Annotated in this window: 54 protein-coding genes and 1 pseudogene (1 of these 55 only partly in view); 30 read left to right on the top strand and 25 right to left on the bottom strand. The window is 74.0% G+C overall.

Annotated features, from left to right (window positions below; all coding sequences use genetic code 11):
* From speB to KJS59_RS31215, 3 genes and pseudogenes are all read right to left on the bottom strand, one after another.
* A protein-coding gene (gene speB, locus KJS59_RS15575) for an agmatinase (protein ID WP_213453604.1) crosses the window boundary here: on the bottom strand, nt 1–128 show its 5' portion. Its footprint begins 871 nt before the window's first position; 128 of the gene's 999 nt are visible here — the first part of the coding sequence; the start codon lies at nt 126–128; the stop codon falls past the left edge of the window.
* Nucleotides 125–535, bottom strand: a complete 411-nt coding sequence (locus tag KJS59_RS31220) for a saccharopine dehydrogenase family protein (RefSeq protein WP_249714251.1) — start codon at nt 533–535, stop codon at nt 125–127. The genes speB and KJS59_RS31220 overlap by 4 nt, the downstream gene beginning before the upstream one ends.
* Nucleotides 536–587: 52 nt before the next feature.
* Nucleotides 588–884 (bottom strand): annotated as a pseudogene (locus tag KJS59_RS31215) (saccharopine dehydrogenase NADP-binding domain-containing protein); the annotation flags it as partial.
* Between the two features lie 93 nt (nt 885–977).
* Here KJS59_RS31215 and KJS59_RS15565 point away from each other — a divergent pair.
* Both KJS59_RS15565 and KJS59_RS15560 read left to right on the top strand, forming a co-directional pair.
* Nucleotides 978–1,487, top strand: a complete 510-nt coding sequence (locus KJS59_RS15565) for an Lrp/AsnC family transcriptional regulator (protein WP_249714249.1) — start codon at nt 978–980, stop codon at nt 1,485–1,487.
* 110 nt (nt 1,488–1,597) lie between these two features.
* On the top strand, nt 1,598–2,944 hold the full coding sequence (locus KJS59_RS15560; protein ID WP_213453603.1) for an aspartate aminotransferase family protein: 1,347 nt from the start codon (nt 1,598–1,600) through the stop codon (nt 2,942–2,944).
* A 520-nt stretch (nt 2,945–3,464) separates the two neighbouring features.
* On the opposite strand, the gene KJS59_RS15555 is transcribed toward KJS59_RS15560, so the two are convergent.
* Nucleotides 3,465–3,827, bottom strand: coding sequence for a DUF3499 domain-containing protein (locus tag KJS59_RS15555; RefSeq protein ID WP_213453602.1), 363 nt, complete (start codon nt 3,825–3,827; stop codon nt 3,465–3,467).
* 135 nt (nt 3,828–3,962) lie between these two features.
* Here KJS59_RS15555 and KJS59_RS15550 point away from each other — a divergent pair, with 135 nt between their 5' ends.
* Nucleotides 3,963–4,406 (top strand): metallopeptidase family protein, encoded by a 444-nt coding sequence (locus KJS59_RS15550; protein WP_213453601.1) that lies wholly within the window; start codon nt 3,963–3,965, stop codon nt 4,404–4,406.
* A gap of 34 nt (nt 4,407–4,440) precedes the next feature.
* On the opposite strand, the gene KJS59_RS15545 is transcribed toward KJS59_RS15550, so the two are convergent.
* The 3 genes from KJS59_RS15545 to KJS59_RS15535 form a co-directional block, all read right to left on the bottom strand.
* Nucleotides 4,441–4,698, bottom strand: coding sequence for a WhiB family transcriptional regulator (locus KJS59_RS15545; protein WP_213453600.1), 258 nt, complete (start codon nt 4,696–4,698; stop codon nt 4,441–4,443).
* 312 nt (nt 4,699–5,010) lie between these two features.
* Entirely contained in the window at nt 5,011–7,530 is a 2,520-nt protein-coding gene (locus tag KJS59_RS15540; RefSeq protein ID WP_213453599.1) for a bifunctional FO biosynthesis protein CofGH, read from the bottom strand.
* A gap of 104 nt (nt 7,531–7,634) precedes the next feature.
* Nucleotides 7,635–8,591, bottom strand: a complete 957-nt coding sequence (locus tag KJS59_RS15535; protein ID WP_213453598.1) for an ABC-2 transporter permease — start codon at nt 8,589–8,591, stop codon at nt 7,635–7,637.
* Nucleotides 8,592–8,734: 143 nt separating this feature from the next.
* Here KJS59_RS15535 and cofD point away from each other — a divergent pair, with 143 nt between their 5' ends.
* Nucleotides 8,735–9,694: a 2-phospho-L-lactate transferase gene (gene cofD, locus KJS59_RS15530; RefSeq protein WP_213453597.1), complete on the top strand. Its 960-nt coding sequence runs from the start codon at nt 8,735–8,737 to the stop codon at nt 9,692–9,694.
* Entirely contained in the window at nt 9,691–10,818 is a 1,128-nt protein-coding gene (locus KJS59_RS15525) for a coenzyme F420-0:L-glutamate ligase (RefSeq protein ID WP_213453596.1), read from the top strand. The genes cofD and KJS59_RS15525 overlap by 4 nt, the downstream gene beginning before the upstream one ends.
* Here KJS59_RS15525 and KJS59_RS15520 read toward each other — a convergent pair.
* From KJS59_RS15520 to KJS59_RS15510, 3 genes are all read right to left on the bottom strand, one after another.
* On the bottom strand, nt 10,815–11,840 hold the full coding sequence (locus KJS59_RS15520) for an ArsR/SmtB family transcription factor (RefSeq protein WP_213453595.1): 1,026 nt from the start codon (nt 11,838–11,840) through the stop codon (nt 10,815–10,817). The genes KJS59_RS15525 and KJS59_RS15520 overlap by 4 nt on opposite strands.
* A gap of 269 nt (nt 11,841–12,109) precedes the next feature.
* A complete protein-coding gene (locus KJS59_RS15515) occupies nt 12,110–13,246 on the bottom strand; it encodes a mannose-1-phosphate guanylyltransferase (protein ID WP_213453594.1) in 1,137 nt (378 codons plus the stop codon).
* Nucleotides 13,247–13,299: 53 nt separating this feature from the next.
* Complete coding sequence (locus KJS59_RS15510; RefSeq protein WP_213453593.1) at nt 13,300–14,445, bottom strand: glycosyltransferase family 4 protein; 1,146 nt, start codon at nt 14,443–14,445, stop codon at nt 13,300–13,302.
* 147 nt (nt 14,446–14,592) lie between these two features.
* Between KJS59_RS15510 and KJS59_RS15505 the strand changes: the two genes are divergently transcribed.
* Nucleotides 14,593–15,276 carry a TIGR03089 family protein gene (locus tag KJS59_RS15505; protein WP_213453592.1) on the top strand — a complete coding sequence of 228 codons (684 nt, stop codon included), beginning with the start codon at nt 14,593–14,595 and terminating at the stop codon, nt 15,274–15,276.
* Between the two features lie 35 nt (nt 15,277–15,311).
* Here KJS59_RS15505 and KJS59_RS15500 read toward each other — a convergent pair whose 3' ends face one another.
* Both KJS59_RS15500 and KJS59_RS15495 read right to left on the bottom strand, forming a co-directional pair.
* Nucleotides 15,312–17,285 carry an acetoacetate--CoA ligase gene (locus KJS59_RS15500; RefSeq protein WP_213453649.1) on the bottom strand — a complete coding sequence of 658 codons (1,974 nt, stop codon included), beginning with the start codon at nt 17,283–17,285 and terminating at the stop codon, nt 15,312–15,314.
* 59 nt (nt 17,286–17,344) lie between these two features.
* Complete coding sequence (locus KJS59_RS15495; protein ID WP_213453591.1) at nt 17,345–17,884, bottom strand: acyl-CoA thioesterase; 540 nt, start codon at nt 17,882–17,884, stop codon at nt 17,345–17,347.
* A gap of 23 nt (nt 17,885–17,907) precedes the next feature.
* Here KJS59_RS15495 and KJS59_RS31210 point away from each other — a divergent pair, with 23 nt between their 5' ends.
* On the top strand, nt 17,908–18,795 hold the full coding sequence (locus KJS59_RS31210) for a hypothetical protein (RefSeq protein WP_213453590.1): 888 nt from the start codon (nt 17,908–17,910) through the stop codon (nt 18,793–18,795).
* Between the two features lie 102 nt (nt 18,796–18,897).
* Nucleotides 18,898–19,530 (top strand): hypothetical protein, encoded by a 633-nt coding sequence (locus KJS59_RS15485; RefSeq protein WP_213453589.1) that lies wholly within the window; start codon nt 18,898–18,900, stop codon nt 19,528–19,530.
* A 52-nt stretch (nt 19,531–19,582) separates the two neighbouring features.
* Here KJS59_RS15485 and KJS59_RS15480 read toward each other — a convergent pair whose 3' ends face one another.
* On the bottom strand, nt 19,583–20,746 hold the full coding sequence (locus tag KJS59_RS15480; RefSeq protein WP_213453588.1) for an acyl-CoA dehydrogenase family protein: 1,164 nt from the start codon (nt 20,744–20,746) through the stop codon (nt 19,583–19,585).
* Between the two features lie 195 nt (nt 20,747–20,941).
* On the opposite strand from KJS59_RS15480, the gene KJS59_RS15475 reads away from it, so the two are divergent.
* Entirely contained in the window at nt 20,942–22,372 is a 1,431-nt protein-coding gene (locus KJS59_RS15475; RefSeq protein ID WP_213453587.1) for a UDP-glucose dehydrogenase family protein, read from the top strand.
* Between the two features lie 210 nt (nt 22,373–22,582).
* Nucleotides 22,583–27,325, top strand: a complete 4,743-nt coding sequence (locus tag KJS59_RS15470) for an SCO7613 C-terminal domain-containing membrane protein (RefSeq protein ID WP_213453586.1) — start codon at nt 22,583–22,585, stop codon at nt 27,323–27,325.
* Between the two features lie 18 nt (nt 27,326–27,343).
* On the opposite strand, the gene purE is transcribed toward KJS59_RS15470, so the two are convergent.
* Genes purE through KJS59_RS15455 form a run of 3 tightly spaced genes read right to left on the bottom strand, consistent with a single transcriptional unit; the run spans nt 27,344 to nt 31,028 of the window.
* Nucleotides 27,344–27,838 carry a 5-(carboxyamino)imidazole ribonucleotide mutase gene (purE, locus tag KJS59_RS15465; RefSeq protein WP_213453585.1) on the bottom strand — a complete coding sequence of 165 codons (495 nt, stop codon included), beginning with the start codon at nt 27,836–27,838 and terminating at the stop codon, nt 27,344–27,346.
* Nucleotides 27,835–28,980, bottom strand: a complete 1,146-nt coding sequence (locus tag KJS59_RS15460) for a 5-(carboxyamino)imidazole ribonucleotide synthase (RefSeq protein ID WP_213453584.1) — start codon at nt 28,978–28,980, stop codon at nt 27,835–27,837. Before KJS59_RS15460 ends, purE begins: the two co-directional genes overlap by 4 nt.
* A gap of 56 nt (nt 28,981–29,036) precedes the next feature.
* Nucleotides 29,037–31,028, bottom strand: a complete 1,992-nt coding sequence (locus tag KJS59_RS15455; RefSeq protein ID WP_213453583.1) for a thioredoxin domain-containing protein — start codon at nt 31,026–31,028, stop codon at nt 29,037–29,039.
* Nucleotides 31,029–31,083: 55 nt separating this feature from the next.
* Between KJS59_RS15455 and KJS59_RS15450 the strand changes: the two genes are divergently transcribed.
* Entirely contained in the window at nt 31,084–32,058 is a 975-nt protein-coding gene (locus KJS59_RS15450) for a DUF2267 domain-containing protein (RefSeq protein ID WP_213453582.1), read from the top strand.
* A gap of 3 nt (nt 32,059–32,061) precedes the next feature.
* Here KJS59_RS15450 and KJS59_RS15445 read toward each other — a convergent pair whose 3' ends face one another.
* The 3 genes from KJS59_RS15445 to mca form a co-directional block, all read right to left on the bottom strand.
* On the bottom strand, nt 32,062–34,599 hold the full coding sequence (locus tag KJS59_RS15445) for a putative bifunctional diguanylate cyclase/phosphodiesterase (RefSeq protein ID WP_213453581.1): 2,538 nt from the start codon (nt 34,597–34,599) through the stop codon (nt 32,062–32,064).
* 209 nt (nt 34,600–34,808) lie between these two features.
* Nucleotides 34,809–35,039 (bottom strand): hypothetical protein, encoded by a 231-nt coding sequence (locus KJS59_RS15440; RefSeq protein WP_249714263.1) that lies wholly within the window; start codon nt 35,037–35,039, stop codon nt 34,809–34,811.
* Nucleotides 35,040–35,137: 98 nt separating this feature from the next.
* Nucleotides 35,138–36,031 carry a mycothiol conjugate amidase Mca gene (gene mca / locus KJS59_RS15435; RefSeq protein WP_213453580.1) on the bottom strand — a complete coding sequence of 298 codons (894 nt, stop codon included), beginning with the start codon at nt 36,029–36,031 and terminating at the stop codon, nt 35,138–35,140.
* Nucleotides 36,032–36,148: 117 nt separating this feature from the next.
* Here mca and KJS59_RS15430 point away from each other — a divergent pair, with 117 nt between their 5' ends.
* From KJS59_RS15430 to KJS59_RS15420, 3 genes are all read left to right on the top strand, one after another.
* Entirely contained in the window at nt 36,149–36,580 is a 432-nt protein-coding gene (locus KJS59_RS15430; RefSeq protein ID WP_213453579.1) for a DUF4307 domain-containing protein, read from the top strand.
* Nucleotides 36,581–36,796: 216 nt separating this feature from the next.
* On the top strand, nt 36,797–37,297 hold the full coding sequence (greA, locus tag KJS59_RS15425) for a transcription elongation factor GreA (protein WP_213453578.1): 501 nt from the start codon (nt 36,797–36,799) through the stop codon (nt 37,295–37,297).
* Between the two features lie 121 nt (nt 37,298–37,418).
* Nucleotides 37,419–38,333, top strand: a complete 915-nt coding sequence (locus KJS59_RS15420) for a hypothetical protein (protein WP_213453577.1) — start codon at nt 37,419–37,421, stop codon at nt 38,331–38,333.
* A 63-nt stretch (nt 38,334–38,396) separates the two neighbouring features.
* Here the strand turns inward: KJS59_RS15420 and ilvA are convergent, their stop codons facing one another.
* The 3 genes from ilvA to KJS59_RS15405 all read right to left on the bottom strand — a co-directional run bounded on the left by ilvA (nt 38,397) and on the right by KJS59_RS15405 (nt 42,313).
* The gene (gene ilvA / locus KJS59_RS15415; protein ID WP_213453576.1) at nt 38,397–39,623 is read right to left on the bottom strand and encodes a threonine ammonia-lyase; all 1,227 of its coding nucleotides are present in this window, start codon (nt 39,621–39,623) and stop codon (nt 38,397–38,399) included.
* Nucleotides 39,624–39,731: 108 nt separating this feature from the next.
* Nucleotides 39,732–41,126: an amidase gene (locus tag KJS59_RS15410; protein WP_376771183.1), complete on the bottom strand. Its 1,395-nt coding sequence runs from the start codon at nt 41,124–41,126 to the stop codon at nt 39,732–39,734.
* A gap of 47 nt (nt 41,127–41,173) precedes the next feature.
* Nucleotides 41,174–42,313 carry a cystathionine gamma-synthase gene (locus KJS59_RS15405; protein WP_213453575.1) on the bottom strand — a complete coding sequence of 380 codons (1,140 nt, stop codon included), beginning with the start codon at nt 42,311–42,313 and terminating at the stop codon, nt 41,174–41,176.
* A gap of 45 nt (nt 42,314–42,358) precedes the next feature.
* On the opposite strand from KJS59_RS15405, the gene KJS59_RS15400 reads away from it, so the two are divergent.
* The 6 genes from KJS59_RS15400 (at nt 42,359) to KJS59_RS15375 (ending at nt 48,017) form a co-directional block, all read left to right on the top strand.
* Nucleotides 42,359–42,775, top strand: coding sequence for an HIT family protein (locus KJS59_RS15400; protein WP_213453574.1), 417 nt, complete (start codon nt 42,359–42,361; stop codon nt 42,773–42,775).
* A 65-nt stretch (nt 42,776–42,840) separates the two neighbouring features.
* Nucleotides 42,841–43,503, top strand: coding sequence for a peptide-methionine (S)-S-oxide reductase MsrA (msrA, locus tag KJS59_RS15395; RefSeq protein WP_213453573.1), 663 nt, complete (start codon nt 42,841–42,843; stop codon nt 43,501–43,503).
* A gap of 401 nt (nt 43,504–43,904) precedes the next feature.
* Nucleotides 43,905–44,534 (top strand): hypothetical protein, encoded by a 630-nt coding sequence (locus tag KJS59_RS15390; protein WP_213453572.1) that lies wholly within the window; start codon nt 43,905–43,907, stop codon nt 44,532–44,534.
* A gap of 526 nt (nt 44,535–45,060) precedes the next feature.
* Nucleotides 45,061–45,957, top strand: coding sequence for a ribonuclease Z (locus KJS59_RS15385; protein WP_213453571.1), 897 nt, complete (start codon nt 45,061–45,063; stop codon nt 45,955–45,957).
* Between the two features lie 9 nt (nt 45,958–45,966).
* Nucleotides 45,967–46,473: a GNAT family N-acetyltransferase gene (locus KJS59_RS15380; protein ID WP_213453570.1), complete on the top strand. Its 507-nt coding sequence runs from the start codon at nt 45,967–45,969 to the stop codon at nt 46,471–46,473.
* 602 nt (nt 46,474–47,075) lie between these two features.
* Complete coding sequence (locus KJS59_RS15375) at nt 47,076–48,017, top strand: S1C family serine protease (protein WP_213453569.1); 942 nt, start codon at nt 47,076–47,078, stop codon at nt 48,015–48,017.
* A 55-nt stretch (nt 48,018–48,072) separates the two neighbouring features.
* On the opposite strand, the gene KJS59_RS15370 is transcribed toward KJS59_RS15375, so the two are convergent.
* Complete coding sequence (locus tag KJS59_RS15370; protein ID WP_213453568.1) at nt 48,073–49,440, bottom strand: cystathionine beta-synthase; 1,368 nt, start codon at nt 49,438–49,440, stop codon at nt 48,073–48,075.
* 81 nt (nt 49,441–49,521) lie between these two features.
* Nucleotides 49,522–49,914 carry a YkvA family protein gene (locus tag KJS59_RS15365; RefSeq protein ID WP_213453567.1) on the bottom strand — a complete coding sequence of 131 codons (393 nt, stop codon included), beginning with the start codon at nt 49,912–49,914 and terminating at the stop codon, nt 49,522–49,524.
* A gap of 74 nt (nt 49,915–49,988) precedes the next feature.
* Between KJS59_RS15365 and KJS59_RS15360 the strand changes: the two genes are divergently transcribed.
* The 4 genes from KJS59_RS15360 (at nt 49,989) to KJS59_RS15345 (ending at nt 53,528) form a co-directional block, all read left to right on the top strand.
* A complete protein-coding gene (locus tag KJS59_RS15360) occupies nt 49,989–50,399 on the top strand; it encodes a PPOX class F420-dependent oxidoreductase (RefSeq protein WP_249714247.1) in 411 nt (136 codons plus the stop codon).
* Nucleotides 50,400–50,483: 84 nt separating this feature from the next.
* Nucleotides 50,484–51,536, top strand: a complete 1,053-nt coding sequence (locus tag KJS59_RS15355) for an SGNH/GDSL hydrolase family protein (RefSeq protein WP_213453565.1) — start codon at nt 50,484–50,486, stop codon at nt 51,534–51,536.
* A complete protein-coding gene (locus tag KJS59_RS15350) occupies nt 51,533–52,309 on the top strand; it encodes an SGNH/GDSL hydrolase family protein (protein WP_213453564.1) in 777 nt (258 codons plus the stop codon). Before KJS59_RS15355 ends, KJS59_RS15350 begins: the two co-directional genes overlap by 4 nt.
* 262 nt (nt 52,310–52,571) lie before the next feature.
* On the top strand, nt 52,572–53,528 hold the full coding sequence (locus tag KJS59_RS15345) for a tyrosine-type recombinase/integrase (protein ID WP_213453563.1): 957 nt from the start codon (nt 52,572–52,574) through the stop codon (nt 53,526–53,528).
* A gap of 422 nt (nt 53,529–53,950) precedes the next feature.
* Here KJS59_RS15345 and KJS59_RS15340 read toward each other — a convergent pair whose 3' ends face one another.
* Nucleotides 53,951–54,205 carry a hypothetical protein gene (locus KJS59_RS15340; protein WP_213453562.1) on the bottom strand — a complete coding sequence of 85 codons (255 nt, stop codon included), beginning with the start codon at nt 54,203–54,205 and terminating at the stop codon, nt 53,951–53,953.
* 210 nt (nt 54,206–54,415) lie between these two features.
* Here KJS59_RS15340 and KJS59_RS15335 point away from each other — a divergent pair, with 210 nt between their 5' ends.
* The 6 genes from KJS59_RS15335 (at nt 54,416) to KJS59_RS15310 (ending at nt 56,374) form a co-directional block, all read left to right on the top strand.
* A complete protein-coding gene (locus KJS59_RS15335; protein WP_213453561.1) occupies nt 54,416–54,646 on the top strand; it encodes a hypothetical protein in 231 nt (76 codons plus the stop codon).
* Nucleotides 54,643–54,843, top strand: coding sequence for a hypothetical protein (locus KJS59_RS15330; protein WP_213453560.1), 201 nt, complete (start codon nt 54,643–54,645; stop codon nt 54,841–54,843). Before KJS59_RS15335 ends, KJS59_RS15330 begins: the two co-directional genes overlap by 4 nt.
* Nucleotides 54,840–55,031, top strand: coding sequence for a hypothetical protein (locus KJS59_RS15325; RefSeq protein ID WP_213453559.1), 192 nt, complete (start codon nt 54,840–54,842; stop codon nt 55,029–55,031). Before KJS59_RS15330 ends, KJS59_RS15325 begins: the two co-directional genes overlap by 4 nt.
* Before the next feature lie 175 nt (nt 55,032–55,206).
* Nucleotides 55,207–55,539, top strand: coding sequence for a hypothetical protein (locus KJS59_RS15320; RefSeq protein WP_213453558.1), 333 nt, complete (start codon nt 55,207–55,209; stop codon nt 55,537–55,539).
* 118 nt (nt 55,540–55,657) lie between these two features.
* Nucleotides 55,658–56,038: a hypothetical protein gene (locus KJS59_RS15315; RefSeq protein WP_213453557.1), complete on the top strand. Its 381-nt coding sequence runs from the start codon at nt 55,658–55,660 to the stop codon at nt 56,036–56,038.
* Between the two features lie 75 nt (nt 56,039–56,113).
* The gene (locus tag KJS59_RS15310; RefSeq protein WP_213453556.1) at nt 56,114–56,374 is read left to right on the top strand and encodes a hypothetical protein; all 261 of its coding nucleotides are present in this window, start codon (nt 56,114–56,116) and stop codon (nt 56,372–56,374) included.
* Nucleotides 56,375–56,418 lie beyond the last annotated feature (44 nt).

Below are 56,418 nucleotides of genomic sequence, written 5' to 3'. Positions count from 1 at the left end.
GAGGTCCCGCCGTCGAACGGTGCGCCGAGGATGATGACGTCGGCGCGACCATCAAGCGCCGACAGATCGCAGGGTGGCACGCCGAGGAAGGTGATGTCCGGGCCGAACATGGCGCCGTAGCGGGTCATTCGCGCACCCCCCAGGGCGAGCCGTACTCGGTCAGCTTGTTCAGGAACGGGCGGGGCGGCAGGGCCTCGGGGCCGAGCACGCCCGCGCCGGACCACTCGCCGGAGGCGAGCAGTTCCAGCGCGATGACCGGGTTGATCGCCGTCTGCCAGACCACGGCCTGGTGGCCGTACTCCGCCATCGACCACTCGTTGTCGACCACGTGATAGAGGTAGACCTCCCGGGCGGCGCCGTCAACACCCGTGCCGCGGACCCAGGTGGCGGCGCAGGTCTTGCCGCGCATCCTGCCTCCGATGGTGGCCGGGTCGGGCAGGCAGGCGGCGACCACGTCGCGCGGCGAGACGCGGACCCCGCCCACCGTGAGCGGGGTGGTGGAGTCCAGGCCAAGCTTGTGCAGCGTGCGCAGCACGTCGATCGGCGTACGGGTTGGTGGCGTGCGGCCGGGAGAGCGACATGGCCATGTCCAGGTAGTGCGCGCCGGCGGCGAAGGCGCCGTCGAAGACCGGCAGCACGAACCGCGGATCGACCGCGTTGAGCACGTGCGTGATGCCGTGCTCCGCGCACAGCGCGGTGACGGCGGCCGGGTCGGCGGCGTCCACCCGGGCGGCGACGAAGCGCCGGTCCGCGCCGGCCACCGCCCGGGCGGCCCGCGCGGGGTCGTGGTCGGCGACGACGCACGCGTCGAAGAACTGGCGGCGGGCGGCGATGGCGGCGGCGGCGGAGCCGACGCCTCCGGCGCCGACGATCAACAGGCGCATGGATCTTTCTAGCGTGGGCCCGGGCAGCGACACCGGAAACCGGCCGGAATAATTCATGATCGTGACCTCAGGCGGGTCACCGGGAGGAGCGAGATGGCCAGTTCCAGGCGGCGCCACAGCGGCCCGGCGGGCGGCACCGGCCCGGCGCCGGCGCCGAGTGCCCTGCTCGACGACGTGGCGAAGCAGATCATCGAGCAGCTTCAGGAGGACGGCCGGCGCCCCTACGCGACCATCGGCAAGGCGGTCGGCCTGTCCGAGGCGGCGGTCCGGCAGCGGGTGCAGCGGCTGCTGGACGCGGGCGTCATGCAGATCGTCGCGGTCACCGACCCGCTCCAACTCGGCTTTCCCCGCCAGGCCATGATCGGCATCCGGGCCAGCGGGGACCTGGCAGAGGTGGCCGACCGCCTCGCCGAACTGGACGAGGTGGACTACGTGGTGATCACGGCCGGCTCGTTCGACCTGCTCACCGAGGTGGTCTGCCGCAACGACGACCACCTGCTCCAGATCCTGCAGCGGTTGCGGGAGGTGCCGGGCGTGGTCGCGACCGAGGCGTTCGTGTACCTCAAGCTGCGCAAGCAGACCTACACCTGGGGAACACCCTGATACGGAATCCGTCGCTAGTTACAACGACAGCTACGGATTTCGCGGTAACTTAGCTTCCAAGCGACGGTTCCCTCTTGCCAGCCGCCTCCGGGTGTGCGATAACCGACGGCATGGCGAACCCCACCGACCACCTCTGGATGCACTTCACCCGGATGTCCGCGTACCGATCCGGCGACGTGCCCACGATCGTCCGCGGCGAGGGGGCCTACATATGGGACGCGCAGGGTCGCCGCTACCTCGACGGGCTCTCCGGCCTGTTCGTCGTCAACGCCGGGCACGGACGCACCGAACTGGCCGAGGCCGCCGCGAAGCAGGCCGCCGAACTGGCCTACTTCCCCCTCTGGTCCTACGCCCACCCCACCGCCGTGGAACTGGCCGAGCGAATCGCGGCGCTCGCCCCCGGCGACCTCAACCGGGTCTTCTTCACCACCGGCGGCTCGGAGGCCGTGGAGTCCGCGTGGAAGCTGGCCCGCGCCTACTACAAGCGGGTCGGCAAGCCCACCAAGCACAAGGTGGTCAGCCGCTTCATCGCCTACCACGGCACGTCGATGGGCGCGCTGTCGATCACCGGGCTGCCCGGCATCAAGAGCGACTTCGAGCCGCTGGTCCCCGGCGGCATCAAGGTCCCGAACACCAATTTCTACCGGGCGCCCGAGCACGGCGACTCCCTTGCCGACTTCGGCCGGTGGGCCGCCGACGAGATCGCCCGCGCCGTCGAACGGGAGGGCCCGGACACCGTCGCCGCGGTCTTCCTCGAGCCGGTACAGAACTCCGGCGGCTGCTTCCCGCCGCCGCCCGGGTACTTCCAGCGGGTCCGCGAGGTCTGCGACGAGTACGACGTGCTGCTCGTCTCGGACGAGGTGATCTGCGCCTGGGGCCGGCTCGGCGAGTACTTCGGCGCGCAGCGCTACGGGTACCGGCCGGACATCATCACCACCGCCAAGGGCATCACGTCCGGCTACGCCCCGCTCGGCGCGATGATCGCGGACGACCGCCTGATCGAGCCGTTCCTCGACGGGACCGACATGTTCGCGCACGGCATCACGTTCGGCGGCCACCCGGTCTCCTGCGCGGTGGCCCTCGCCAATCTCGACCTGTTCGCCCGCGAGGACCTGGTCGGCCACGTGCGCGCCAGCTCCGCCGGCTTCCGGGCCACCCTGGACAAACTCGGTGACCTGCCGATCGTCGGGGACGTCCGGGGCGATGGTTTCTTCTTCGGCATCGAACTGGTCAAGGACAAGGCCACCCGGGAGACCTTCGACGACGACGAGTCGGAGCGGCTGCTGCGCGGCTTCCTGTCCACCGCCCTGTTCGAGGCCGGCCTCTACTGCCGGGCCGACGACCGGGGCGACCCGGTGGTCCAGCTCGCCCCGCCGCTGGTCTGCGACCAGGCGCACTTCGACGAGATCGAGCGGATCCTGCGCGCCGTACTCACGGAGGCGTGGAACCGCCTGTGACGCCGTACTGCTGAACCGGGCCGGCCGCAGCGGCGGCCCGCTTGGTGCCCCTACGCCAGGTTGCGGGTCGACACTGTCTCGTCCACCCGCCTTGCTCTGCTTCCGCATAGGACACGCCACCCCTTACCGGGCGCGAGCCTTCCCGCGCCGGCACCCGGACGCAGATCTTGGTACGAATCAGCCACATAATGGGCGTGTCTATACCAAGATCTCACTATCTATCACCGACAGTACGGGTAAGGGTGCTGTTTCCCATGCGGAAGCAGAGCAAAGCGACGCGACAAGGTACCCGTACCCGGCGGGGAACGCCGCCACCGAGCCCTGGAGGGAGCGCTGACGCAGGAACGGGAGCGGGCAGACCCGGCGCAGACGCGGGCACGGGAGCGGGCAGACCCGGCGCAGACGCGGGCACGGGAGCAGGTCGACCGACGCAGGCAGACGCGGGAACGGGGGCGGGCCGGCGCGGCGCGGGCGCGCGCAGGACGGGAGCAGGCGCGGCGCGGGGCGTTGGGCGCGGGCGTCAGGAGGCGTTGGGCGGGATGACGCGCAGGTGGCCGCGGCGGCCGGTGCTCTGGGTGATGTCGCCGGTGTCGTCGGCGTGACGGGGCGCCGGGCGGGCGGCCTCACGGACGGCCTCGGCGAGGGCGACCAGGTCGTCGGGGGTCGGCGGCGGTGGGCGGAACTCCCCCTCATGCCGGACGACCTGCCAGCCGCGCGGTGCGGTGAGGCTGCGCGCGTGCGGCTCGCACAGGTCGTACGTGTGCGGCTCGGAGAACGCGGCCAACGGCCCGACGACGGCGGTGGATTCGGCATAGACATAGGTCAGCGTGGCGACCGCCTGGCGGGGGCAGCCGTTGCGGGAGCAGCGCCGTGGTGACCTCACGCGGTGGACCGTATCCCTTCTACCGCCTGACCCTATCCGGTTGTTAACACGACACGCCGGGCAGTGCCGATCACAGCGAGGGCGAAGCCCGGCGGGCCACCGACATCGTAGCCCGGCCGGCGCTAATCTGTGCCCGTGAGCACCGCCGACCGCCGCCGCCCCGACCCCCGTCCGCACCGCGACCGCCACGGGCGTGGCCTGCGCGGGCGGCTGGTACCGGCATCCGTGCCGCTGTCCCGGACCAAGGCGGAGATCTTCGACGACCTGGTACTGGACGCCGTGGAGGCGCTCGAGCGCCGGTACGCCAAGGAACTGGCCGGCGTGGAGTTCGCCGTCGAGGACGTTCCCCCGGACCTGAACGTCTACGACTCGGACGTGCTGGAGGACGGCGAGGTGCCGCTGGCGCGGCTGCTGCCCGGGCGGCCCGGGCGCTCCCAGATGCCGCCCCGCATCGTGCTGTACCGGCGGCCGCTGGAGTTCCGGGCGATGGACCGGGAGGACCTGGCGGACCTGGTACACGACGTGATCATCGAGCAGGTGGCGAACCTGCTCGGCGTGGACCCCGACGAGCTGGACTGACGACCGGCCCCCCGACCGGTCGCCAGCGAGCCCGTCAGGCCACGCGGCGCTTGAGCTTGCGGCGCTCCCGTTCGGACAGTCCGCCCCAGATGCCGAAGCGCTCGTCGTGGCCGAGCGCGTACTCCAGGCACTCGGTCTTGACCTCGCACCGGGAGCAGATCCGCTTGGCTTCCCGGGTGGATCCCCCCTTCTCCGGGAAGAACGCCTCCGGGTCGGTCTGCGAGCACAGGGCCCGCTCCTGCCACTCGGGCGCATCCCCGAGCAGGTCGGCGCCGACCGTCCGACCATCCATCTGCTGCCTCCTTTTCCCAGACCGGCAGCGGTGCCGGTTGGTGACCCCCCACGCGGCAGGCGTGGCATTGGTCCGAATACGAACGCTTTACCCAGGCGCCGTTCGAACCACCCCGGTGAAATTACACGCGTGTAATGCGTGCGTCGTCAAGCCGAACCTGATAAATGGGGTGGCCTTCCGGCGCTTTGTACGCGACTCGCGGGGACGGCTCTCGGGCTACCGCTGACTGGCTATCGATCCAGACCCCACGCGGGTAACGCCCTACCCGGCGCGTCGCCGGAGTTAATCGCGGCGCGCCGGGTGGGGCCGTTCTCAGTCGGCTATCGGACCGCTGTAGACGGTGGTCCGCTGCCGCGCCGGGCGGCCGGCGGCGGCGGCCAGGGCGGTCAACTGCGCCACGGTACGGGCGGAACCATGCTCCGAACCCGCCATCCGGGAGATGGTCTCCTCCATCAGCGTGCCGCCCAGGTCGTTGCAGCCGCCGCGGAGCATCGCCGCGGTCCCCTCGTCGCCGAGCTTGACCCACGAGCACTGGATGTTCGCGACGCGGCCGTGCAACAGCACCCGGGCCATGGCGTGCACCACCCGGTTCTCCCGCCAGGTCGGCCCCGGGCGGGCGATGCCGGCCAGGTAGATCGGGGCGTTGGTGTACACGAACGGCAGCGCCACGAACTCGGTCAAGCCGCCGGTGCGGTCCTGGATGCCGGCCAGCACGCGGAAGTGCCCGAGCCAGTGCCGCGGGTGGTCCACGTGCCCGTACATCATCGTGGAGCTGGAGCGCAGGCCAACCTCGTGCGCGGCGGTGACCACCTCGACCCAGGTCGCCGCGGGGAGCTTGCCCTTGGTGAGGACCCAGCGCACGTCGTCGTCGAGGATCTCGGCGGCGGTGCCCGGGATCGTGTCCAGCCCCGCCTCCCGGACCATCGCGAGCCACTCCCGGATGGGCAGGTTCGCCCTGCTGGCCGCGGTGACGATCTCCATCGGGGAGAAGGCGTGCACGTGCATGCCCGGTACCCGCTGCTTCACGGCGCGGACCAGGTCCGCGTACGCGGTGGGCGGCAGCTTCGGGTCGATGCCGCCCTGCATGCAGACCTCGGTGGCGCCGGCCGCCCACGCCTGCTGCGCACGGTCCGCGACCTGCTCCAGCGAGAGCCGGTACGCGTCAGCGTCCCGTTCCCGCTGGGCGAAGGCGCAGAACCGGCAGCCGACGTAGCAGACATTGGTGAAGTTGATGTTCCGGTTGACCACGTAGGTGACGTCCTCGCCGACCGCGTCCCGGCGCAGGTCGTCGGCGATGCGGCACAGCTCCTCCAGCGCGGAGCCGGCCGCGCCGAACAGGGCCAGCGCGGTGGCCTCGTGCCGGGGCTCCAGCAGGGCCGCGGGCTCGGTGGCCGCCAGGCGCAGCCCGGCGAGCACATCGGACCCGGTGCGCTCCCCCGCCGGGCTTGCGGTGCGGGCGGCGTGCTCGGCGATCGCGGACCAGTCACCGTAGACGGAGTCGAAGTCGCCGCGCCGGTCGCCGGCCCGTCCCTCGGTGTCGATCGAGGCGTGCAGGTCGGTGCGGCCGGCGGCCACGAACGGGGTCTCCGGCTCCTGCCAGGGCCGGCCCACCGGGCGGGCGGAGCCGTCCGCCAGCCCGGTCGCCGGGTCGGCCAGCGCGGCGACGTGCGCGGCGAGCCGCGGGTCCAGCCACTGCTCGCCGCGGTTGACGTACTCGGGGTAGATGGTGAGCCGCTCGCGCAGCGTGAAGCCGGCCGCCGCGCTGCGCTCGGCCAGTTCCTCGATCTGCGGCCACGGCCGCTCCGGGTTCACGTGGTCCGGGGTGACCGGCGAGACGCCGCCCCAGTCGTCGATGCCGGCCCGCAGCAGCAGGTCGTACTCGCCGGCGATCAGATTCGGCGGGGCCTGGACCCGGGCGCGCGGGCCGAGCACCAGGCGTGCCACCGCGACCGTGGCGGCCAGGTCGTGCAGTTCGGCGTCGGGCATGCCGCGCATCGCCGTGTCCGGCTTGGCGCGGAAGTTCTGCACGATCACTTCCTGGACGTGGCCGTGCTCGCGGGCCGCCCGGCGGATCTCGAACAGGGCGTCGACCCGCTCCTCGGGCGTCTCGCCGATGCCGATGAGGATGCCGGTGGTGAACGGCACCGCGACGCGCCCCGCGTCGGCCACCACCCGCAGCCGGACGGCGGGCTCCTTGTCCGGCGAGCCGTAGTGCGGGCCGCCCGGCTCGGACCACAGCCGGCTCGCCGTGGTCTCCAGCATCATGCCCATGCTCGGCGCGACCGGCCTGAGCCGCTGCAATTCGGCCCAGCTCAGCACGCCCGGGTTCAGGTGCGGCAGCAGCCCGGTCTCCTCCAGGACCGCGATCGCGCAGGCGCGCAGGTAGTCCAGTGTGGAGTCGTAGCCGCGCTCGTCCAGCCAGGCGCGGGCGGCCGGCCACCGCTGCTCCGGCCGGTCCCCCAGGGTGAACAGCGCCTCCTTGCAGCCCTGGGCGGCGCCGGCGCGGGCGATCGCGAGGACCTCCTCGCGCTCCAGGAACGCGGCGGGCAGCCGGTGCGGCACGGTGGCGAACGTGCAGTAGTGGCAGCGGTCGCGGCAGAGCCGGGTCAGCGGGATGAAGACCTTGCGGCTGTACGTGACGACGCCGGGGCGACCCGCGTCGCGCAGCCCGGCGTCGCGGACCGCGCCGGCGAGGGCCAGTAACTCCTCCAGGCCGGCGCCGCGGGCCGACAGCAGCGCGGCCGCCTCGGCCAGATCCAGCGGGCGCCCGGTGGCGGCCCGGTGCAGCGCCCGCCGCACGCTCGCCTCGGTCGGTTCAGCGATTCCCGGCACGCCTGCCAGCCTAGGCCCCAGCACCGACAGTCGATCCTGAAGGCCCGCACACGAACGGGCTCCCCGCTCCACCCAGGCGCAGCGGGGAGCCCATCGCTCGCGCGTCAGTGTCGCGGCTGGTCGCCGTACCCCTGATCGCCGTACCCCTCGCCGTACTGCTGGGGCGGCGGGGAACCGGCGGACGGCTGCTGGCTGCCGGGGTTGATGTGCTGCGTGCGGTTCTCCTCCTTGCCGGGGCTACCGGCCGGCGGCGCGGACGACGGGGTGCCCGGGACGTTCGGCGCGGGCGGCATCGACGGCGCACCGTACGGCTGGTAGCCCTGCTGGCCCGGCTGCTGCCCGTACCCGGGCTGCTGCCCGTACTGCGGCACCTGCTGCGTCGCGCCGGCCCCACCGAACATGCCGGGCTGCTCGTACCCCTGCGACTGCCCGTACGGGGGCTGCTGCCCCGGCTGACCCGGGTAGTACCCCGGCTGCTGGCCGTACCCCGGCTGCTGGCCGTAGCCGGGCTGGCCGTAGCCCTGCGGATACCCGGCCGGCGGGGCAGGCGCGGCCGGCTTCGGCACGTAGTACAGCGTGCGCCAGATCTTGTAGACGGCGAACCCGACCAGCGCCAGCACGGCCAGCCAGGCGGCCCGGGCCAGCAGCTGCTCGAACGCCTGCCGGAAGCTGAACCCGACGATGTTCACCAGGCCCACGATGAAGCCGAACAGGACCCCGAACAGGGCCATCACGCCGTACTCGATCAGCGCGGCGAGGACGATCAGCTTGGCCCGCGGTACGGGCGGCGTCAGGTGGGTCGCCAGCAGCACCGCGAGGAACGGGAAGCCGATCGTCACCAGGTTGATGAAGCCGCCGCCGAAGCCGCCGAAGCTGCTGGCGGAGCGCCCGCCGAAGTCGTTGGCGCCGAAGTCGTTGGGGATCAGCAGGTCGAGCAGCGCGACGAACAGGAACACCGCCGTCGCGCCGAGCAGGACCAGCGCGGCGAGTTCGCGCAGCGGCCGGGTGAGCTGGCTGGCGGACCGGTCGCCGCCGGGGCCGGGCTCGGGTTGGGTGGTCACACTTCCCCCTGTCGCGTCATCTGCGGTCAGTTGCCTGAATCGTCCGTGACTCTAGTCCCCCGCCACGGTGTGGCTTGTTTCCGATCCGCCATCCGGGGAAACCCGCCGACCCCGGACCCGACCGGGTGAGCGAGGATGGGCGGATGCGCATCGTGGTGCTGGCCGGCGGGATCGGCGGGGCCCGCTTCCTGCTGGGAGTGCGCGCCCATGCCGCCGAGGTGGGCGCGGACATCACCGCCGTGGTGAACGTCGGCGACGACGCGTGGATGCACGGTGTGCGGATCTGCCCCGACCTGGACAGCGTGATGTACACACTCGGCGGCGCGGCCGACCCGGAGCGCGGCTGGGGCCGGGCCGGCGAGTCGTGGACGGTCAAGTCCGAACTGGCCGCCTACGGCGCGGAGCCGACCTGGTTCGGCCTGGGCGACAAGGATCTCGCCACGCACCTGGTCCGCACGAGGATGCTGAACGCCGGGTACCCGTTGTCCGCGGTCACCGAGGCGCTGTGCGCCCGCTGGCAGCCCGGGGTACGCCTGCTGCCGGCGACCGACGACCGCCTGGAGACGCACGCGGTGGCCGAGCTGCCGGACGGCCGGCGGGCGGTCCACTTCCAGGAGTGGTGGGTCCGGTACCGGGCCGAGGTGCCGACCGAGCGGTTCGTGTTCGTCGGCGCGGAGTCGGCGAAGCCGGCGCCGGGCGTGCTGGACGCGCTGGCCGGCGCGGACCTGGTGCTGGTGGCGCCGAGCAACCCGGTGGTGAGCATCGCGCCGATCCTGGCCGTGCCGGGCCTGCGGGACGCGCTGACCGCGGCGGCCGCCCCGGTGGTCGGCGTGTCGCCGATCATCGGCGGCGCCCCGGTGCGCGGGATGGCCGACAAGTGCCTGGCGGTGGTCGGTGTCCCGTGCACGGCGGAGGGGGTCGGCGGCCTTTACGGCGCCCGGGCGGAGGGCGGCATCCTGGACGCGTACCTGGTGGACTCCTCGGACGAGGGCGCCAGGGTTCCCGGCCTGGCGGTGCGGGCGGCACCCTTGTGGATGACGGACGAGCGGGCCACGGCGGCGATGGTCGCCGCGGCGGTGGATCTGGCGGGAGCGCGCGGATGAGTGGGGGCCACGACGGGAGCCGGCCGGGGAGCCGGGCCGGCGACCAGCCGGGGGGCCAGCCGCAGGGCACGCCGAAGGCCCTGGAGATCCTGCCGGTCGAGGGCATCGGCGAGGTGGGGCCGGGCGACGACCTGCCGGCGCTGATCACGGCGGCGGCGCCGTGGCTGCGCGACGGCGACGTGCTGGTGGTGACCAGCAAGATCGTGTCGAAGGCCGAGGGGCGGCTGGTGGACCTGCCGCCGGCCGGTCCGGCGCGCGACGCCGCCCGCCGGGACGTGCTGGCCGCCGAGACCGCCCGCACGGTCGCCGCCCGCGGCGGCACCCGGATCGTGCAGACCCACCACGGGTTCGTCATGGCCAACGCGGGCATCGACTCCTCCAATGTGGAGCCCGACCGGGTGGTGCTGCTCCCGAAGGACCCGGACGCGTCCGCCCGGCACCTGCGTACCGAGCTGCGCGAGCGGTACGGGCTGGACGTCGCGGTGGTCGTCTCGGACACGATGGGCCGCCCGTGGCGGCTCGGCCTCACCGACGTGGCGCTCGGCGCCGCCGGCATCGGCGCGCTGCGCGACCACCGCGGCCAGGTCGACCCGTACGGCAACGAGCTGCACCTGACCCAGATGGCCGTGGTGGACCAGCTGGCGGGGGCGGCGGAGCTGGTCAAGGGCAAGCGCGACCGGGTACCGGTGGCGGTGGTGCGCGGCTACCCGGTACCGCCGGCGACGCCGGTGGACGCGCCGGACGGCGGGGTCGCCGCCCTGATCCGCGGCGCGGCGCAGGATCTGTTCTCGCTCGGCACCGCCGAGGCGCGGGCCGCCGGGCTGCGCGCCGCCGCCGGGCTTCCCGACGCCCCGGCGCAGGCGTCGCCACCGGCCGAAGTGGACGCCATGGCGGTGAACCGGGCGATCGGCGCGGTGACGGCCGCGCTCGGCCCGGACACGGTGCTCGCGTCCGAGCCGGGCGGCGTGCGCTGCGCCGTGCCGCAGACCGCCGGCCCGGCGGCGCTGATCCGGCTCGGGGCGGACGCGCACCGGCTCCGCGCGGCGCTGGCCGCCGAGGGCGTGGCCTCGTGGGTGCGCCCTGCCGAGCACGACGTCACCGCCGTGGTGGTCGCGATCGGCTAGCTGGCCTCGAGGATCGCCCGGCCCAGCGGGGTCAGCGTGTGCAGCACGGTGTTGCGGTCCCGCTGGGTGCTGAGCAGCCCGGCGTTGCGCAGCACGGTGGCGTGCTGGCTGGCGGCGGCGGGCGAGATGTGCAGCCGGCGGGCCAACTCGCCGGTGGAGCAGCCCTCGCCGACGACCGCCAGCACCGCCGCCCGGGTCCGGCCGAGCAGCGCCGCCAGGGCGACCGCGGGCTGGTCGGTGGCGGGGCGGTCCAGCGCGCCGCCGAGCCGGTCCACCGGGTAGACCAGCACCGGGGGCAGTTCCGGGTCGAGCAGGGCCACCGGTACCGGGTTGCAGAAGAACGACGGCACCAGTAGCAGGCCGCGCCCGTTCAGGTGCAGTTCACGGCTGGACGGGTAGCCGGGCACCTCCAGCACGCCCGCGCCGCCGCCCGGCACCCAGAGCATCTGCGGGGGGAAGCTGGTCAGCAGCCCCTCCACGCCGCCGTCCAGGACCGCCCGGGCCCGGCGCCGCCGGTCCGCCTCCACGGCGGCCAGCATGCGGGTCCAGTACGGGTCGACGGCGACCCGGCGGTAGCGGGTCATCGAATCGGTCAGGTCGCGCAGCGCCTGCGCCCCGCCGCGCACCAGCGCGGTGGCCTCGCCGGTGGCGAGCGTGCCGTGCAGCGGCCCGCCCGGCGGGTTCTGCGCCACCAGCACGGACAGGTCCCGGCGCACCAGGCGGGTCGGCGTCGAGCGCACCGCCTCCAGGCCCGCCTCGAACCCCTCCCGGCTCGCCGCGGGGGTGAGGAAGTCGGGGAAGTAGCCGCGCGGCGGGTTCAGCGCGAACAGCAGCCGGAACGGGCCGAGCAGCTGGTCCCGGCGCAGCCGGCCGGTCACCTCGCGCCGCCAGCCGGCGGCGATCGGGTCCCGGCTGCGGCCCTGCAACTGGTGCAGGCTGAGGATCAACTCCCAGACCGGGTCGGGCGCGGCCGCGACCCTGGTGCGGGCCAGGTCGTCGCCCGTGAAGACGATCCTCAGCATCCTCGCTCTCCCACGCGCACGACCACCGGCAGCCGCCGCCATGCGCACTGTACCGGCCGCTCGCACCCGCACGGCCTGCCACTTTCGGCGCTCGCTGAAATTGCTCGACGGCCGGCGGCGCATTGGGCATGCTGGGCGCGCCGGACCCGGGAGGGTTCCGGGAACGGGGTCCGGCGGGGAATGCCACGCCCGGGCGGTCGCCACGAGGGTTCACGGCCACGGCCGTGGAGGTGCCGCCCGCCGCCGGACCCCTCCCCGGCCGGCGGCGGTCAGACCAGGCTGAGGTCCCCGCGCGCCTTCAGCTCATCGACCAGCTTCTTGACGTCCTGGGCCCGCTCGCGCGGGCAGACCAGCACCGCGTCCGGCGTGTCCACGACGATCAGATCCTTGACCCCGAGCGCGGCGACCAGCCGCCCCGAGTAGGGGACCACGACCAGGCCGGTCGAGTCGTACAGCAGGACGCCCGGCTTCGGCTCGCCGGGCTCCTCCGTCGCGACCACCGCCGCCTCGGCGACCGGGCTCGCGCCGAGCACGACATTGCCGCGCTCGTCCGGGGGGAGCACGTCGCCGAGCGTGTGGAAGTCGCCGACGTCGTTCCAGCCGAAGTCGCCCGGGACGGTGGCGACCAGGCCGGCCGTCGCCGCGCCCTCCATCACCGCGTAGTCCACCGAGATCTTCGGCAGCTTCGGCCAGACCTCGCCGAGCACCGCCTCCTGCGCCGGCGTCTGCCAGGCGGCGGCGATCTCGACCAGCCCGGCGTGCAGCTCCGGTTGCTGGCGGGCCAACTCGGCCAGGAACACCCCCACCCGCCACACGAACATGCTGGCGTTCCACAGGTGCAGGCCGTCGCGGACGTACTCCACCGCCACGTCCCGGGACGGCTTCTCCCGGAACTGGGCCACCCGGCGCACCGGCCCGCCGTCGATCGACTCGCCGCACTCCAGGTACCCGTAGCCGGTCTCCGGCACGGTCGGCTTGATCCCGACGGTCATGAGCAGGCCACGCTCGGCACCGGCCACCGCGCGCCGGATCGTCTCCACGTACCGCTCGCCGTCGCCGATCAGGTGGTCGGCGGCGAACGACCCCATGATCGCGTCCGGATCCCGCCGGGCAATCACCGCCGCGGCCAGCCCGATCGCCGCGCACGAATCCCGGGGGGACGGCTCGACCAGGATGTTCGGCTCGGGCAGGGCGGGTAGCTGGCGGGCCACGGCGGCGGCGTGCGCCACGCCGGTCACCACGAACGTGCGAGCCGGCACGACCAGCGGCTCCAGCCGGCGCACGGTGGCCTGGAGCAGCGAGGACGCCGTACCCGTCAGCGGGTGCAGGAACTTCGGGTTGGTCGCCCGGGACAGCGGCCACAGGCGGGTACCGCTGCCGCCGGCGGGGATCACGGCGTAGAGCATCGGACCATTCTGCCCGAGCGCCCCACCCGGCCGTGGCGGACCGCCGGGAACCGTCACGCCGTAGCGCGGTTCCAGGCCGAGATGTGCACCTCGGCGCTGGAATCCCAGGTGAACTCCTTGGCCCGGTCGAAGCCCGCCTTGGCCAGGGCCAGCCGGCGCGGCTCGTCGTCCAGCAGCGCGGCCAGGTCCGCGGCGATCTGCTCCGGCGCCTCGCTGGTGTACGCGACCGCGTCGCCGCCCACCTCGGGCAGGGACAGCCGGGGCGTGGTCAGCACCGGCGCGGCGCACGCCATCGCCTCCAGGATCGGCAGGCCAAAGCCCTCCCCGTAGGACGGGTACGCCGAGACCAGCGCGCCGCCGAGGAAGCCGGGCAGGTCCGCGTACCGCAGGTATCCCGGGCGCAGCAGGCGCAGGTGCTGCGGTACCTCGGCGGCGGCGCGGTCGATCTCGTCGTCGTGGCTCTGCCCGCCGGCGATCACCAGGGCCGGCGGCTGCTGGCGTTCCCGGACCGCCCGGACCCAGCCGCGGATCAGGTTCGGCACGTTCTTGCGGGGCTCCTTGGCGCCCAGAAACGCCACGTACGGCGTGTCGCCGAGGCCCAGCCGGGCCCGCACCCGCGCCTTCTCGTCGTCCGACGGGGCGTGGAACGCCGCGTGGTCCACCCCGTGGTACGCCACGTCGATCGTGGTCGGGTCGGCGTCCAGCAGCCGGATCAACTCGTCCCGGGTGGCCTTGCTCGGCACGATCACCCGGGCGGCCCGGCGCAGCGAGGTCTTGATCGCGCTGCGGAAGAAGGTCCGGCGGGACTTGTCGTAGTGCTCCGGCTCGGTGAAGAAGGTCGCGTCGTGCACGGTGACGGTGACCGGGCATCCCACCCGAAGCGGACAGGTGTAGAACGGCGAGTGCAACACCCGCGCGCCGACCTGCTGGGCCAGCAGCGGCAGGCCGGTCTGCTCCCAGGCCAGCCGGGCGGGGCGGTGCGCCACCGCGGCGGGCGCCGCGATCACGTCCGCGCCGGGCAGCATCCGGGAGTACCGCTCCAGGTCCGTGCGCTGCGCGACCACGGAGAGATCCACCGTGGTGCCGGTGTGCCGGCCCAGCGCGCCCAACAGGCCGTCGACGTACCTTCCCACGCCTCCCCGGTCGGCGGGGACACTCGTGGCATCGACGAGTATGCGAGGCGGACTACCGGCGGTCACGGGGCGGCTCCTCGGTCTGTTGGGGCGTAACTGTGGCGTGCACCACTGAGCGCAAGACTACGCCCAGCGGCCGGCCGCCCGATGTCCGCGACGCGGCGCCGCACGTGCGAAGATCTACGACAGTCGCCCGACGTCACGCGAGGTGAAATGGCTGCCACGATCGGTGCGGCGCTCGCCGCCGCGGTCGCCGCCGACCCGGCCCGGCCGCTGCTGACGTTCTACGACGACGGCACCGGCGAGCGCACCGAACTGTCCGGCGCCACGCTCGCCAACTGGGTCGCCAAGACGGCCAACCTGCTCGTGGACGGGCTGGGCCTGGGCGAGGGCGACGCCGCCCTGGTGGACCTCCCGCCGCACTGGCAGACCGCCGCCGTGCTGCTCGGCTGCTGGTCCGCGGGCCTGACGGTGGCCGGCGAACCCCCCGCGGAGGTGGCGTTCGCCACCCAGGATCGCGCCGCCGGCCACGCGGGCGGGGCGGGTGACATCTACGGGTTGGCCCTCGCGCCGATGGCGCTCCCGATGCGGGACGCACCCCCCGGGGTCCTCGACTACGTGCTGGAGGTGCGCGCCTTCGGCGACCACTTCACGCCGATGGGGACGGTGGGGCCGGCGCTGCCGGACGTCTCCCAGGCGGAGCTGCTGGCCCGGGCGGCGGCGGCCGGGCACGCACCCGGTACGCGCCTGCTGTTCGACGCCGCCGCCCACCCCGACCCGCTGGACTGGCTGCTCGCCCCGCTGGCCGCCCGCGCCTCGATCGTGCTGTGCGCGCACGCCGACCCCGCCCGGCTCGCGAAGCTGGCGGAGGTCGAGCGGGCCACGGTGGTCAGTTAGCGGCCCGGTCGGTCACCGGGCCGGACACGGCCCGGTCAGTCGGGCCCGGTGTTCGCGGCCCGCTTCTTCGCCAGTTCCGCGAAGGCCACCAGCGACTCCGGGTTCGCCAGCGCGCCGGCCGAGGCCGCCGCGGCGACCGGCGTCCCGGTAAGGATCTTCTTCACCGGGACCTCGAGCTTCTTCGCCGACAGCGTGCGCGGCACCGCGCGGACCTGGTAGATCTCGTCGGGCACGTGCCGCGGGGACAGGCCGGTGCGCAACTCGGCCACGATCTTCGCGCGCAGCGCGTCGTCCAGCTCCAGGCCCTCGCCGAGCGCCACGAACAGCAGCAGCTCGCCCGGGCCGCCGGCCGGGTCCTCCAGGTGGATCACCACCGACTCGACCACCTCGGGCAGGCCCTCGACCACCGAGTAGAACTCGGCGGTGCCCAGGCGCACGCCGCCCCGGTTCAGCGTGGCGTCCGAGCGCCCGGTAATCACGCAGGTGCCGCGCTCGCTGATGGTGATCCAGTCGCCGTGCCGCCACACGCCCGGATAGACGTCGAAGTACGCCTCCCGGTACCGGGACCCGTCCGGGTCGTTCCAGAAGCCGACCGGCATCGAGGGCATCGGCGCGGTGATCACCAACTCGCCCAACCGGCCCACGACCGGGCTGCCCGACGGGTCGTACGCCGCCACCCTGGCGCCCAGCGCCCGGCACGAGATCTGCCCCCGGTACACCGGGACCAGCGGGGAGCCGCCGACGAAGCCGGTGCACACGTCCGTACCGCCGGACAGGGACTGCAACTGCGCCGTGTCGCTGACCGCCCGGTACACCCAGTCGAAGCCCTCGTCGGGCAGCGGCGCACCGGTCGAGCCGACGCCCCGCAGCCGGGACAGGTCCGCCAGCTCCCGCGGCACGACGCCCGCCTTGCGGCAGGCGAGCAGGAACGGCGCCGACGTGCCGAGGTACGTCATGCCGGACTCCTGCGCCAGCCGCCACGTCCCCTCCAGGTCGGGTGCGCCGTCGTACAGGACGATCGCCGCGCCCACGGCCGGCGCGGAGGCCAGGAAGTTCCACATCATCCAGCCGGTGGTGCTGTACCAGAAGAAGCGGTCCCCGGGGCCCAGGTCGTGGTGCAGGGCCAGCATCTTCAGGTGCTCCAGCAGGATGCCGCCGTGCCCGTGGACGATCGGCTTCGGCAGCCCGGTGGTGCCGGAGGAGTACAGCACGTACAGCGGGTGGTCGAACGGGACCGGGTCGAACGCCAGCGGCTCGTCGGTGTTCCCCGCCAACCCGGCCCAGGTCGTGGCCTCCACCCCGGCGCTCTGTGCGCCCTCCACCTCGGCGTTCAGGTAGGGGATGCGCACCACGTGGCGCAGGGACGGCAGCGCGGCGGTGATCGCGGCGACCTCCTCGCGCCGGTCCACCGACCGGGTGCCGTACCGGTACCCGTCCACCGCCACCAGCACCACCGGCTCGATCTGCCGCCAGCGGTCGGTCACGCTCCGGGTGCCGAACTCGGGCGCGCAGGACGAGAACACCGCACCCAGGCTGGCCGTGGCGAGCATGAGCACGTACGTCTCGGGGATGTTGGGCGCGTAGGCGGCGACCCGGTCGCCCCGCCCGACGCCCAGCCGCCGCAGCCCGGCCCGCACCCGGCGCACCTGCTCGCGCAGCTCCGCCTTGGTCAGGCGGCTCGCCGCCCGGGTCTGGCCGTACGCGAGCACCACCGGCTCGTCGTCGGCCACCCCGGGCACCCGCAGGACGTTCTCGGCGTAGTTCAGCGTGGCGCCGGGGAACCACCGCACGCCCGGCATCGCCGCGCCGCTGAGCACGGCGGTCGGCTGGTCGTGCGCGATGACCCCGAAGTGGTTCCAGACCGAGCGCCAGAACCCGGGCAGGTCGGTGACCGACCACTCCCAGAGGGCGGCGTAGTCCTCTCCGGGGCGGCCCAGGTCGGTCAGGTAGCGGCCGATCCGGGACCGGGTGCGCACGTCGGCGGGCGGGGTCCAGAGCACGTCATCCACGCCGGCCATCCTGCCTCACTCTTACCGACCGTTCACATGGGCTGCTGCGGTCACATCGGCTACCCACGGGTGCGGTGGTCCTGGATCGCCCGCCGCCGGGCCAGCCGGTGCGCCCGCCGGATCTCCGCCTCCCGGAACCGGCGCGCGTCGTCCGGGCTCTCCGGCAGCACCGGGCGCGCCTGCCGGGGGTTGCCCGCCGCGTCCACCGCCACGAACACCAGGTACGCCGTGACCACCGCCACGGGCCGCTCGTCCACCGTGTCCCAGCGCTCCGCGACGACCTTCACGCCCACCTCCATGGAGGTGGTGCCGGTCCAGTTCACCTGGGCGTGCGAGTGCACCAGGTCGCCCACCCGCACCGGCTCGATGAACACGATCTCGTCGATCGCGGCGGTCACCGCCGTGCCGCCGCTGTGCCGCGCCGCCGCCGCACCGGCCACGTCGTCCACGAACTTCATCAGGACGCCGCCGTGCACGGTCCCGTACAGATTGACATCGACCGCAGTCATGATGCGACTCAGCGTGACCCTCGAATAGGAGGTCGGCCGGCCCGCCGGCGCCGTGACCTGCGGTCCGAGATCAGCGCTGTGCTCCGTCATGCCGGAAACGGTACGGTGCGCGCATGCGACATCTATGGAGCCTGCTCGCCGGAGTCGTTGTCGCGCCGCTCACCTGGGCCCTGGTGGCCCTGGGCCAGGACGGGTCCACCCGGACGGTCGACGGCTGGCTGGACACGGGCCGCTTCGACACGGCCGACCTGATCCGGCCCGCCTGCTACCTCGGCGCCACCGCGATCCTCCTGGGCCTACTGGCCACGCTGCGCTTCTCCCCCCTCGGCCCGGCCGTCGCCGGCCTCGCGCTCGCCGCGCCCTACGCCGCCCTGTTCGTGGACCCGCTCGCCGTGCGCGACGCGGTGCCGGCGAACTGGTCCGTGCTGAATCAGGATCTGCCGCTGCTGCTGCCGGTCCGCAACGGCACCCTCGGCGTGATCGGCGTGCTGCTGCTGATGGCCGTGTTCAGCCGCCACCGCTGGCGCCGCTGGCCGAGCCCCGCCCTGGTGGACAGCACCGACACGCCGCTGGCGCCCGTTCCCGAACCGGAGCCCGACGTCATCGGCCCCCGGCCGGCCGCGGAGCCGGAGCCCGTCCCGGCGCTGGCCGGCGTCGGCGCCGCCGCCACCGGCGACGCGGTGCAACCCGGTCCCGGGACCACGTCGCGGGAGCAGGCCCCTCCGACCGAGCGCCTCGCCGACGTGAGCCGGTTGGGCACCTCGTTCCGCCGGCGCCCCGCCCCGGGTCCGACCGCCCCGGCATCGCCGGTACCCGCACCGCGCTCCCAGGCCGACGGGCCGCTCAGCGATGTGGTGCCCGAGGCCGCGACGGGCCGGCCATCCGACCAGTCCCCGGCCACCGGCGAAACGTCCACCGCCGCCCAGGCGGCGCCGGGCGGCTCCCCCTGGTCCGCCCCGCCCCGCGCCGCCGGCCGCGGGGACGCCCCGTCGCCCGCCTGACCCGGCGGGCCGCCCGCGCGGCCGCGCGGGGACGGATGATCAGACGCTGACCCGGGTTGCGTGGGCGGGGTACCGTGCGCCCACGCAACCCTGGGAGGGCAGATGCGCCACCTCTTCTCGCTCCTGGTCTCGCTGATCCTGGCGCCGGCCATCTGGCTCGGCGTCGGCGTCGGCGGCAACCGCGTCCTGGCCGCCCGCACCGGCAACGCCACCCCCCAGCACCCGGACGCGCTGCTGCTCCTGTTCGGCCTCGCCGTCCTGCTGGCCGCCGGCCTGCTGTACGCCCTGCTGGTCCTGGCCCGGCTCTCGCCGGTCGGCCCGGTGCTGGCCGGCCTGGCCTACCTGGGCGCCACCGGCTGGGCCATGTTCGCCTACGACTCGTTCCGCGACCTCGTCCCCACCGACCTGGGCAGCCTGACGGGCGTCGGCGAGGTCCCGGCCGGCGGCGTCGCCGCGCTGCTGGCGGTCCCGCTCCTGCTCACCCTGTTCAGCCCGCGCCGCTGGCGTCGCCACGAAACCACCGCGGCCCAGCCCGTCACGCCCGCGTACTCCGGCCCGGCCGCCTACCCGTACCAGCAACCGGGGTACGTTCCGGCGCCCCAGCCGCTCCCCGACCCCACGCTGGACGAGACCACCACGCCCCTCTACGGCGGTGCGCCGCGCGCGTACCCCCCGCCCGGCCACGCCGGGGCCACACCGGCGCCGATGGATCCGGACGACACCCGCCGGTTCTGACTGCCCCCGGCTCAGCCGGCGATCCGGTGGTCGGCCGGGGCGGGCATCCTACTCAGCGCTTGAGCAGTTGGCGGGCCATCACGATGCGCTGGACCTGGTTGGTGCCCTCGTAGATCTGCGTGATCTTGGCGTCCCGCATCATGCGCTCCAGCGGGAAGTCGCGGGTGTAGCCGTACCCACCGAGCAGCTGCACCGCATCCGTGGTGATCTCCATGGCGGCGTCGGAGGCGAAGCACTTGGCGGCGGCGCCGAAGTAGGTGAGGTCGGCGTCGCCGCGCTCGGAGCGGGCGGCCGCGGCGTAGGTGAGCTGGCGGGCCGCCTCCAGCTTCATGCCCATGTCGGCAAGCATGAACTGGATGCCCTGGAAGTCGGCCACCGGCCGGCCGAACTGGCGGCGCTGCGTGATGTAGCGCCGGGCGTGGTCGAGGGCGCCCTGGGCGATGCCGACGGCCTGGGCGGCGATGGTGACGCGGGTGTGGTCCAGGGTGGCCATGGCGGTGCGGAACCCGGTGCCCGGCTCGCCGATCACGCGGTCCGCGGGGATGCGGACGTCGTCGAGGTAGACCTCGCGGGTCGGCGAGCCCTTGATGCCGAGCTTCTTCTCGGGGGCGCCGAAGCTGACCCCGGGGTCGCCCTTCTCCACCACGAAGGCGGAGATGCCCCGGGCGCCGGCGCCCGGCTCGGTGGTGGCGAAGACCGTGTAGTACTCGGAGACGCCGGCGTTAGTGATCCACCGCTTGACCCCGTTGAGCACGTAGTGGTCGCCGTCGCGGACGGCGCGGGTGGTCATCGCGGCGGCGTCGCTGCCGGCCTCGGGCTCCGACAGGCAGTACGAGAACATTGCCTCGCCCCGGGCGACCGGCGGCAGGTAGCGGGACCTGAGCTCGGTGGAGCCGGCCAGCAGCAGCGGCATAGTGCCGAGCTTGTTCACGGCGGGGATCAGCGACGTGGCCGCGCAGGCGCGGGCCACCTCCTCGATGACGATGGCGGTGGCCAGGGCATCCGCCCCCGCGCCGCCGTACTCCTCGGGGATGTGCGGCGCGTGGAAGTCGGCGGAACGGAGAGCGTCGTATGAAGCTTGGGGAAACTCCGCGTTTTCGTCCGCCTCGGCGGCGTGCGGCGCCACCCGGGCTTCGCAGACCTCCCGGACCGCCTCCCGGACCGCCCGGTGCTCCTCCGTTAGCTGGTAGACCGTGAAATCCGCGCCGTCGGACATGCCCGTCTCCCCCTGCCGCGAAAGTCTCCGGCGCCCCGCCGGCACCCCGATATTACCGGCGGGTACTAAAGTGCTGGACGCGGGCGGGCGGCCGGACGGGCTATTCTCACGTGCGTCCCGGGCCCTCCGGCGGGGCATGCAGACGACTACCCGGGCGCCGCGATTCCAGCGACGCCGACCTGAGCGGAGACGAGCGTGACGATCCCGTACCCGAGCAGCCAGGGTGTGCCCGCCATCGGCCCGGTGACACCGCCGTCCGGCGCCCCCCGACCCCGGCTGACGTTCCTGGGTACCGGCTATCTCGGCGCTACGTACGCGATCTGCTTCGCCGAACTCGGGTACGAGGTGCTCGGGTTCGACGTCGACGAGGCGAAGATTTCGAAGCTGGCCAACGGCGAGGTGCCGTTCCACGAGCCGGGGCTGGACGAGTTGCTGCGCCGCAACCTCGCCGCGGGCCGGCTGCGCTTCAGCACCAGCTACCCGGAGACCGCCGACTTCGGCGACGTGCACTTCATCTGCGTCGGCACCCCGCAGCGGGCCGACGGCAGCCTGGGCGCGGACCTGACCTACGTCGAGGCGTCGGTCACGAACCTCGCGCAGCACCTGACCCGCAAAGCGCTGATCGTGGGCAAGTCGACGGTGCCGGTGGGCACCGCGGAGTGGGTCAGCCAACTGGTCGCCAAGCACACCCCGGCGGAACTGGGCGTGGAGGTGGCCTGGTCGCCGGAGTTCCTCCAGGAGGGCTTCGCGGTCGAGGACGTGCTGCGGCCGAACCGGATCGTGGTCGGGGTCAAGAGCGAGTGGGCCAACGCCATGCTCTACGCCGCGCACAAGGGCGTGTTCGACCTGGCCGCCACCGAGGACCGCGAGGTGCCGGTGGTGGTCACCGACTTCGCCACCGCGGAACTGGTGAAGGTGGCCGCGAACGCGTTCCTGGCCACGAAGATCTCGTTCGTCAACGCGATGGCCGAGGTGTGCGAGGTGGCCGGCGGCGACGTGACCCAACTGTCCCGGGCGATCGGCTACGACCCGCGGATCGGCAACCGGTTCCTCCAGGCCGGCGTCGGCTTCGGCGGCGGCTGCCTGCCCAAGGACATCCGCGCGTTCCAGGCGCGGGCGCAGGAGTTGGGCGCCGGCGAGGCGCTGCGGTTCCTGCACGAGGTGGATCTGATCAACCTGCGCCGCCGGACCCGGGTGCTCAACCTCGCCGCCGACCTGCTGGACCGCAAGGCCGGCCCGGCGGGCCCGGACCTGTCCGGCACCCGGATCGCCGTGCTGGGCGCCACGTTCAAGCCGAACTCGGACGACGTGCGGGACGCGCCCGCCCTGGCGGTGGCGACGATGCTGCACAAGGCCGGCGCGGACGTGCACGTCTTCGACCCGCAGGGCATGCAGAACGCCGCCAAGGCACTGCCGGACGTCACGTACGAGCAGGGCATGGCCGACGCGGTCCGCGACGCCGACCTGGTCTGCGTGCTGACCGAGTGGGCCGATTTCCGCAACGCCGACCCGGCGGCCCTGGGCGAACTGGTCACGGCGCGGCGGGTCATCGACGGCCGGAACTGCCTCGACTCGGCACTGTGGACACAGGCCGGCTGGGAGTACCGCGGCATGGGCCGCCCCTGATCCGCCGGCCTCGATCCCGGCGCCGGCGAACCCGCGCGAACCGCCTCGGCCGCGACACCCGAACGGGTGACGCGGCCGAGGTGTTTGGGTTTGCTTTCACCACGTGGGACTGTGCAACCACACCCCGCGACCGGCATGCTTCGGTAATGCTCCACAGCGGGGCGATCGGGTCGATGTCCGGCATCCCGCCGGGCGGGTCGAGGAGGTGTCGTGGCCACCACGTATCCGTGCACCTCGTGCGGCCGGCTGGTCGATCCGGCCGAGCCCTGCCCGTACTGCGGCAGCGAGCCGCCGTTCGAGGCCGACGTGGACCGGCTGGACCACGCGATCGCCGAACTGAACGCGCGGGACATCGCGATCCAGAAGGAGCGCACCGAACTCAGCCGGAAACTCCAGGCGGCGATGCACCAGCGGGCGCTGCTGGCGCACGCCGGCGAGCAGCGGCAGCGACGCGCGGCGACGGAGCGGCAGCAGCACACCCGCCGCCGGCACCCGGCCGACGCACCGGCCGGCACCAAGTTCGCGCCGACCGGTGCGGAGGAGGCGCCGCCGCGCGTGCCCCGGCAGGCGCAGGCCCCCCGGGACGAGCAGGCCGACATCGGGGTCGCCCCGCCGCCGGTCGAGGCGCCGGAGGCGCCGGACGCGCTCGCCGAGCACCCGGAGGCATCACAGCGCTCGGTACAGAACATCATGCTGGCGCTCGGCGCGCTGCTGCTCGGCGTCGCGGCGGTGGTGTTCGCGGCGTTCGCGATCAGCGAGCTGGACAGCATCAGCCGCGCCGCGATCCTGATCGCCGCCACCGCGCTGACCCTGTTCGCCCCGCCCGCGATCGCCAAGCGGAACCTGACCGCCACCGCGGAGACCATCGCCGCCGTCGGACTGATCCTGGTCCCGATCGACGGCTACGCACTGTGGACGATCGGGCAACTGGGCATCAACGCGCTGCCCGGCACCCTGTTCGCCGGTGTGGTGTGCATCCTGACCGCCGGCATCGCCGCCACCTACGCCACCGTCACCGGGCTGAGCGTCCCCCGGTACGCGACGATCCTGGCCCTGCAACCGGCGATCCCGCTGCTGGCGTACGAGGCGATCGGCGGGCCGACCGGGTGGGGTCTGGCGCTGACCGCGGTGGCCGCGCAGAACCTGGGCCTGGGCCGGTTCGTGGGGCGCGCGACCTGGCCGATGCCGGCCGGGTCGGCGCCGCTGTCCGCGTTCTGGCTGCGCGAACTGACCTGGCTGCTGCACGGCGTGGCGGTCGCCGCCGCGGTGGCGTTCTGCGGGGTGGGGCTCGCCCGGACCGGCACGCCCCTCGCCGCCGCGAGCACGGCCGCGGTCCTGCTGATCGTGTCGGTGGTGGCGATGGTCGGCGCGGTGTCGCTGCGCCAGCGCCCGCTGCCGGACATCGCGGCCGGGCTGCTCACGCTCGCCGTGATCACCTCGTTCGGCCGGGTCGCCGCGCTCGCCCTGCCGGCCCGCAGCATGCTGCTAATCGCGGCGGTCACCGCGGTCACCGCGCTGGGGGTCCGGTCGCTGCCGGAGTGGGCCAAGCGCGGCCCGCAGATCGCCTCCGCGATCGCGCTGGTCACCATCGGCGTTGTCGTGGCCGCCGCCGCGGTGCACGCCGCGATCGCCCCGGTCCGGGCCGCCCTGCCGGCGTGGCACGCGGACCTGAGCCGGTACGGCGAGACGCTCACCGCGGCGGTCGGGCCGGCGGGCTGGCAGCTGGCCGCCAGCGCCCTGCTGCTGACGGTCGCCGCCGCGCTGGCCCTGCCGCCGGAGGTGCGCCGCGAGTCCGCCACCGTCGGCGTCGCGCTGACCGCCGCCGCCACGCCCGCGTCCCTGCACCTCGGCTGGGCCGTGGGGCCGTGGCTGCTGGCCGGCGCCGCGCTGGCGATCGGCGCCGCCGGGCTCAGCGCGCCGACCCGCCGGGTCGCCGTGGTGCACGTCGCCGCGGCCGGCGCGGTCGGGCTCGCCGCCGCCGGGGGCGCCGCCGCCACCCCGAGCCTCACCGCCGGCGTGCTGACCGTCATCGCCGTCGGCGGCATGCTGATCGCCGCCACGCCACGCCTCGCGCCCGCGCCGGCCACCGGGCCGGCCACCGCGGAGCCGGTCGTCGACTGGGCGGCCGCCGGCGCCGCGTTCGCCTTCCCGGGCGCGATCGCCGCTGCGGTCGTGGCACTCTCCCCGCGCAGCGCCACCCCGACCGCGGTGCTGACCGCCGCGTTCCTGGCCGCCTGCGCCACCCTCGGGTACGCCGGGCTGCGCCAGGTCGCCGAGCGGGCCATCCCGGTCCCGCTCGCGCTCGGCGCCGGCCTCGGCGCCATCGCGGTCACCCTCGCCGCCATCCCCAGCGGCTCCCTCATGGACCTCGCCGTCGGCATCCTGCTCGTCGCCGCCGCGACGCTGGTGCTGCTCGCGCCCCTGATGGACCGGAACCTCCAGCCGGACCGGACGCTGGACGGCCCCGACATCGCCACCGCCGCGGTGACCCTGGCGGCCATCGCCACCCTGGCCCGGATCGCCATCGTCGCCGTACCGGACGGCGCGCTGGCCACCACCGCGCTGCTGCTCCTGCTGGTGGCGCTGGGCGTGCGGGCGATGCCGGAGCAGTGGCGGCGCGGCCCGGCGCTGGGCGTCGGCGCGGGCGGGGCGGTGCTCATCGCCCTCGCCGGGTACCAGGCCCTCGCCGCCGGCCTGCGCGCGCTCGCCGCACCCGGCCGGCTGTGGGCGTCGGACCTGGGCGCCTGGCCCGCCGCCGGCACCGGGTGGCAGGCGCCGGTCGCGCTGGTGCTACTCGCGATCGCGGCCACCGTCGCGCTGCCCCCGCCGTGGGGGTACGACGTGGCCGCCGCCTGCGCGGGCCTGGCCACCGTGGGCGCGCCGGTCGCGTTCGGGCTGCCGTGGTGGTCGCCGCTGGCGGTCGGCGGGCTCGTCGCCGCCGCGTACGGGGTCGCCGCCGTGGCCGCCCGGGACCCGCGCGCCGCCACCGCCCGGGTGATGCTGGCCGCCACCCTGGCCCTGTACGCCGTCGGCGCCAGCCTGGTACGCCCCTGGACCACCGCCGTCGCGCTCACCGGCGTGGCCGTGCTCGGCGTCGTCATCGCCGCGCTCGCCCCCACGATCGTGGCCCCGCCGCCCGGGGAGGCCGTCGAGCCGCCACCGCTGCCCGGGCACCTGACCCGGATCGGCGGCGCCGCCCTCGCCGGGGCCCTGCTCGCCGTGCCCGGCGCCGGCGCCGCCCTCGCCGCGCAGCGGCAGTTCGGCGCCGACCTGGTGCTCACCGCCGCGCTGGCCGGCACGGCGCTCTGCCTGGCCGTCCTGGCGACCGTGCGGGACCGGGTCCCCGAGTACCTGCCGTACGGCACCGTCGGGGTGGCCGGCGGCGCCACCATCACGGCCCTCGCGGCGCTGCCGAGCAGCGGCCAGGTCGCCGTCTACGCCGCCGCGGCGGTCCTGCTCGCGGTCCTCGCCGAGCTGATCCGCGCCACCGCGCCCCGGGGCGACCTCGCCGCGCCCGCGCCCGCGCAGCGGCGCCTCGCGCTGCCCCGCTGGCAGATCAGCCCCACCACCGGCGCGGTCGCCGCCTCGGCACTGCCCGCCGCGATCGCGGTCGCCGTCGTGGCCCCCACCCTCCTCACCGCGCTCGTCGACCCGTACCAGACCCTCACCCGGATCTGGCAGGGGCCGCCGCCCGCCCTGGTCCATCCCGCCGCCGAGCCCGGCGTGAGCGCCGCCGCCCTGGTCGCCGCCCTGCTGCTCACCATCACCGCGGCGCTGGCCGCGATCGGCTTCGGCGGCGGCTGGAAGACGCTCCCGGTGGTCCTGCCCAGCGCGGCGCTGACCCTGCTCATCGCGCCCGTCGCGCTCAACCGGTCCTGGCCGGCGCCGACCATGGCCGCGCTGACCGTGTTCGTCATCTCCATGCTCGGGCTGGCCCTGGTACCGCCACCGCCCGCCACCGGGCGCGCCCGCCCCCTGCGGGCCAGCCGCCACATCGTCCTCGCCATCGGCCTGGCCGCCGGGGGCGCGGGGCTCGCCGGCGCGCTGGCCACCCGCTCCACCACGCTGATCACGCTGGGTGGCGCGGTCGCGGTCGGCGCCACCGCGGCGCTGGCCGGCCGCTCCCCGACCGCCCGCATCCTCGGCTGGCTGTTCGCCGCCCAGATGGGCGTGGCGTTCGCGTACACCGCGGGCCTCGTCGCCGGTGTCGGTCCACACTGGTCCTCCCTCGGCGTCCTCGCCGTCGCCGCCGTCCTCATCGCCTGCGCCGCGACCCTGCCCCGCCTGCGCCGCGACGCGGCCTACCGGGAGACCGCCGCCGTCGAGTGGAGCGGCCACGCCGCCGCGCTCGTCGCCCTCGTGCTCGCCATGCAGTCCACCCGCCACGTCGCCGCCCTGCTCGCCGCGTGGGGTGCCGTCCTCGGCCTGTCCGCCACCCGCGCCAACCGCCGCCCCGCCGAGCGCCGGGTCCTCTACTGGTCCGCGGCCGCCTGCGAGGTGGTCGCCGTGTGGCTGCTCATGCGCGTCGCCGACGTCGCCCTCCCCGAGGCGTACACCCTCCCGTTCGCCGCCATGGCCCTGCTGATCGGCCTCATCGAACTGCGCCAGCGGCCCGACCTGGGCAGCTGGGCGGCGTACGGCCCGGCGCTGGTCGCCGCGTTCCTGCCGATCACCGTGCTGGTGCTGCTGACCGACACCAGCCCGGTCCGGCAGGTCCTGCTGCTCCTCGGCGCCGTCGCCACGCTGATCGTCGGCTCCATGGGCCGCCAGCGGGCCCCGGTCGTGGTCGGCGGCCTGGTGACCACCATCGCCGCGCTCAGCCTGCTCCGCCAGGTGGGCCCGTGGCTGGTGCTCATCCCGGTCGGCCTGGTGCTGCTGTTTCTCGGCGCCAACTACGAGAAGCGCCGCCAGGATCTCCGCCGCCTCCGCGGCCGCCTCAACGAGATGCGCTGACCGCCGGTGGCGCGCCGGCTACAGGGTGGCGCGGAGGGCGGCGTCCTTGGACTCGACCAGGGCGATCAGGGAGCGCTGGTACCCGGCCATCCGGTCGCGCAGCGCCGGGTCGGCCGCGCCGAGGATGCGCACCGCCAGCAGGCCGGCGTTGCGGGCACCGGCGATGGAGACGGTGGCCACCGGCACCCCGGCGGGCATCTGGACGATGGACAGCAGGCTGTCCATGCCCTCCAGGTGCTTGAGCGGGACGGGGACGCCGATGACCGGCAGCGGGGTCACGGAGGCGACCATGCCGGGCAGGTGGGCGGCGCCACCGGCCCCGGCGATGATGGCCCGCAGGCCCCGCCCGGCCGCGGCGGTGGCGTAGTCGAGCATGGCCTGCGGGGTGCGGTGGGCGGAGACGACCCGCACCTCGTGGGGGACGTCGAACTCGGTCAGCGCCTCGGCGGCCGCGCGCATGACCGGCCAGTCCGAGTCGCTGCCCATGATGATTCCGACGACGGGGTCGCTCATCGGCCCTCCTGGAGCCATCGGGCGGCGCGGGCGGCGCGCGCCCGTACCGGGTCGAGGGTGTCGCCGAGCGCGGCCACGTGGCCGATTTTGCGGCCGGGGCGGACCTGCTTGCCGTACAGGTGCAGGCGGATGCCCGGGTCCTGGGCGAACATGTGGTGGACCCGCTCGTCCAGGGGCATGCCGCCGGGTTCGCCGCCGAGCACGTTGGCCATGACCACCGCCGGGGCGGTGAGCGAGGTGTCGCCCATCGGGTAGTCCAGGACGGCGCGCAGGTGCTGCTCGAACTGGGAGGTGCGGGCACCCTCGATGGTCCAGTGCCCGCTGTTGTGCGGGCGCATGGCCAGTTCGTTGACGAACAGGCCGGCACCGGTCTCGAACAGCTCGACGGCGAGCAGACCGACCACGTCGAGTTCGGTAGCGATCCGGATGGCCAGCCGCTGGGCGGCGACGGCGGTATCCTCGTCCAGGCCGGGCGCGGGGGCGAGAACCTCCACACAGATGCCCGCCCGCTGCACGGTCTCCACCACCGGGTACGCGGCCACCTGGCCGAACGGGGAGCGGGCGACCAGCGCGGCCAGTTCGCGGCGCAGCGGCACGCGCTCCTCGACGATCAGGGGGGTGCCGGTGGCGACCAGGTCGGCGGCGGCCTCCTCGCCGGCCAGCAGCCAGACCCCGCGGCCGTCGTAGCCGCCGCGCACCGCCTTGGCGATCACCGGCCAGCCGACCCCGGCCGCGAACTCGACGATGTCCGCCGCGCTGTCGACCGGCCGCCAGCGCGGGGCGGGTGCGCCGAGTTCGGTGAGCCGTTCGCGCATCGCGCGCTTGTCCTGGGCGTACCGGAGGGCACCGGCGGACGGGTGGACGCTGAAGCCGTCGGCGGTCAGCGCCTCGATGTGGCCCTGGGGCACGTGCTCGTGGTCGAAGGTGACCACGTCGCAGCCCTTGGCGAAGGCGCGCAGCGCGTCCAGGTCGGTGTGGCTGCCGATCCGCACGTCGGCGGCGACCAGCGCGGCGCCGTCCTCGGGGGAGGCGGCCAGTACCCGCAGGGACTGCCCGAGGGCGATCGCCGCCTGGTGCGTCATCCGGGCCAGTTGCCCGCCGCCGACCATGCCCACCACCGGCAGGCCCGTACGCTCATCCATAGCGCCGCCAGATTACGGGCCCACCGGCGGCGGGTCCGCGGGTGGGTCGGGCCGTCTCAGCCCGGGCGGCGAAGCTTGGCCGCCAGATCGTCGACCGTGGTCACCGGGCGGTCGCAGACGAAGCCCCGGCACACGTACGCCGTGGCCGCGCCGCCCAGCAGGGGGCGCTCCGCCAGCAGCGGGACGCCGGGGCGGTCGGGCTCGCCCGCCACGATGACCGCCCCGGGCGGCGCGAGCCGGTGCGCCGCCTCGATCAGCGGGTGCGGCCGCTCGCCGGTCGCGATGGCGATCTCGTACGGGCCGGACTGCTGCGCCTCACCGGCGGCCGCGGCGTAGCCGGCGAACCGCGGATGCCGCCCGACGATCGGCGCGACCGTGGCCAGGGCCGCCTCGGCCGCCTCCCGGTAGCCGGTCCGCCCGCTCAGCGCGGCGTACGTGGTCAGCGCCGCCGCAGTCGAGGACAGCCCCGCCGGGGTGGCGTTGTCGGTCGGGTCGGCCGGCCGGGTGACCAGCCGCTCGGCGTCGTCGGCGGTGTCGTAGAAGCCACCCCGCCCGGTGGCGAAGTGCGCCAGGGCGGCGTCCAGCAGGGCACCGGCCAGGTCCAGCCAGCGACCCTCCCCGGTGAGCTGGTGGACCGCGCAGAACGCCTCCGCCAGGCAGCCGTAGTCCTCAAGCACCCCGGCCGGCTCGCCCACCACACCGTCCCGCGACACCCGGCGCAGCCGCCCGTCCACCAGGTGCAGGCCCGCGAGCAGTTCCGCCGCGCGCACCGCCTCCTCGCCGCCGGCGCCGGTCAGGCTCGCGTACTCGCACAGCGCCGTCACCGCCAGTCCGTTCCAGGACGCGACGACCTTGTCGTCCCGGGCCGGCTGGGGTCGCCCGGCGCGCGCCTCGACGAGCCGCCCGCGGACCGCCCGCCACCGCTCCCGCACCGCCGGGTCGGCGTCGTCGACGTCCCGGGCCAGCCGCAGCACGCTGGTCCCGTGCTCGAACGTGCCCTGCTCGGTCACGCCGAGCAGGTCCGCGGCCCACCGGCCGTCCGCCTCGCCCAGCACCTCGACGAGCTGCCCGGGCGTCCAGGCGTAGGTGGCGCCCTCCACGCCGCCGGTGTCCGCGTCCAGGGCGGAGGCGAAGGCGCCCTCGGGGGTGCCCAGGTCGCGGATCATGAACCGGGCCGTCTCCCCGGCGACCCGCCGGGCCAGCCCGTCCGCGCCGGCCAACCGGGCCAGGTGGGTGTAGACGCGCAGCAGCAGCGCGTTGTCGTACAGCATCTTCTCGAAGTGCGGCACCAGCCAGCGCTCGTCGACCGAGTACCGGGCGAAGCCGCCGCCGAGCTGGTCGTAGATGCCGCCCCGGGCCATCTGCTCGGCGGTGTGCCGGACCAGTTCCAGGCTGGTGTCGTTGCCGGTGCGCTGGAAGTGCCGGAGCAGGAACAGCATGATCATGTGCGGCGGGAACTTCGGCGCGCCGCCGAAGCCGCCGTGCGCCTCGTCGAACTCGTCGGAGAGCCGCGCCGCCGCCGCGTCCAGCAGGTCGGCGGTGAGCGGCGCGGTGATGCCGCCGACCGCCTGCGCCCCGCCGATCGCCTCGACCACCGCCGCCCCCTGCCGGACGACCTCGGCCCGCTGCTCCCGCCACGCGGTGCTGACGGACTGGAGCAGCCGCACGAACCGCGGGCGCGGGAAGTAGGTGCCGCAGTAGAACGGCTGCCCGTCCGGGGTGGCGAAGACCGTCATCGGCCAGCCGCCCTGCCCGGTCATCGCCTGGGTGGCGGTCATGTAGACGGCGTCCACGTCGGGGCGCTCCTCGCGGTCCACCTTGACCGCCACGTACCCCTCGTTCACCAGCCGGGCCACGGCCTCGTCCTCGAACGACTCGTGGGCCATCACGTGGCACCAGTGGCAGGCGGCGTACCCGACGGAGATCAGCACCGGCACGTCCCGGTGGCGGGCCCGGTCGAACGCCTCGTCGCACCAGGGCCACCAGTCCACCGGATTGTCGGCGTGCTGGAGCAGGTACGGCGAGGTTGCGCTGGCGAGCCGGTTCACCACACCACCCTGCCACACCGACGTTTGTGTGGGGGCGCGGCGGGAAGCGTGGGGCATGACGGCGAAGAAGCGGGAAGGTGACGAGCAGCGCCGGGCCCGGCTGGCCCGGGACGCCCGCGAGCGCGGCGTGACGCCGAGCGCGAGCGGGGCGACGCTGGGCTCCTCGAAGCAGGTAGAGCACCGGGACGGCGCCCGGCGCGGCGGTCCGCCGACCGATGCCGGCCAGCGCAAGCGCACCCCCGACCAGCCGATCCCGGCCAGCCCGCCACGGCCGGTCCGGACCGCGCCGAAGTGGGACCCGGAGGCGGTCGGCGCCGCCGGGCCGGGCGGCCTCAACTACCGGGACGTGATCACCGAGGTGGGCCGCCGCGCCGGCCTGGACTTCGAGCGGGCCCGGGCCGCCACCACCGCGACCGTCACCACGCTGGCCCGGATCGTCGCGCAGCCGGAGCGGGAACTGCTGCTGGACTCGGTGCCGCCCGGCCTGTACGGGGACGGCACGGACGACCCGCTGGACGGCCGCCCCGACCTGACCCGCTTCGTCAGCGAGGTGGGGCGCAGCGCCGGGGAGCCGCCGGAGGAGGCGCTCTACCAGGCGCAGACGGTCCTGCGGATCCTCGACGAGCGGGACGCCGCGCTGATCGATGCCCTGCACCTGCCGGCCGACATCCGCGGGCTGACCGGCGCCGAGCCGGCCGGCGGCGGCGTCAGCGGCCCGACCGGCCAGACCGCGCCGCTGACCGACGGGGAGGTGAGCGCCGCGCTCGCCGCGCTGCCCTACTGGACCCGCGAGGGCTCGGCGCTGTGCCGCACGCTCAGCCTGCCCCGCGCCAACCTGGACCGGGTGATCCAGCGCCTGGCCGCCCTGCACCGCGACGAGGGGCGCGGTCCACACATCGGCCGCGTCGACGAGGGCACCGTCACGCTGGCGGTGCGCACCTCGCGGGTGGACGCGATCACCCGGCGCGACATCGACCTGGCCCGCCGGGTGGACGCCGTCATCGACGAGGTGGGTGCGGGAATCGCCTGACGCTCAGGCGCCGTCGGCGCGCAGCGGGTAGATCCGGGCGCTGGCCGAATCGACCAGGGACCGCAGCACCGCGCCGACCTTGTCCGCCGGCATCGGCTTGAAGAAGTGGTACCCCTGCGCGGCGCTGCACCCGAGGGCGGCAAGCGCGCTGCGCTGGTCGGCGGTCTCCACGCCCTCGGCCACCACCCGCAGGCCCAGTTCGCGGGCCAGTTCCACGGTCGTGCGCACGATCGCCGCCGCCTGGGCGGAGTCGGCCATCTTGGCGACGAACGTGCGGTCCACCTTCAGCTCGTCCACCGAGATGCGGGTGAGGAAGGTGAGCGACGAGTAACCGGTGCCGAAGTCGTCCACGGCGAGCCGGACGCCCATCGCGCGCAGCCCCGCCAGCACCTCGTCGATGACCTCCAGTTCGCTCATCACCACCGTCTCGGTGATCTCCATGACCAGCCGGTGCGACGGCACCCGGTGCCGGCGCAGCAGCTCGGCGATCTCGGCCGGCAGGCGCGGGTCGAGCAGGCTGCGGGCGGACAGGTTCACCGCGATCGGCACCTCGATGCCCTCGGCGGCCCACTCGGCGTTGACCCGCAGCGCCTGGTCGATCACGTACCGGGTGAACGGGGCCAGCAGCTCGCTGCCCTCGACCGCGCGGACGAAGTCGCCGGGGCCGAGCATGCCCCGGCGCGGGTGCCGCCAGCGGACCAGCGCCTCGACGCCGGTCGGCTCGCCGGTGGACAGGTCCACCGCCGGCTGGAGCAGCAGGACGATCTGGTCCGGGGCGGCCAGCGCCTCGCGCATCTCGGCCAGCAGGGCGAGCTGGTCGGTGCTCGCGGCGTCCCGGGCGCTGTCGTACCAGGCGACCGCCCCGCCGCCCTCCTTCGCCTGGTACATGGCGATGTCAGCGCGGCGCAGCAGCTCGGTCATGTCCGCGCCCCCGGCCGGGGCGACCACCACGCCGATCGACGCCTCGACCGACAGCGTCACGCCGGCCACCTCGGTCGGCGCCGCGAGCTGGTCGGCGAGCTGGCGGGCCCGGCGCAGCGCCTGCGGGAGGGCGGTCGGCCGCTCCGGCAGCGCCGGCAGCTGGCCCATCCGCGGCAGCGCGGTCAGCAGCAGGGCGAACTCGTCGCCGCCGAGGCGGGCCAGCAGCTCGCCGGGGCGGGCCTGGCCGCTCAGCCGCGCCGCCGTGGTCACCAGCAACTGGTCGCCGGCCGCGTGCCCGAGGGTGTCGTTGACCTCTTTGAACTGGTTGATGTCCAGCAGCAGGAGGGCCACGTTCGCGTCCCGCTCCAGCATCCGCAGCGCCGTGTCGCCCTTGGCCAGCAGCGCCGAGCGGTTCAGCAGGCCGGTCAGCGGGTCGTGCACCGCCTCGTAGGAGGAGCGCGCCGCCATGATCCGCAGCTCGCGGTGGGTGGCGGCGTCGTGCAGGGCGGCGGCGAGCGCGTCGCCGAACGCGGAGAGGACCAGCCGCTCCCGGTCGGCGAGCTGCTGCCCGCCGGCCAGGCCGAGGCGCAGGTCGCCGACCGGCTGGCCGTTGACGGCCAGCGCACGCACCACGGACTCGCCGTCCGCCTCCGCGGCCTGGCCCGGCGCTAACTCCTGCTCGACGATCCGGTCGTCGCCGTCCAGCCGGTACCGGCGCCGCGCGCCGTCCTGGCGGCGCACCTCGAGTTCGGCGTGGCGGGCGGGGAACAGCGCGAGCGCGCCGCGCAGGCCGGCGTCGGCCACGCCCCGCTCGTCCAGCTGGTTGAGGCCGCCCGTGACCGCGGCGAACGCCTCCCAGGTGCGGTCCTCCTGGTCGGCGCGCAGGCGGTGGGCGTAGGTCTGGTGCAGCAGCCAGAGGGCGAACGGCACCACCACCAGCCAGGCCCGGTCGATCTGGTCCAGGGCGACCACGACCAGGCCGAGCACCACGTTGCCGACGGCCATCAGCGGGGTGCTGCGCAGCGCGCCGAGCAGCACGGACCAGAAGCCGCCGAGGTTCTCCACGGCCAGCGCGCCGGCCACCAGCGTGCCGGTGCAGACGATGTGGGTCACCGCGCCGGCGGCCAGGGCGGCGGCGACGTGCGGGGAGAGCGGGGCGGCGTGGGTCTCGGCGATCGACCGGGCGACCAGCACCGCCGCCGCGGCGGAGAGGCCGAACGCGGTGATCATGTAGAGCCAGTGCACCGGCGGCCGCCGGTCGGAGACCACGGCCAGCAGCAGGCCGCCCAGGGTGGCGCCGGCCAGCATCGCGGTGGGCAGCCACCCCGCCGGTACCAGCCAGAGGCCGACGATCAGGGCGGCCTCGCCCCAACCCACGTTCAGGGTGCGGGAACCGATGCGGACCCGCAGCCGGGCCAGGACCGCCACGGCGGTCAGTGCGACCACGACGGCGAGGCGGATGACCAGCGAGCGGAGCGCCTCGGGGGCGGGCGGCACCAAGACCGAGCGCAGGCCGACGAGCGCGGCGAACGCGGCGGCGACGGCCACCGCGGCGAACAGGGCGAGGCAGCGACGGGGCAGCGTGGACACCCCCGCCCAGGCGAGGAGGCGGCGGATCATCCCGGCCCGCGGTGCGTGGGCGCGCGACCGAGCATTCACGACGGCGCCCCCTTCCGCGGATCGGTCGGGGACATCCCCGGCGGTTTACTCCCCCCGGCGGGAAGGCTAAGCCAAACCGTTTAAGTGCAACAGGGGTCGAGCCGCCGGTTTACCCGCCGATTACCGGTCGGACGTTTCCTGACACTCCACGGACCGGCGGGTAATCGCTGTCACGATGCCGCGGCGTCACCGCTCGACCGGGGCGCCGGCGGCGCCGCATCGGAACGAGCGACATCGATGCGCTCGGCGGCGACCCCCGACCGCTCCACGCCCGCCTCCGGCGTGCCCGGCTCCCCGCCCGGGGCGGGGAAGCGCTCGGGCAGCCGGCGCAGGCGCGCGTTCATGTTGCGGATCAGCAGCACGGTGGCGGCGGCCAGCAGCAGGATGATGAACAGGCCCATCGGCCCGGCGAGCCCGCCGGACCGGGTGTCGCCGAAGTTGTTCTGGGCCAGCACGTACACGCGCCCCACCTCCACGAGTCGTCCACCACGGTACGCGCCTACCGTGCGTGCACCGTCTCCCGGATGCCGGCGAACAGGTCGTCCTCGGGGACCGAGCTGTCCACCAGCGAGCGGACCAGCTCGTAGTCCTCGGTCGGCCAGGCGCGCTGCTGCACCTCCAGCGGCACGTGGAACCACGCCCCGTCCGGGTCCACCTGGGTGGCGTGCGCCCGCAGCGCGTCATCGCGCACCGGGAAGTACTCGGAGCACTCCACCCGGGTGGTCATCCGGTGGCCCTTGTCCCGGGACCGCCACTCGTCCGTATCCCAGTTCTTCACCCATTCGGCGTACGGGGACTCCCCGCCGCCGGCCAGCATCGCCTCGTGCAGCGCCGAGATCCGCTGCCGGGTGTGGCTCAGGTGGTAGTAGAGCTTCAGCGGCTGCCACGGCTGCCCCATCTCGGGGAACTGGTCCGGGTCGCCGGCCGCGTCGAAGGCCACCGCCGAGACCTTGTGGCACATGATGTGGTCCGGGTGCGGGTAGCCGCCGTCCTCGTCGTAGGTGAGCACCACGTGCGGCCGGAACTCCCGCATCAGCCGGACCAGCGGGCTGGCCGCGAGTTGCACGTCCGCCAGGGCGAAGCACCCCTCGGGCAGCGGGGGCAGCGGGTCGCCCTCCGGCAGGCCGGAATCGACGAAGCCCAGCCAGGCCTGCTGGACGCCGAGGATCTCGCGGGCCCGGGCCATCTCCTCGCGGCGGATCTCGGCCATCCGCTCCAGGACCTCCGGCCGGTCCATCTTCGGGTTGAGAATGCTGCCGCGTTCGCCGCCGGTACAGGTCACCACGAGCACCTCGACGCCCTGCTTGGCGTACATCGCCATGGTGGCGGCACCCTTGCTGGACTCGTCGTCCGGATGCGCGTGGACCGCCATCAGCCGCAACTGCCCTGCCACGTCTCTCCCTCACCCCGTGCGGTGACCACCCCGCCGGCCCACCGTGGCCGGCTGGGAAGATGGACTGGCGACATTCTTGCTCAGCCCACCGACACGAACCACGAGGGCCTGATCAGCGTGATCGAAACGCACGCTACAACCGAGGGGAAGCCACCGGTGTTCCCGCCGGGCCGATACGGGCGCCGCCGCGAACCCGGACGACGCCGCCCCATGCTCTGGGTGTTGGGTGCCGTACTCGCGGTAGCCGTCGTAGCGATCTCCGTCAAGCTGTACGGCCAGTACGGCGACCCCACCTACGGCGCCCAGGTCGTCCGGTACACCGACGTGACCGACCGGCAGATCGCGGTCGAGTTCTGGGTGGTCGTGCCGGCGGGTGGCGCCGCGACCTGCGTGGTGCGGGCCCGCTCCCAGTCCGGCGCCGAGGTGGGCCGCGCCGAGGTGACCCTGCGGGCGGCGCCGGGGCAGACCCGGGCGCAGACCGTGTACCGGCTGGTCACCACCGAGCGCCCGGTGACCGGCGAGGTGCCGCACTGCCGCGCCGCGGCCTGAGCCCCCCATCCCCGCAGGCCCTCACCGCCCCACCGCCGCGCCCGGCCCGAACCGTCACCGCCGCGCCGTGCGGTGCTGCCGGCCCCGGTTCGCCAGACGGGTGCCCCGGCCCGCCGGAGCGCCGGGTTCCGGGCGCGACCTTGGTACGTTGATAGTTCGACCTCGCCGCCGCCGGCGAGGATACGCGTGTTGTTACCGACCCGAGGAGATCGTCCAGTGTCCAGCAATGGAAACGAGGCGCCCACCACCTGGCTCTCGCAGGACGCGTACGACCGCCTCCAGGCGGAGCTGAACGAGCACATCGCCAACCGCCCGGCCCTCGCCGCCGAGATCAACGCCCGCCGCGAGGAGGGCGACCTGCGCGAGAACGGCGGCTACCACGCGGCCCGCGAGGAGCAGGGCAAGGTGGAGGGACGCATCCGGTACCTGCAGGAGCTGCTGCGCACCGCCAAGGTGGGCGAGGCGCCCGCGGCCGACAAGGTGGCGCCGGGCACGGTCGTGACCATCCACTTCGACGACGACCCGGCGGACACCGAGACCTTCCTGCTCGGCTCCCGGGAGATCGCCTCCACCACCGACCTGACCGTCTACAGTCCCGAGTCGGCGCTCGGCCAGGCGATCCTGAACGCCCGCACCGGCCAGACCGTCACCTACACCGCGCCCAGCGGCGCCGACATCAAGGTGACGATCGTCTCACTGGAGCCGTTCGGGGGCTGACCAAACCGCGACAAGCGGGGCGGGTTGGCCGAACGGGCCATGTGGGACCGGCGCCGCCGGCTGGAATGATCCCGTGCGCCCGCGTGCTCGCGCGGGCGTCGATCACGGGAGGGAACGCTTCATGCAGGACAACGGGGCCCAGTCCATCGGCCGTCGGCGGCTGCTGCGCCGGGCCGGCACGGTGGCGGCGGGTGTCGCGGGAGCGGGTGTGGTCGGCGCGGTCGCCGCCACGCCGGCGCAGGCGGCGACGCCGTCGACCTTCACCAGCACCCAGATGGGCACGCCCGCCGTCAAGGTGGAGAACACCACCCCCGTGGTCACCGAAGAGGGGTTCAAGGCGGCCGGCCCGCAGTTCGCCTTCACCCCGACCGGCACCTCGCTCAGCAAGCAGGCGCCCCTGGGCTCGCTCAGCATGGACACGTCCGGCAACATCTGGGTCCGCGACCGGATGGCCGCCGGGCCGAACGCCGAAGTCAACTTCCTGCACACCACCCGCAGCTCGAACCTGTTCATGCCGATGACCCCGGTCCGGCTGCTGGACACCCGCAACGCCGCCGGCCGGGCCAGCGTCATCAACCCGACCAACATCGACACCTCCGGCCGGGTCAAGGCCAAGTCGTGGATCCACGTGGACGTCTCCGGCCTGGTCAACTACGGCCTGGCAATGATCGGCAACCTGGTGGCGGTCACGCCTGCCACCGCGGGTTTCCTGAGCGTGGTCCCGTGGGTCACGGGCATCGACTCGACCACGCCGGGCACGAGCAGCCTGAACTTCACCGCCGGCGTCACCATCGCGAACGGCATCACGGTCGCCCTCGGCGGCGACAACGACCCGGAGACGCCGTACACGTCCGACGTCATCTCGATCTACGCGCAGACCGCGTGCCAGATCGTCTTCGACGTCTCCGGCTTCGTGGTCGACTCGTACAGCCGGGTGTTGCCGACCGGTCGGGCGGGCGCCGGTCTGGCGGCCAATTCGGGCTCCTTCGCCGAGCAGCGCCGCGCCTTCATCGCGAAGAACTCGCCGAAGCCCTGAGCGGTACGCGCAGCCCGGACCCGGCCCCGGACCCGCGGTCCGGGGCCGGGCACGTTCCGGCCCTCAGTACTGGGTGGCGAAGCTGACCTCGTAGCCGCTGACACGCAGGGCGCTGACCAGCCGCTGCGAGTGCTCCGGCCCGCGGGTCTCGACGGACAGCGCCACCTGGACCTCGCCGAGCCGCAGCGCCGGGTCGTAGCGGACGTGGGCCACGTCCACCACGTTCGCCTTCTGCTCGGCGATCTGGTTCAGCAGGCGGGCGAGCTGGCCCGGCTGGTCGTCGCAGCGGACCGTGAAGCGCAGGAAGCGGCCGGCCGCGGCGAGGCCGTGCTCGATGACCCGCAGCAGCAGCAGCGGGTCGATGTTGCCGCCGGTGAGCACCGCCACCGCCGGGGTCTCCACCCGGACCGCCCCGGCGAGCAGCGCCGCCACACCCGCGGCGCCCGCCGCCTCCACCACCAGCTTCTGCCGTTCCAGCAGGACCAGCAGGGCGCGGGAGATGTCCTCCTCGGTGACCGTGACCACGTCGTCCACCAGCTTGCTGACGTGCGCGAAGGTCAGCTCGCCGGGCAGCCCGACCGCGATGCCGTCGGCGATCGTGCCCAGCGCCGGCAGGCGGGTGGGCCGGCCGACCTTCAGCGACAGCGGGAACGCCGCCGCCCCGGCGGCCTGGACGCCCACCACCCGGATGTCGGGGCGGATCGCCTTCGCCGCGGCGGCGATGCCGGAGATGAGCCCGCCGCCACCCACCGCGGCGACGATGGTGCGCACGTCCGGTACCTGTTCGAGGATCTCCAGGGCGACCGTGCCCTGCCCGGCGATCACGTCGGGGTGGTCGAACGGGTGGATCAGCACGGCTCCGGTCCGCTCGGCGTACTCACCCGCCGCGAGCAGCGCCTCGTCCACGGTCGCACCGGCCAGTTCGATGTGCGCCCCGTACCGGGCGGTGGCCTCCAGCTTCGGCAGCGGCGCGCCGACCGGCATGAAGACCGTGGCGGTGGCGCCGAGCAGCCGGGCGGCGAGCGCCACGCCCTGCGCGTGGTTGCCGGCGCTGGCGGCGACCACGCCCCGCTCCCGCTCCCGCGGCTCGAGCCGGGCGATGCGCACGTAGGCACCGCGGACCTTGTACGACCCGGCGCGCTGAAGGTTCTCGCACTTGAGCCAGACGGGGCCGCCGAGCTGGTCGGTGAGCGCGCGGGAGTGCTCCACGGGGGTGTCCCGGACCACGCCGGCGAGCAGCTTGCGCGCCGCCTCCACCTCGGGCAGGCCCACCAGCGGCGTTCGCGTCATGCCTCAGATCGTCGCACCAGCCCGGGCGGCTACTCAGGCCAGCCCAGTGCCCTTCCGGCGCGGGCGTGGTGCCCGGCCGGTTCGTCGGTCGATCCGGCGGTGCCGGGCTCACCCGGCGCTGGCGGGTACCCGGGGCCAGCCGGTCGCGTGCCGCTGCCAGGGCGCCGCCAACTCCAGTTGGCCGGCGACCGCGAGCAGCAGCAGTTCGCTGCCGGGCGGCCCGACCACCTGGACGCCGACCGGCAGGCCGTCCGGGCGCAGGCCGATCGGCACGACCACGGCGGGGAAGCCGGCCACGTTCCAGGGCGCCGCGTACGGGGCGTACCGCAGGCAGGTCAGCAGGTTCGCGGACCAGGATCGGCGGTACCAGCCCTCGGCGCGCGGGGGCGTGGCGGCCAGGGCCGGGGTGAGCAGCACGTCGTACGGGCCGTCGGCGAAGAACGCGGTGCAGGTGGTGCGCCACGCCTCGCGGTCGGCGGCCCGCACATACCCGCGCCGGCTGGCCCACCCGCCGACCGCGATGTGCCGCCGGGTGCGCGGCTGGAGGGTGCGCCGGTCCAGCCCGGCCGCCTGGGCCTCCTCGTACGCCGAGGCGAACCAGGTGGCCATCGTGCGCAGGCCGAGCCCGACCGTGTACGGCGGGTCCGCCGTGACCGTGGCGTGTCCGGCGCCGGCGAGCAGCCGGGCGGCCGTGGCGACGGCGTCGGCGTTGGGCCCGTCCAACCTGATGCCGGCGGCCGGCGGCCGGGTGGAGACGGCCACCCGCAGCGCCCGCGGCTCGACCAGCCTGGCGGGGCTGCGCCCGGCCAGCACCGAGAACCCCAGCGCCGCGTCCGCGACCGTGGTGGCGAGGACGCCGTTCTCGGCCAGCCCGAACCAGCCGCTCGCGCCGAGGTTGGCCGGCACCACCTCGCGGCCCGGCTTCAGCCCGACGAGGCCGCAGCAGGCGGCGGGGATGCGGATCGAACCCAGCCCGTCGTTGCCCTGCGCGATCGGGACCAGCCCCGCGGCGACGGCGGCCGCCGCGCCGCCGGACGAGCCGCCGGGCGTGCGGGCCGGGTCCCACGGGTTGCGGACCGCCCCGGACTCGTCGTCGGAGACCGCCCAGAGCCCCAGTTCGGGCATGCGGGTCACGCCGACCACCACCGCGCCCGCGCCGCGCAGCCGCCGGACCACCTCGTGGTCCTCCTCCGCGACCGGGGTGCGGACGGCGGCCGAGCCGTACCAGGTGGGCACCCCGGCCACCGGGGTGTTCTCCTTGACCGCGATCGGCACCCCGGCCAGCGGCAGGTTGCCCAGGTCGTCCTGCTCGTCGACCTGCTCGGCCTCGGCGATCGCCGCACCGGCGCGCACCACCCGGAACGCGGTCAACCGCGGGTCGGCGGCGGCGATGTGGTCCAGGTGGTCCGCGACGACCTGGGTCGCCGACGCGTCGCCCCGGCGCACCGCGCGGGCGATCTGCTTCGCCGTCGCGCCCACCCAGGTCCGCACGATCTCCGGCATGGCCACCCTCCCCTGAAGGCCCTGCTCCCGTTGTACGAGCACGCTCGCTAGCCCAGCGCCTGCTCCAGATCGGCGAGCAGATCGTCCACCGTCTCGATGCCGACAGACAGTCGCACGAGATCCGCCGGTACTTCAAGCGGCGAGCCGGCGGCGCTCGCGTGCGTCATTCTCCCGGGGTGCTCGATCAGCGACTCGATCCCGCCGAGCGACTCGGCGAGCACGAACACCCGGGCCCGGTCGCACACCTCGACGGCGGCGGCCTCGCCGCCCGCGGCCCGGAACGAGATCATCCCGCCGAACCGGCGCATCTGCTTCGCCGCGGTCTCGTGCCCCGGGTGGTCCGGCAGCCCCGGGTAGAGCACCTGGGACACCTTCGGGTGCCGCGACAGGTATTCGGCGACCCGCTCCGCGTTGTCGCAGTGCCGGTCCATCCGCACGCCGAGCGTCTTGACCCCGCGCAGGGTCAGCCACGCGTCGAACGGGCCGTTCACGGCGCCCATCGCGTTCTGGTGGAACGCCAACTCGTCGCCGAGGCTCCGGTCCGTCGTGACCAGGGCGCCGCCGACCACGTCCGAGTGGCCCCCGATGTACTTGGTGGTCGAGTGCACCACCACGTCGGCGCCGAGGGCGAGCGGCTGTTGCAGGTACGGCGAGGCGAAGGTGTTGTCCACCACGAGAAGCGCGTCCCGCTCGTGCGCCACGCCCGCCAGGGCCGCGACGTCCGCGATGCCCAGCAGCGGGTTCGTCGGCGTCTCCACCCAGATGACCCGGGTGCGGTCGGTCATCGCCGCCCGCACCGCGGCCGGGTCCGAGATCCGGGCCGGGGTGTAGGCCAGCCCCCACCGCTCCAGCACCTTCGCGAACAGCCGGTACGAGCCGCCGTACGCGTCGTCCGGGATCACCACGTGGTCGCCCGGCCGGCACACCGTGCGCAGGAGGGTGTCCTCCGCGGCCAGCCCGCTGGCGAACGTCAACCCGCGCCGGCCGCCCTCGAGCGCCGCCAGGCACTCCTGCAGGGCGTCCCGCGTGGGGTTGCCCGAGCGGCTGTACTCGTACCCCAGCCTCGGCGCCCCGACCGCGTCCTGCGCGTAGGTGGAAGTCTGGAAGATTGGCGGCACCACCGCGCCCGTGCGGCGCTCCGGCTCCTGGCCGGCGTGGATGGCGAGCGTCTCGAACCCGTACGTCACCAGGCCCAGCGTAGCGGTCGACGGGCGTTGACCTACCCTCGCGGGGTGGCCGACTGCCTGTTCTGCGACATCATCGCCGGCTCCCGCCCGGGCTTCGTGGTCGCCGACGAGCCGGCGGGCGTGGCGTTCCTCGACATCCGGCCGGTCTTCAAGGGCCACGTGCTGGTTGTGCCCCGCCAGCACCAGGTCGTCCTGGCCGACGTGCCGCCGGACGAGTTGGCACCGTACTTCGGCCTGGTGCAGCGCGTCGCGGTCGCCGTGGAGGCCGGGCTGGGTGCCGGCGGCACGTTCGTGGCGATAAACAACCGCGTCTCCCAATCGGTGGCCCACCTGCACACCCACGTCGTCCCCCGGACCAGGGGCGACGGCCTGCGCGGCTTCTTCTGGCCCCGCACCAGGTACGCCGACGACGCCGAGGCAACCTTGTACGCGGAACGGATCGCCGCCGCGCTGGGTGGGTAAGGTCCACGGGAGTACCGGTGTTGGACTCCTCGTGGGAGAGATCCTCCCCGGGAAAGGAGCCGGCCGTGTTCCTGCGCAACAAGAAGCTCGACCTGCCCACCCCCGAAGCCGCCCTGCCGGGCCGCGACACACCGATGTCGGTGTCCGCGCCGCATACCGTCCTCGGCACCCCGCTCACCGGTCCGTGGCCGGAGGGCACCGAGGTGGCCGTGTTCGGCATGGGCTGCTTCTGGGGCGCCGAGCGGCTGTTCTGGCAGCTCCCCGGCGTCTACACCACGTCCGCCGGCTACGCGGGCGGCGGCACGCCCAACCCCACGTACGAGGAGGTGTGCAGCGGCCGCACCGGCCACGCCGAGGTGGTCCAGGTCGTCTACGACCCCAAGAAGATCGCGTACGAGGACCTGCTCAAGGTCTTCTGGGAGAACCACGACCCGACCCAGGGCATGCGCCAGGGCAACGACGTGGGCACCCAGTACCGCTCCGCGATCTACACGACCACCGGCGAGCAGGCCCGGGCGGCCGTGGCCAGCCGCGACGCCTTCCAGCCGGTGGTCTCGGCCGCCGGACACGGGACGATCACCACGGAGATCGCGCCGCTGGGTCCGTACTACCTGGCCGAGGACTATCACCAGCAGTACCTGTCGGACGCGAAGAACCCGTACGGCTACTGCAACCACGGTCCGACCGGAATGACCTGCCCCGTGGGCGTGGCCAGAACCAACGCCTGACGACGTAACAGGCAAGGCCGGGTGGTGTCGAACCACCCGGCCTTTTTGCTGTCCAACCCGTTCTTTCGCCATTTCCCCCGACCGTTGGTCAACCCATCGGGGTAGCGCCCCCATTCGCCTTTCTTTCGGGCGAATCTTCCACTATCGACCGTCCGGGTTGGGGCACGACGGCCGGCCACCCGCGGACCGCCCCGCCCATACGCTGCGAGGCATGGTCGGATATTGCGCTTTCCGGGCCGACCGCCCCGGGGTGCCGCCGTGCGTGTACCCGCATTGATGCGACGCGACCGTGGCCGCCGCGGCATTCGCGCGCCACCCGTCGCGGGTTCCGGACAACCAGATACCAGTGCACACCCGAAGCGATGGATTCCTTTCCCGGAACAGACACGAGAGGACACCCGATGAGGTCCTGGATCCGCAAGTCGATGATCGTCGGCGCGCTGGCCGCCGGCGGGTTGCTGGTCGCGCCGGCGATGGCGAACGCCAACCCGGCCGATGGCTACGGCTGGCACGCGTACACGCGGGCCGGTCACCACCAGAAGTGGGACGACCGCCGCAACGACGACAAGAAGTGCGACAACGAGAAGAAGAACAACCGGCACCACAAGAACGAGAACAACCAGAACGAAAACAACAACAACCAGAACAACAACAAGAACGAGAACAAGAACAAGTGCAACAACCAGAACGAGAACAACAACAACAAGAAGCACGACAACAAGAAGCACGAGAACAACAAGAAGAACGAAAACAAGAACAAGAACAAGAACGAGAACAAGAAGAACAAGAACGAGAAGAACAAGAAGCAGAACAACAACAAGAAGAAGCACGACAACAAGAAGAAGTGCGACCACAAGAACAACAACAAGAAGAACAACAAGAAGCACGACGAGAAGAAGAACCAGAACAAGAAGAACAACAAGAAGAACAACCACAAGAAGTGCGAGAACAAGAAGCACAACAACAAGAAGCACAACCACAAGAAAAACGACCACAAGAAGCACAACCACAAGCGGCCGGCGTATTCCTGAGCGCTGACGCCGCCCGGGTGGACCGCGTCCGCTCGGGATAGCGACCCGGACGTCGCAGCACGGGTCGGCAGGGCTCCGCGGTCAAGGGCCGCCCGCTGGGTCGACGCCCAGTGCCCTTGATCGTGGAGCCGGCCTTTCCCCGGTGACGCGAGCGGGCCGGCGGCGGCCCGGCGGCGGGGCGGGCTCCGGCCGGGAGATCCGTACGGGCCCCGCCGCCAGGTTCTGGAAACCACTTGTCGGCCCCGATCACGGCTGGATAGTTTGGCCGTACACGGGAAGGGAGGTGGTCCAGCTTTGTATAGCAATCGGACTCGTGAGGTGGCTGTCCGCTAGCCGCTGTTCCTTGGCTCAACCGCCGCCGGGCACGATGCCCGCGGCGTGGGACCGAGACCGTGTGGCGGCGGCTCGGCGAATTCCAGGCAGCCACCCGACCCCCGGGTATGCCGGCCTTGTCCAGCCGGCCCGCGTCCGCGCGGAGCCCGGGGGTCGACCATATTCAGAGCGGGCGGTGTTCAAAGAGGCGGGTATGCGGGAGCTGGTCATCCTCGGCACCGCCAGCCAGGTGCCGACCCGGCGGCGCGGCCACAACGGGTACCTGCTGCGCTGGGACGGCGAGGGGATCCTCTTCGACCCGGGCGAGGGCACCCAGCGGCAGATGCTGCTGGCCGGGGTGGCGGCCACCGACGTCACGCGGATCTGCGTGACGCACTTCCACGGCGATCACAGCCTCGGCCTGCCCGGCATCGTGCAGCGGCTCTCGCTGGACCGGGTGCCGCACCCGGTGCACGCGCACTTCCCCGCCGAGGGGCTGGAGTACTTCCACCGGTTGCGGTACGCCACCTCGTTCTACGAGCAGGCGACGCTGGTCGAGCACCCCATCGAGCGCCCCGGGGTCGTCGCCGAGACCGACTCCGGCACGCTCCTGGCGTACCCCCTGGCGCACGTGATCCCGGCGTACGGGTACCGCCTGGTGGAGCCGGACGGCCGCCGCATGCGCCCGGACCTGCTGGCGCGGCACGGCATCGCGGGCCCCGCGATCGGGCGCCTGCGGGCCCTGGGCCGGCTGGACGGCGTCACCCTGGACCAGGTGAGCGAGCCGCGGCGGGGGCAGCGCTTCGCCTTCGTGCTGGACACCCGGCTCTGCGACGCGGTGTTCGCCCTGGCCGACGGCGTGGACCTGCTCGTCATCGAGGCCACCTTCCTGCACGAGGACGCCGATCTGGCCCACCGGTACGGGCACCTGACGGCGCGGCAGGCCGCGCGGGTGGCGGCCGAGTCGGGCGTCCGCCGGCTCGTGCTCACGCACTTCTCCCAGCGGTACCCGCAGCCGGAGCGCTTCCTGGCGGAGGCGCGGGAGGTGTTCGACGGCGAGATCGTGGTCGCCGAGGATCTCGCCCGGGTGGCGGTGCCGAAGCGGCAATAGGGTGAGGGCGTGGGGGCGATGATCCGGCCGGCGGCGGCCGAGGACCTGGCGGCGATCGGCGACGTGCACACCCGCTCGCGGGCGTCCGCGTACGCGCACCTGGTACCGGCGGAGGCGCTCGCCGCCGTGCCGGTGGCGAGCATGGTCGACTGGTGGACCGAGCGCTGGCGGTACGAGCGGGAGACGCACCGGTTGCTGGTCGCCGAGGCCGGCGGCGAGGTGGCCGGGTTCAGCTACGTCGGGCCGAGCGAGACGCCCGGCGTCGCCGAGTTGTATGCGATCCACGTGGCGCCGGAACGCGTCGGGACCGGGGTCGGGCGGGTGCTGATGGCCGCCGCCCTGGCGGAGTTGGCCGAGCTGGACCGGCCCCGCGCGGTGCTCTGGGTGCTGGAGGGGAACGACCGGGCCCGCCGCTTCTACGAGCGCGGTGGCTGGCGGCCGGACGGCGTGCGCCGCGAGGGGGCGATCGGCCCCGCGCTCACCATGCAGCTCCGCTACACCCGCCCCCTGCCGTAGCCGAGCGCTTGCCGTTAGCCGTCCCCTGCCGTAGCCGAGCGCCACCGTTAGCCGAGCCCTGCCTTAGCCGAGCGCCGCCACAGCGAGCCTTGCCGTGGGCGGAGGAGGCCGGAAGACCGCTCGGGCGGGAGTACGCGGACCGGAGTTGGCGGGGGAACCGATGCACGTACTCCCGCCCGCCGTACCCGCCAGGAACCGGAGTGGACGCCTGGCCGGAGGCGTCGACCGGTGGAGGCCGGCGGAGGCAAGTGCCGGCCTCCGGCTTCCGGGCGGGTTTGCGGTGCGGGACTCCCGGGCGCTGGCGGGCGGCCCGGGAGTCACCGCCGGACGCGGGCGCCGCCCGCCGCGGTCCGCCCGGGGAATGGACGGCCGGGGCGCGCGGGCCCGGAGGTCTGGCGCGATGCAGTTGTCAAGGTCAGCACCCCGTACGGTGGAGTCAACGCCGAGCGGAATGGACCCGGTCGCACAGGCAGTGCGATACCCCCGTTCGGATGGTTATCCCGGTTATCCGCCTGGCGGCACCGGCGTGGGGTATACGCCCTGTTCGCTCTGGGCATAGCCGCGCCGGGCATCAGAACCGGAACGACCACGTTCCGTAAGGCATGGACACCGAACGGCGCGCGCTCGACGCGTACAGCGAGCTCGTCACGTCCGTCGCGGACAAGGTGCTGCCCAGCGTGGCGGCGGTCGCCGTGCGTACCCCGCGCGGCGCCGGCGCCGGCTCCGCGGTGGTCTTCACCGACGACGGCTTCCTTCTCACCAGCGCGCACGTCGTGGCCGGCGCCCGCAGCGGCACGGTCACCTTCTCCGACGGCAGCGAGAGCCGGTTCGACGTGGTCGGCGCCGACCCCCTCTCCGACCTGGCCGTGCTGCGGGTGCTGCACTCCGGCGCGCCCCCGGCCGACCTGGGCGACGCGGACCCGTTGCGCATCGGCCAGCTCGTGGTGGCGGTCGGCAACCCGATGGGCCTCGCCGGCTCCGTCACCGCCGGCGTCGTCTCCGGCCTGCGGCGCTCGCTGCCGGCCCGGGACGGGCGGGTGGTCCGGCTGATCGACGATGTCATCCAGACCGACGCCGCGCTCAACCCCGGCAACTCCGGCGGCGCGCTGGCCGACGCCACCGGCAACGTGGTCGGCGTCAACACCGCCGTCGCCGGGTACGGCCTCGGGCTGGCGGTGCCGATCAACGGCACCACCAGGCAGATCATCGGGGACCTGGTCTCCACCGGCAAGGTCCGCCGGGCCTGGCTGGGCGTGGCCGGGGTACCCGTGCCGCTCCCGCCCCAGCTCGCCGAGCGGCTCGGCCAGCGGCGCGGGCTGCGGGTGGCCGAGGTGGTGCCGGGCAGCCCCGCCGGCAGCGCCGGCATCTACCTGGGCGACATCATCGTCTCCGCCGGCGGCCGCCCGGTGGAGAGCGTCCAGACGCTGCTGCGGCTGATGCTCGGCCCGGCGATCGGCACCCGGCTACCGATCACCGTCCTGCGCAAGGGCGCGTTCGTGGACGTGATCACCGTGCCGGTGGAGCTGGCGGCCTCGGCCGCCTGAGCCGGCCGGCGCGGGCTCCCCGGCGGCCACAATGGTCGGGGAGCCCCGCCGGCGCTCAGGCGTTCAGGTGGGCGAGGAGGTCCTGCCGGGTGATCACCCCGGCCGGCTTGCCGTCGATCAGCACCATCGCGGCGTCGGCCTTCTCCAGCAGGGTCACCGCCTCGCTCACCGGCTGGCCGCCGCCGACCATCGGCAGCGGCGGACCCATGTGCCGCTCGATCGTGTCGTGCAGGTGCGCCTGCCCGGTGAACAGGGCGTCCAGCAGGTCCCGCTCGGCGATCGAGCCGGCCACCTCGCCGGTCACCACCGGCGGCTCGGCCTTCAGCACCGGCAGCTGCGACACGCCGTACTCGCGCAGGTAGTCGATCGCGTCCCGGACAGTCTCGGTGGGGTGCGCGTGGATCAGTTCGGGCATCCCGCCCGGCTTGCCGCGCAGCACGTCGGCCACGGTCGCCTCGGCCCGCGAGGTGCCCAGGAAGCCGTAGCGGGCCATCCACTCGTCGTTGAAGATCTTGGACAGGTACCCGCGGCCGCCGTCCGGGAGCAGGACCACCACCACGTCGTCCGGGGTGCCGCGGCGGGCCACCTCGGCGGCCGCGACCACGGCCATCCCGCACGAGCCGCCGACCAGCAGCCCCTCCTCGCGGGCCAGCCGCCGCGTCATGTCGAACGAGGCCGTGTCCGAGACCTCGATGATCTCGTCAGCGACCCGGCGGTCGTAGGTGACCGGCCAGAAGTCCTCGCCCACCCCCTCGACCAGGTACGGCCGGCCGGTGCCGCCCGAGTAGACCGAGCCCTCCGGGTCCGCGCCGACGACCCGCACCGCGCCGTTCGACGCCTCCTTCAGGTACCGGCCGATGCCCGAGATCGTGCCGCCGGTGCCGACGCCCGCCACGAAGTGGGTGACCCGGCCCTCGGTCTGCTCCCAGATCTCCGGCCCGGTCGTCTCGTAGTGCGAGCGCGGGTTCGCCGGGTTCGAGTACTGGTCGGGCTTCCACGCACCGGGGATCTCCCGGGTCAGCCGGTCCGAGACGGTGTAGTACGAGCGTGGGTCCTCCGGCGCCACGGCCGTCGGGCAGACCACCACCTCCGCGCCGTACGCGCGCAGCACGTTCTGCTTGTCCTCGGAGACCTTGTCCGGGCAGACGAACACGCAGCGGTACCCGCGCAGCTGGGCGACGAGCGCCAGCCCGACGCCGGTGTTGCCGCTGGTCGGCTCGACGATCGTGCCGCCCGGCCGGAGCAGGCCCGCCTTCTCCGCGTCCTCCACCATGCGCAGCGCGATCCGGTCCTTCACCGAGCCACCCGGATTGACGTACTCCACCTTGGCCAGCACGGTCGCCCCACCGGGGGGCACGACGTTGCGCAGCCGCACCAGCGGCGTGTTGCCGATCAACTCGACGACGTTGTCGTAGTACCGCACGTGCTGCCCTCTCCCGCCGGCCGCCGCAGCGCGGCACGCCAAACCCTCGTTCAGCGCCCAAGCCTACGGCCTGCCCGGCGGCTACCGGCGGGAACGCCCCCGCTCGCCGGCGGCGCGCGCCCCGACCTGCCCGTCGATGACCGTCGCGCCCCGGCGCTCCCACTCCAGGAACCGCTCGGTCTCCGACAGCACCGCGCCGGCCAGCCACGCCACCATCACCGCGTCGTCGGCCAGGCCGACGAGCAGCAGCAGGCCCTCCGGGATCAGATCGATGGGCGAGGCCACGTAGGCGAGGCCGGCGGCCATCAGCGCCAGCCGCCGGCCGCCGTCGTACTGGCCGCGCATGGTCGCCCGGATCATCCGCGGCAGGGCCGCCAGCCGCCGGCCCAGCGGCGGCCCGCCCCGGGCGCCGGCGGTGAGCGCCCGCCCGAGCGCGGTGAAGGCGGCCGTGCGTCGGATCGTCCTGCTGGCCATCAGGGGGCTCCTTTCCGCCGGTCCTCCCAGGATGCCCCGACCCGTCAACGCCGGGCACCGGCATGATGGTCGGCATGGACATCGATGAGGCCCGCGCGCTGCTACGTACCCAGCACCGCGCCGTTCTAGCCACCCGCCACCGGGACGGCACGCCCGCCATGACCCCGGTCATCGTCGGCCTGGATGACGCCGGCCGGGCCGTCATCAGCAGCCGGCAGACCGCGTACAAGGTGAAGAACCTGCGCCGGGACCCCCGGGCGTGGCTGTGCGTGCTGCCGGACGCGTTCTTCGGCCGGTGGATCTCGCTGGCCGGCGGCGCCGAGATCGTCGACCTGCCGGCGGCGATGGACGGGCTGATCGACTACTACCGCCGAATCAGCGGCGAGCACCCGGACTGGGACGACTACCGCGCCGCCATGGAGCGCGAACGACGGGTGCTGATCCGGGTCACAGTGGAGCGAGCCGGCCCCGACGTCGCCGGTTGACGGATACCCGCGCCGGCCGCGGAACCGACACCCGGCCGCGTTAGCCTTTCAGACCTCGGGGGAAGCGCATCAGCGGAGGGCGCGATGACGGGTGGGACTCCGCGCGCTCGGTGGTCCGGCGCGCTGCGGTTGGTCAGGACGCTGGCGTACGGCACAGGCGCCCTGCTGGCCGGCGGCGCGGTCGCCACGTCGCTGCTGGTGGCCCAGGCCCGGGCGGCGCGCAAGGTGATCCCGCTGGCCGAGGCGCCGCCGCCGCGCGGCGACGGGCTCTACGGCGCGAAGCTGCCCGGCCCCCCGCTGACCCTGGCCCTGCTCGGCGACTCGTCCGCCGCCGGCTACGGGGTGCGCCGCCCCCGCGAGACGCCCGGCGCCCTGCTCGCCACCGGCATCTCGCGACGGCTCGGCCGCCCGGTCCGGCTGCACCGCCTGGCGGTCGTGGGCGCCACCTCGGACCGGCTCGGCCCGCAGGTCGAGGTGGCCGTGGAGCTCGGGCCGGAGTTGGCCGTCATCCTGGTCGGCGGCAACGACGTGACCCGGCTCACCCACCACTCGATCGCGGTCCGGCACCTGGTGGACGCGGTCCGCGCGCTGCGCGCCGCCGGCGCCCGGGTGGTCGTCGGCACCTGCCCGGACCTGGGCACCATCCAGCCGATCAAGCCGCCGCTGCGCTGGCTGGTGCACCGCTGGAGCCGGCAACTGGCCGCGGCGCAGACGGTCGCGGTCGTCGAGGCCGGCGGCTGGACCGTCTCCCTGGGCGACCTGCTGGCCCAGCGCTTCTCCGCCGAGCCGGCCCGGATGTTCAGCGCCGACCACTTTCACCCCTCCGCGGACGGGTACGCCACGGCGGTCAGCGCCATGCTGCCCACCGCCCTGGCGGCGCTCGGCGCGGCCCCCGCCGCCGCGCCGGCCGCCACCGAGGTGGTGCAGGCCCTGCCGGTGGCCGCCCGGCAGGCCGCCCGCCGCCCCGGCACCGAGGTCAGCGGCGTACGCGTCGCCGGCCGGGAGCGCAGCCCGCACGGGCGCTGGGCCCGCCTGCGCCGGGGCGGCACCGCGGTCGTCGCCCCCCAGCGAACCGACGAGGGCGACGTACCGTTGTCGCAGCAGGGGCCGGATCGAACGATGGTGGAGCTGACATGAGATACCTCGGCCGCGCGGCGGTGATCACGCTCGTCGCCGGTACCGCCGGCGGTGCGGCGCTGCTGGCGGCCCAGGCGCTGCGCGCCCGCAGCCGCCGGTACGCCCAGCCGGACATGCGCCTCGCGGTGCGCTCGTCGAAGGGCCCCACCGGCGCCCCGCCGCTGCGCCTGGTGCTGCTCGGCGACTCCGCGGCCCTCGGCGTCGGCGTGGACCGGGTGCAGGACACGGTCGGCGGCCAGCTCGCCGAACTGCTCGCCCACGGCGTCCAGCCCCGCCGGGTCCACCTGTCCAGCGTCGGCGTCTCCGGCTCCCGGGCCACCGACCTGTCCACGCAGGTGGCCCGGGCCCTGCTCGGCGAGCGTCCGGACGTGGCGGTCATCCTCATCGGCGCCAACGACGCCACCACGCTGCGCCGCCCGGCCGAGTCCGCCGCGTACCTGGCCGCCGCGGTCCGGCGGCTGCGCGAGGCCGGTACCGAGGTGGTGGTGGGCTCCTGCCCGGACCTCGGCGCGGTCCGCTCCGTCGCCCAACCGTTGCGGCAGGTGATCGGCTGGTTGGGCCGGCGGACGGCCAGGGCGCAGGCCCGCGCGGTCCTCGACGCCGGTGGCGCCGTGGTCGACCTGGGCACCGAGACCGGTCCGGTGTTCCGCGCCGACGCCGGGACGCTCAGCCACGACGGCTACCACCCCTCCGCGGACGGGTACCGGGTCTGGGCGCACGCCCTGCTGCCCGCGGTGGAGACGGCCGCCTCGATCACGACCCCCCGGCCCTGATCCTCGGCCCTGACAGATTTGTCACGGCGATTCCCGCCCCGGTAGGGGTGGGACTACTGTTCGGTGCGCCCAGACACCCGAAACGCCAGCTCAGCGCACCCAAACGGCCCGGCCGACCGTCCCGCCCCAGACGAAGAGGCGACCCAAGGCTGCCACCTCCCCCGTTCGGGGCGGCCCGAAGGCGTCCACCCGCCGCCCAGCCCTGCTCCCCCGCCCCGTCGGCGTATAGGCGTAGCCGATGCCTATCCAGCAGCCTGAGCGCATGGCCACCACCGCTGACATGATCGAAACCCATCTGACGTGGATGCGCGCCGGCACCTACGCCAACAGCACCGTTGACGGCGCCCGCAAGATCCTCTACCGCCTCGACCAGGAGCTACCCGCCGGGCTGGCCGAATCCACCGGCGACGAGCTCGCCGCCTGGCTCGACCGCGACGGCTGGGCGGACGAAACCAGGGCCACCTACTACAAGCACATCGTCCGCCTGTACCGGTGGGCCACCGACGAGGACGACCCCTGGCTGAGCTACAACCCGGCGACCCGACTGCGCCGCCCCAACCCCGAGCCCGGCTTACCCCGCCCCGCAGAGATGCCCGTCGTCAAGGCGTGCATCTTCGACACCGCCGACCCCTGGCGGCTGGCCTGCCGCCTCGCCGCGCTCGCCGGGCTGCGGCCGTTCGAGATCGCACGTCTCGACCGGTCCCACGTGACCCGCGAGGTCATCGCGGTCATCCGAGGCAAGGGCCGCAGGAGCCGCGCCGTGCCCACCGTGCCCCGGGTATGGGAGCTGGTCGAGCCGATGCCACCCGGCCCGCTATTTGTGCCGACGCGGCGTGCCAAGCCGGCGGACGGCAAATGGGTGTCGCGGATGGTCAACGAGTACCTACAGAGCGTCGGCATCCCCACCACGCTGTACCCCCTGCGACACTTCTACGCCACCATGATCAACGAGAGGTACCGGGACGTGCGCGCCGTTCAGGAACTGCTGGGACACGCCTCGCTGCAACACACGATGCGGTACACGCAGGTGACCGCCTCCCGGCTACAGGAGGCGGTCACCGTACTGCCATTCAGCGGACTAGGCGAGGACGGCACCGCTGGGCGAGAGCGGGAGACAGCCGGCGCCGCCGCTCCTCGGCCACCACGTCTACCCGTGGCAGGCGGTCGGGCGGTAGCTCATCGCGCTCTGCGACGACAAGCACCTGCGCGTCGCCACTGAGGAGCATGCCGGCCGCTTCGTGCCATCGGCCGCCGTCCTGGTCGTCGACGACGACGGCGGCCAGGGCGTAGCCGAGGCGGTGGATGTAGTCGGCGCATCGCTCGGTGTGGATGTTCAGATTGTCGGAGTGGACGTAGATGATCGCTTGCACCTCATGATGGTCGTGTTGATGCATGACCGGGCGGAACCTTCCCCCGCGCCGGTCGCCTGCCCTCAACTCCGTTGTCAGGGCTTCCCCACTCAGTGACCGGCCGGTAACGAGGGAGTTACCATCGGCCCCGGGGGAGTTCCGCGTCTACCCCGCCTACGCCCCGGCGATTCGCAGATGTTGATCACTCCGACAAGTCGCGGCGCATGATCACCCGGACGGGTGACACCGAAAGTGCGAGGTCACCGCCATGATCACCCGAACGGATGATCGCCTACTCGCCTGGCTGTACCCCGTGCTCGCGAAGGATGCGCCGGATGTGCTCGCGGCTGTAGCCCGTTCGGCGCGCGATCTCCGCCTGACTGGTGCCCGCCCGCCACGCCTCGACGATGCCGGCGGCGAGGGCTTGGCGCGCAAGATCCTTGTCTCGCCGGGCTTTTGCGATCTTCGCGGCGGCGTCGCGCTCCGCCTCGGGGACGGCCGCCTCAGCGCGCCGGAAAGCGCGGGCGAGGTCGTCGAGGCGTGCCACAGCAGGTCAGGCTATGCATCCACATCGGACCGCCACACAGTTGGGATCTTGTGTGGTCCACATGATCACCGTGATATGTGGTCCACATCGGGGCTTGTGCGTGTGGCATCCGAGCCCTACGGTCAGTGAGAGTCGCAACACACAAGGCGGCCCCCGGCCGGCGCGCGAACACCGACCAGGGGCCTTGATCGGACGCTGGAGGTCCGACCCATGCGAAGGCTACCGGGTGAAGACCCGCGAAAGCTCGACCCGACCCACGCCCGTCTCTTCGACGGGCAGACCGTCCCCGTGCCCGGTCACCGCACCTGGGCGGAGCTGGACGCCGACAAGGCCGTCCGCGTGCCCGCCGCCGGCCGACCCTCGCCCTGGCGGTGGATCAGCCCCCTGGTCACCATCGCCCTGGTCGCTGTCGCCCTCTGGTCCTGCGGGGCGATCCTGTGAGCCGCCTGACCCGCATCCGCCGCCGGCTGCTCGGCCAGCGCCGGGCCGCCCCGACCGTCATCCCCGCGGGCGACGGCGACTGGGCCGAGCACGACGCCCCCGTCTGCCCGGCGTGCGACGGCGATGGCATGGACCACCACGGCGATGGCGTCGAGGGTGTCTGCGCGGCGTGCGGCGGCATCGAGGCGGCGCTGTGACCGGGCCGCGCGCCGAGGGGCCCAGCCCGACCGTGGCGCGGGAGCACCTGCGGATGCACACCGAGCAGCCCGACCGGCCGTGGGGGTGCCCGAGCTGCACCCCGCAGACCCGGCGGACGTGCCCGGCGTGGACGTGGGCGCTGACCGAGCTGGCCCGGCATGGGGTGCGGGTGCCGGCGCCGTGGTGATGCCCGCGCTCTCCTGATCGGCCGCCCGGGCCCGGAACACCCGGGCGGTCCCGATAGTGCCCCACCCCAGCTCCCAGGGGTGGGGCACCGTCCACTTTCCTGCCCTCCCCACTTGCGTATCTCTATGATGCTGGTGTATCATTGAGATACAACAAGGGAGAGGGAGACAGAGAAGATGACCACCAAGACCACCACCACCCAGGCCACCACCACCGAGTACCGCGGCCGCCACCGGGTCACCGGCACCGCCGGCCAGGTCACCCCCGCCAAGATCCGGTCCGCCTACGCGGTCCTCGCCCAGCCCGGCACCTGGCTGCCCCTGACGGAGCTGCGGGCCGCGCTCCCCGGCACCAAGGCCGAGCAGGACCAGGCGCTGGTAGCGCTGCTGAAGATCAACCGGACGGCGGACGTCACCGACGAGTTCCGGCGCTGGCTGATCACCCCCGAGATGCGTGCCGCCGCCCTGCGGTACGGCGGCGAGGACAACCACTACCTGATCATCGGCTGAGACGGGCCGGGGGCCGCGGGCCCCACCCCCGCTCTCCCTCGGGCTGCCAGCAGTCACCCCGCGTGCAAGGCCGGGGAGCCCGCTCCGCAAGGTCAACTTCTCGGAAGGACCCCACCCAATGACCGCCACCACCACCAGCGACATCCACGAGATCATCGCCGCCCTCCGCGAGATCACCGACCTGATCGAGGGCCAGGCCGCCAACCTCTCCGACCTGCCCGGCGGCGTCACTGTCGACGTCACCCTCGACACGGTCCGCGGTAACGACGACGACGCGCAGCGCGCGATCGTCGACCTGGTCGCCCAGCACCTCACCGGCCAGCCCGCGGAGCTGTCCAGCTCCGGCGTGCATCTCGCGTCCCTCATCACCGAGCTGCGGCGTGGCTGCTGGTCGATGCGCGCCCTGGGCTTCGTGCAGATCCCGGACCCGGCCGCCGAGCTGCGGGCGGAGAACCGGCGCCTGCGCGCCGAGCTCGCCGCGGCCCGGGCTACCCGCTGATCCCTGCTCGCCACACCCCGCCCCGGCCGCCACGCTGCGCGCCGGGGCGGGCCCACACCTGGGAAACTGACCACCATGCCCACCACCACCCCACCCACCGACCCGAAAGCCGCGGCGCTCGCCCGGGTCCGCGCCGCGGTCGCCGCCAAGGCCGCGGCACTGGCCGAGCATGACCGCGCGATCCTCACCGCTGTCGCTGACGCCCGCCGCCACGCCGCCACCTGGACCGAGGTCGCTGACGCCACCGGGCAGAAGCGGCCCAACGCGGAGCGGAAATTCAAACCGTTGCTGGTGGAGGAGCGGCGCGTCACCGTCCGGGAGTCCGAGCGACCCTGAGATTCCCTCGCGCTGGGCGGCCCGAGCACGAGTGGCGCACGCAC

The sequence above is a fragment of the Rhizomonospora bruguierae genome, from assembly GCF_018397995.1.
Taxonomy (GTDB): domain Bacteria; phylum Actinomycetota; class Actinomycetes; order Mycobacteriales; family Micromonosporaceae; genus Rhizomonospora; species Rhizomonospora bruguierae.
The sequence above is the reverse complement of the archived record's forward strand: the minus strand, read 5'-3'. Positions and strand labels throughout refer to the sequence as shown.

Coding starts and splice junctions, on each gene's coding strand:
- KJS59_RS15565 (WP_249714249.1), top strand. CDS start 978: ATGGCCAGTTCCAGGCGGCGCCACAGCGGCCCGGCGGGCGGCACCGGC.
- KJS59_RS15560 (WP_213453603.1), top strand. CDS start 1,598: ATGGCGAACCCCACCGACCACCTCTGGATGCACTTCACCCGGATGTCC.
- KJS59_RS15545 (WP_213453600.1), bottom strand. CDS start 4,698: ATGGATGGTCGGACGGTCGGCGCCGACCTGCTCGGGGATGCGCCCGAG.
- cofD (WP_213453597.1), top strand. CDS start 8,735: ATGCGCATCGTGGTGCTGGCCGGCGGGATCGGCGGGGCCCGCTTCCTG.
- KJS59_RS15525 (WP_213453596.1), top strand. CDS start 9,691: ATGAGTGGGGGCCACGACGGGAGCCGGCCGGGGAGCCGGGCCGGCGAC.
- KJS59_RS15520 (WP_213453595.1), bottom strand. CDS start 11,840: ATGCTGAGGATCGTCTTCACGGGCGACGACCTGGCCCGCACCAGGGTC.
- KJS59_RS15515 (WP_213453594.1), bottom strand. CDS start 13,246: ATGCTCTACGCCGTGATCCCCGCCGGCGGCAGCGGTACCCGCCTGTGG.
- KJS59_RS15505 (WP_213453592.1), top strand. CDS start 14,593: ATGGCTGCCACGATCGGTGCGGCGCTCGCCGCCGCGGTCGCCGCCGAC.
- KJS59_RS15495 (WP_213453591.1), bottom strand. CDS start 17,884: ATGACGGAGCACAGCGCTGATCTCGGACCGCAGGTCACGGCGCCGGCG.
- KJS59_RS31210 (WP_213453590.1), top strand. CDS start 17,908: ATGCGACATCTATGGAGCCTGCTCGCCGGAGTCGTTGTCGCGCCGCTC.
- KJS59_RS15485 (WP_213453589.1), top strand. CDS start 18,898: ATGCGCCACCTCTTCTCGCTCCTGGTCTCGCTGATCCTGGCGCCGGCC.
- KJS59_RS15480 (WP_213453588.1), bottom strand. CDS start 20,746: ATGTCCGACGGCGCGGATTTCACGGTCTACCAGCTAACGGAGGAGCAC.
- purE (WP_213453585.1), bottom strand. CDS start 27,838: ATGAGCGACCCCGTCGTCGGAATCATCATGGGCAGCGACTCGGACTGG.
- KJS59_RS15460 (WP_213453584.1), bottom strand. CDS start 28,980: ATGGATGAGCGTACGGGCCTGCCGGTGGTGGGCATGGTCGGCGGCGGG.
- KJS59_RS15450 (WP_213453582.1), top strand. CDS start 31,084: ATGACGGCGAAGAAGCGGGAAGGTGACGAGCAGCGCCGGGCCCGGCTG.
- KJS59_RS15445 (WP_213453581.1), bottom strand. CDS start 34,599: ATGATCCGCCGCCTCCTCGCCTGGGCGGGGGTGTCCACGCTGCCCCGT.
- KJS59_RS15440 (WP_249714263.1), bottom strand. CDS start 35,039: ATGGGCCTGTTCATCATCCTGCTGCTGGCCGCCGCCACCGTGCTGCTG.
- KJS59_RS15420 (WP_213453577.1), top strand. CDS start 37,419: ATGCAGGACAACGGGGCCCAGTCCATCGGCCGTCGGCGGCTGCTGCGC.
- ilvA (WP_213453576.1), bottom strand. CDS start 39,623: ATGACGCGAACGCCGCTGGTGGGCCTGCCCGAGGTGGAGGCGGCGCGC.
- KJS59_RS15410 (WP_376771183.1), bottom strand. CDS start 41,126: ATGCCGGAGATCGTGCGGACCTGGGTGGGCGCGACGGCGAAGCAGATC.
- KJS59_RS15390 (WP_213453572.1), top strand. CDS start 43,905: ATGAGGTCCTGGATCCGCAAGTCGATGATCGTCGGCGCGCTGGCCGCC.
- KJS59_RS15385 (WP_213453571.1), top strand. CDS start 45,061: ATGCGGGAGCTGGTCATCCTCGGCACCGCCAGCCAGGTGCCGACCCGG.
- KJS59_RS15375 (WP_213453569.1), top strand. CDS start 47,076: ATGGACACCGAACGGCGCGCGCTCGACGCGTACAGCGAGCTCGTCACG.
- KJS59_RS15365 (WP_213453567.1), bottom strand. CDS start 49,914: ATGGCCAGCAGGACGATCCGACGCACGGCCGCCTTCACCGCGCTCGGG.
- KJS59_RS15360 (WP_249714247.1), top strand. CDS start 49,989: ATGGACATCGATGAGGCCCGCGCGCTGCTACGTACCCAGCACCGCGCC.
- KJS59_RS15355 (WP_213453565.1), top strand. CDS start 50,484: ATGACGGGTGGGACTCCGCGCGCTCGGTGGTCCGGCGCGCTGCGGTTG.
- KJS59_RS15350 (WP_213453564.1), top strand. CDS start 51,533: ATGAGATACCTCGGCCGCGCGGCGGTGATCACGCTCGTCGCCGGTACC.
- KJS59_RS15345 (WP_213453563.1), top strand. CDS start 52,572: ATGGCCACCACCGCTGACATGATCGAAACCCATCTGACGTGGATGCGC.
- KJS59_RS15335 (WP_213453561.1), top strand. CDS start 54,416: ATGCGAAGGCTACCGGGTGAAGACCCGCGAAAGCTCGACCCGACCCAC.
- KJS59_RS15320 (WP_213453558.1), top strand. CDS start 55,207: ATGACCACCAAGACCACCACCACCCAGGCCACCACCACCGAGTACCGC.
- KJS59_RS15315 (WP_213453557.1), top strand. CDS start 55,658: ATGACCGCCACCACCACCAGCGACATCCACGAGATCATCGCCGCCCTC.
- KJS59_RS15310 (WP_213453556.1), top strand. CDS start 56,114: ATGCCCACCACCACCCCACCCACCGACCCGAAAGCCGCGGCGCTCGCC.